This window comes from Bartonella sp. CL436QHHD, assembly GCF_042195105.1.
In the GTDB taxonomy this organism is placed as follows: Bacteria; Pseudomonadota; Alphaproteobacteria; order Rhizobiales; family Rhizobiaceae; genus Bartonella.
The window spans coordinates 406459-464129 of the sequence record NZ_JBHINR010000032.1 but is presented as its reverse complement, the minus strand read 5'-3'; the positions used below and the strand labels follow the sequence as shown (position 1 = coordinate 464129).

At 38.8% G+C, this 57671-nt stretch carries 42 protein-coding genes and 6 pseudogenes (2 of these 48 only partly in view); 20 read left to right on the top strand and 28 right to left on the bottom strand.

All coding sequences use genetic code 11. The features are described from left to right. The 9 genes and pseudogenes from tolQ to ACFIKN_RS05715 form a co-directional block, all read right to left on the bottom strand. A protein-coding gene (gene tolQ / locus ACFIKN_RS05760) for a protein TolQ (RefSeq protein WP_273790464.1) crosses the window boundary here: on the bottom strand, positions 1-474 show its 5' portion. The gene continues 240 nt to the left of window position 1, outside the view; 474 of the gene's 714 nt are visible here — the first part of the coding sequence; it begins with the start codon at positions 472-474; its stop codon lies off the left edge, out of view. Between the two features lie 1712 nt (positions 475-2186). Further along, positions 2187-2627: a tol-pal system-associated acyl-CoA thioesterase gene (gene ybgC / locus ACFIKN_RS05755; RefSeq protein ID WP_273790465.1), complete on the bottom strand. Its 441-nt coding sequence runs from the start codon at positions 2625-2627 to the stop codon at positions 2187-2189. 224 nt (positions 2628-2851) lie between these two features. Then, complete coding sequence (ruvB, locus tag ACFIKN_RS05750; protein WP_273790466.1) at positions 2852-3946, bottom strand: Holliday junction branch migration DNA helicase RuvB; 1095 nt, start codon at positions 3944-3946, stop codon at positions 2852-2854. A gap of 13 nt (positions 3947-3959) precedes the next feature. After that, positions 3960-4574, bottom strand: coding sequence for a Holliday junction branch migration protein RuvA (gene ruvA / locus ACFIKN_RS05745; protein WP_375626548.1), 615 nt, complete (start codon positions 4572-4574; stop codon positions 3960-3962). Between the two features lie 13 nt (positions 4575-4587). Next, positions 4588-5103, bottom strand: a complete 516-nt coding sequence (gene ruvC / locus ACFIKN_RS05740) for a crossover junction endodeoxyribonuclease RuvC (protein ID WP_273790468.1) — start codon at positions 5101-5103, stop codon at positions 4588-4590. A 1006-nt stretch (positions 5104-6109) separates the two neighbouring features. Then, a complete protein-coding gene (locus tag ACFIKN_RS05735) occupies positions 6110-6244 on the bottom strand; it encodes a hypothetical protein (RefSeq protein WP_375658043.1) in 135 nt (44 codons plus the stop codon). Positions 6245-6711: 467 nt separating this feature from the next. Continuing rightward, positions 6712-6972 (bottom strand): annotated as a pseudogene (locus ACFIKN_RS05725) (DUF1465 family protein); the annotation flags it as partial. 21 nt (positions 6973-6993) lie between these two features. Continuing rightward, positions 6994-7512: a DUF1465 family protein gene (locus ACFIKN_RS05720; protein WP_375649927.1), complete on the bottom strand. Its 519-nt coding sequence runs from the start codon at positions 7510-7512 to the stop codon at positions 6994-6996. A 179-nt stretch (positions 7513-7691) separates the two neighbouring features. Beyond that, complete coding sequence (locus ACFIKN_RS05715; protein WP_375658041.1) at positions 7692-8834, bottom strand: OpgC family protein; 1143 nt, start codon at positions 8832-8834, stop codon at positions 7692-7694. A 365-nt stretch (positions 8835-9199) separates the two neighbouring features. On the opposite strand from ACFIKN_RS05715, the gene ACFIKN_RS05710 reads away from it, so the two are divergent. After that, positions 9200-9862, top strand: coding sequence for a thiamine phosphate synthase (locus tag ACFIKN_RS05710; RefSeq protein WP_375658040.1), 663 nt, complete (start codon positions 9200-9202; stop codon positions 9860-9862). Between the two features lie 311 nt (positions 9863-10173). Further along, complete coding sequence (locus ACFIKN_RS05705; protein WP_375658039.1) at positions 10174-10911, top strand: TIR domain-containing protein; 738 nt, start codon at positions 10174-10176, stop codon at positions 10909-10911. Between the two features lie 272 nt (positions 10912-11183). Here the strand turns inward: ACFIKN_RS05705 and ACFIKN_RS05700 are convergent, their stop codons facing one another. Together ACFIKN_RS05700 and ACFIKN_RS05695 are read right to left on the bottom strand one after the other, a co-directional pair. After that, positions 11184-11414: a type II toxin-antitoxin system RelE/ParE family toxin gene (locus tag ACFIKN_RS05700; protein ID WP_375658053.1), complete on the bottom strand. Its 231-nt coding sequence runs from the start codon at positions 11412-11414 to the stop codon at positions 11184-11186. A 58-nt stretch (positions 11415-11472) separates the two neighbouring features. Continuing rightward, positions 11473-11661, bottom strand: coding sequence for an antitoxin (locus ACFIKN_RS05695; RefSeq protein ID WP_375613201.1), 189 nt, complete (start codon positions 11659-11661; stop codon positions 11473-11475). Between the two features lie 500 nt (positions 11662-12161). Here ACFIKN_RS05695 and ACFIKN_RS05690 point away from each other — a divergent pair, with 500 nt between their 5' ends. From ACFIKN_RS05690 to ACFIKN_RS05650, 9 genes and pseudogenes are all read left to right on the top strand, one after another. Beyond that, on the top strand, positions 12162-12527 hold the full coding sequence (locus tag ACFIKN_RS05690; protein ID WP_375641837.1) for a helix-turn-helix domain-containing protein: 366 nt from the start codon (positions 12162-12164) through the stop codon (positions 12525-12527). Positions 12528-12899: 372 nt separating this feature from the next. Next, a pseudogene (locus ACFIKN_RS05685) lies at positions 12900-13290 on the top strand (helix-turn-helix domain-containing protein). 363 nt (positions 13291-13653) lie between these two features. Continuing rightward, a complete protein-coding gene (locus tag ACFIKN_RS05680) occupies positions 13654-14697 on the top strand; it encodes a tetratricopeptide repeat protein (RefSeq protein ID WP_375630927.1) in 1044 nt (347 codons plus the stop codon). A gap of 607 nt (positions 14698-15304) precedes the next feature. Next, positions 15305-15673 carry a helix-turn-helix domain-containing protein gene (locus ACFIKN_RS05675; RefSeq protein ID WP_375637573.1) on the top strand — a complete coding sequence of 123 codons (369 nt, stop codon included), beginning with the start codon at positions 15305-15307 and terminating at the stop codon, positions 15671-15673. Positions 15674-16303: 630 nt separating this feature from the next. Further along, a complete protein-coding gene (locus ACFIKN_RS05670; RefSeq protein WP_375658038.1) occupies positions 16304-16702 on the top strand; it encodes a hypothetical protein in 399 nt (132 codons plus the stop codon). 352 nt (positions 16703-17054) lie between these two features. Next, positions 17055-17438: pseudogene (locus ACFIKN_RS05665) on the top strand (helix-turn-helix domain-containing protein). Positions 17439-17868: 430 nt separating this feature from the next. After that, positions 17869-18444: an elongation factor P gene (gene efp / locus ACFIKN_RS05660; RefSeq protein WP_015856958.1), complete on the top strand. Its 576-nt coding sequence runs from the start codon at positions 17869-17871 to the stop codon at positions 18442-18444. Positions 18445-18455: 11 nt separating this feature from the next. Next, positions 18456-19247: an inositol monophosphatase family protein gene (locus tag ACFIKN_RS05655; RefSeq protein WP_375658037.1), complete on the top strand. Its 792-nt coding sequence runs from the start codon at positions 18456-18458 to the stop codon at positions 19245-19247. An 8-nt stretch (positions 19248-19255) separates the two neighbouring features. Continuing rightward, positions 19256-19981 (top strand): annotated as a pseudogene (locus tag ACFIKN_RS05650) (inositol monophosphatase family protein); the annotation flags it as partial. A gap of 459 nt (positions 19982-20440) precedes the next feature. Here the strand turns inward: ACFIKN_RS05650 and ACFIKN_RS05645 are convergent. From ACFIKN_RS05645 to rpmE, 3 genes and pseudogenes are all read right to left on the bottom strand, one after another. Further along, positions 20441-21721, bottom strand: coding sequence for a hypothetical protein (locus ACFIKN_RS05645; RefSeq protein ID WP_375658036.1), 1281 nt, complete (start codon positions 21719-21721; stop codon positions 20441-20443). 854 nt (positions 21722-22575) lie between these two features. Continuing rightward, positions 22576-22822: pseudogene (locus tag ACFIKN_RS05640) on the bottom strand (ABC transporter); the annotation flags it as partial. 692 nt (positions 22823-23514) lie between these two features. After that, positions 23515-23736 carry a 50S ribosomal protein L31 gene (rpmE, locus tag ACFIKN_RS05635; RefSeq protein ID WP_005774581.1) on the bottom strand — a complete coding sequence of 74 codons (222 nt, stop codon included), beginning with the start codon at positions 23734-23736 and terminating at the stop codon, positions 23515-23517. 186 nt (positions 23737-23922) lie between these two features. Between rpmE and ACFIKN_RS05630 the strand changes: the two genes are divergently transcribed. Further along, the gene (locus ACFIKN_RS05630; protein WP_375658035.1) at positions 23923-25713 is read left to right on the top strand and encodes an ABC transporter transmembrane domain-containing protein; all 1791 of its coding nucleotides are present in this window, start codon (positions 23923-23925) and stop codon (positions 25711-25713) included. Positions 25714-28755: 3042 nt separating this feature from the next. Here ACFIKN_RS05630 and ACFIKN_RS05625 read toward each other — a convergent pair. The 4 genes from ACFIKN_RS05625 to tkt form a co-directional block, all read right to left on the bottom strand. Continuing rightward, on the bottom strand, positions 28756-29787 hold the full coding sequence (locus ACFIKN_RS05625; protein WP_375658034.1) for a class I fructose-bisphosphate aldolase: 1032 nt from the start codon (positions 29785-29787) through the stop codon (positions 28756-28758). A gap of 109 nt (positions 29788-29896) precedes the next feature. Next, positions 29897-31090, bottom strand: a complete 1194-nt coding sequence (locus tag ACFIKN_RS05620) for a phosphoglycerate kinase (RefSeq protein ID WP_375658052.1) — start codon at positions 31088-31090, stop codon at positions 29897-29899. A gap of 515 nt (positions 31091-31605) precedes the next feature. Then, positions 31606-32613: a type I glyceraldehyde-3-phosphate dehydrogenase gene (gap, locus tag ACFIKN_RS05615; protein ID WP_375611739.1), complete on the bottom strand. Its 1008-nt coding sequence runs from the start codon at positions 32611-32613 to the stop codon at positions 31606-31608. 203 nt (positions 32614-32816) lie between these two features. Further along, positions 32817-34823 carry a transketolase gene (tkt, locus tag ACFIKN_RS05610; protein WP_375658033.1) on the bottom strand — a complete coding sequence of 669 codons (2007 nt, stop codon included), beginning with the start codon at positions 34821-34823 and terminating at the stop codon, positions 32817-32819. Between the two features lie 334 nt (positions 34824-35157). Between tkt and ACFIKN_RS05605 the strand changes: the two genes are divergently transcribed. Next, complete coding sequence (locus ACFIKN_RS05605) at positions 35158-35433, top strand: DUF4164 domain-containing protein (RefSeq protein ID WP_005774573.1); 276 nt, start codon at positions 35158-35160, stop codon at positions 35431-35433. Positions 35434-35445: 12 nt separating this feature from the next. Continuing rightward, a complete protein-coding gene (locus ACFIKN_RS05600; protein ID WP_273790489.1) occupies positions 35446-35829 on the top strand; it encodes a cell division protein ZapA in 384 nt (127 codons plus the stop codon). A gap of 1476 nt (positions 35830-37305) precedes the next feature. Here ACFIKN_RS05600 and pyk read toward each other — a convergent pair. Together pyk and ACFIKN_RS05590 are read right to left on the bottom strand one after the other, a co-directional pair. After that, positions 37306-38742: a pyruvate kinase gene (gene pyk, locus ACFIKN_RS05595; protein WP_273790490.1), complete on the bottom strand. Its 1437-nt coding sequence runs from the start codon at positions 38740-38742 to the stop codon at positions 37306-37308. Next, on the bottom strand, positions 38739-39227 hold the full coding sequence (locus ACFIKN_RS05590; protein WP_273790491.1) for a DUF1036 domain-containing protein: 489 nt from the start codon (positions 39225-39227) through the stop codon (positions 38739-38741). The genes pyk and ACFIKN_RS05590 overlap by 4 nt, the downstream gene beginning before the upstream one ends. 262 nt (positions 39228-39489) lie before the next feature. Here ACFIKN_RS05590 and ACFIKN_RS05585 point away from each other — a divergent pair, with 262 nt between their 5' ends. After that, positions 39490-39750: a DUF2312 domain-containing protein gene (locus ACFIKN_RS05585; RefSeq protein ID WP_005774567.1), complete on the top strand. Its 261-nt coding sequence runs from the start codon at positions 39490-39492 to the stop codon at positions 39748-39750. A gap of 539 nt (positions 39751-40289) precedes the next feature. On the opposite strand, the gene rimJ is transcribed toward ACFIKN_RS05585, so the two are convergent. The 4 genes from rimJ to ACFIKN_RS05565 form a co-directional block, all read right to left on the bottom strand. After that, positions 40290-40853, bottom strand: coding sequence for a ribosomal protein S5-alanine N-acetyltransferase (gene rimJ, locus ACFIKN_RS05580; RefSeq protein WP_273790492.1), 564 nt, complete (start codon positions 40851-40853; stop codon positions 40290-40292). 570 nt (positions 40854-41423) lie between these two features. Further along, the gene (locus tag ACFIKN_RS05575) at positions 41424-43286 is read right to left on the bottom strand and encodes an ABC-F family ATP-binding cassette domain-containing protein (protein WP_273790552.1); all 1863 of its coding nucleotides are present in this window, start codon (positions 43284-43286) and stop codon (positions 41424-41426) included. Beyond that, a complete protein-coding gene (locus ACFIKN_RS05570) occupies positions 43286-43672 on the bottom strand; it encodes a hypothetical protein (RefSeq protein WP_375658032.1) in 387 nt (128 codons plus the stop codon). The genes ACFIKN_RS05575 and ACFIKN_RS05570 overlap by 1 nt, the downstream gene beginning before the upstream one ends. A 100-nt stretch (positions 43673-43772) precedes the next feature. Beyond that, positions 43773-44408 carry a thiamine diphosphokinase gene (locus ACFIKN_RS05565; RefSeq protein ID WP_273790494.1) on the bottom strand — a complete coding sequence of 212 codons (636 nt, stop codon included), beginning with the start codon at positions 44406-44408 and terminating at the stop codon, positions 43773-43775. A 147-nt stretch (positions 44409-44555) separates the two neighbouring features. On the opposite strand from ACFIKN_RS05565, the gene ACFIKN_RS05560 reads away from it, so the two are divergent. Then, on the top strand, positions 44556-46121 hold the full coding sequence (locus ACFIKN_RS05560) for a M48 family metalloprotease (RefSeq protein ID WP_375658031.1): 1566 nt from the start codon (positions 44556-44558) through the stop codon (positions 46119-46121). Positions 46122-46430: 309 nt separating this feature from the next. Here ACFIKN_RS05560 and ACFIKN_RS05555 read toward each other — a convergent pair whose 3' ends face one another. After that, positions 46431-47342, bottom strand: a complete 912-nt coding sequence (locus ACFIKN_RS05555; protein WP_015856975.1) for an RNA polymerase factor sigma-32 — start codon at positions 47340-47342, stop codon at positions 46431-46433. Between the two features lie 578 nt (positions 47343-47920). On the opposite strand from ACFIKN_RS05555, the gene ACFIKN_RS05550 reads away from it, so the two are divergent. The 3 genes from ACFIKN_RS05550 (at position 47921) to ACFIKN_RS05540 (ending at position 50753) form a co-directional block, all read left to right on the top strand. Then, the gene (locus tag ACFIKN_RS05550; protein WP_375643252.1) at positions 47921-49501 is read left to right on the top strand and encodes a hypothetical protein; all 1581 of its coding nucleotides are present in this window, start codon (positions 47921-47923) and stop codon (positions 49499-49501) included. Positions 49502-49522: 21 nt separating this feature from the next. Further along, positions 49523-49864: a ferredoxin FdxA gene (fdxA, locus tag ACFIKN_RS05545; RefSeq protein WP_273790498.1), complete on the top strand. Its 342-nt coding sequence runs from the start codon at positions 49523-49525 to the stop codon at positions 49862-49864. A gap of 304 nt (positions 49865-50168) precedes the next feature. After that, the gene (locus ACFIKN_RS05540; protein WP_273790499.1) at positions 50169-50753 is read left to right on the top strand and encodes a CarD family transcriptional regulator; all 585 of its coding nucleotides are present in this window, start codon (positions 50169-50171) and stop codon (positions 50751-50753) included. Positions 50754-51659: 906 nt separating this feature from the next. Here the strand turns inward: ACFIKN_RS05540 and ACFIKN_RS05535 are convergent. Beyond that, positions 51660-52381: pseudogene (locus tag ACFIKN_RS05535) on the bottom strand (tyrosine-type recombinase/integrase); the annotation flags it as partial. A 1965-nt stretch (positions 52382-54346) separates the two neighbouring features. Continuing rightward, positions 54347-54526 carry a 50S ribosomal protein L32 gene (gene rpmF / locus ACFIKN_RS05530; RefSeq protein ID WP_005774555.1) on the bottom strand — a complete coding sequence of 60 codons (180 nt, stop codon included), beginning with the start codon at positions 54524-54526 and terminating at the stop codon, positions 54347-54349. Between the two features lie 425 nt (positions 54527-54951). Between rpmF and ACFIKN_RS05525 the strand changes: the two genes are divergently transcribed. Next, the gene (locus ACFIKN_RS05525; protein WP_273790503.1) at positions 54952-55854 is read left to right on the top strand and encodes a polyprenyl synthetase family protein; all 903 of its coding nucleotides are present in this window, start codon (positions 54952-54954) and stop codon (positions 55852-55854) included. A gap of 1670 nt (positions 55855-57524) precedes the next feature. Here the strand turns inward: ACFIKN_RS05525 and ACFIKN_RS05520 are convergent. Then, positions 57525-57671, bottom strand: partial view of a hypothetical protein gene (locus tag ACFIKN_RS05520; protein WP_375658030.1) — the 3' end only. The gene runs 390 nt beyond the window's last position; the window shows 147 of its 537 coding nt (coding positions 391-537); the start codon falls outside the window, past its right edge; it ends in the stop codon at positions 57525-57527.

The following is a 57671-nucleotide window of genomic DNA, read 5'->3' as shown; positions in this document are numbered from 1 at the left end:
AGACTCCATAATACCAATAACTGTTCCAAAAAGTCCGATAAAGGGTCCCGCGGATCCCAGTGTCGCAAGAAAACTTAATTTTGATTCTATTTTTTCACTTTCACGTCCCAGCGTCAAATCCATAGCCTTATCAATTCTGCTCTGCAAACTTTTCGATGTATGGGTCCCTTTTTCAAGAGATTTTTTCCATTCAACCATTGCTGCTATAAAAACTGCGGATATACTATTTGTACGTTGACTTTTGCATGATGCATAAAGATCTTCTAGCGCTTTGCCGGACCAAAATGTACGTTCAAACTGCTTTATTTCACGCCGTATTCTCCGATACGTAAAAATTTTATCAAAAATAATTGCCCAACTCCAGATGGAAGCGAGCAGCAACCCAATCATAACACCTTTCACGATCCAACTCGCTTGCATAAACAAATGCAACATTCCAATTGTTTCCGGATTTGTTAGTTCACCATGCGGCATAATTTTTGTCCCTCTAAATGAAAGGTGTATTTTTAAAAGTTTTATAAAACAGATTATTTTATAGTTTCTAAATTTAAGTAAAAACTCTAGTCTCACATAAATCCATGCGCTAAAACAAGACTTGTTTCTTAAATTTCCTTAAAAAGTGATGACGAGAGACATCCCTCAATGCAGGCCCCTCCTCATTTCACAACAGCATTTATGAAAAATATAACGATAAGAACTTCTCCATAAATACTATAAAAATAAAAGATATAAAAATGCATAATATAAAATCTATTATGCACCACCATCTTTACGCTTATGATAAAGAACGCTAAACCATCATACGCGTTTTAAGCTTAAAATGCTGCAATAAGTCTTAGCACTTGAAAAGATTCATAAGAAGCATTTTATTCCTTTCTTAAGTGTTTTTGTACCCACTCATCAACCCCGCTTGTGATATGTAAGAAAATGTTTTTAATTAATTCGCAGCAATAGAGCTTGAAAAGAAAAAATCTTACAAGTTTCAGAATTATCTAAAAATTGCAACGCAGTGAATGATCATTATAAATAAATATGTTATCATCATGAAAAATTATGCTTTGCCTCAGGCTATTGTTTCTCTCATTCTTTAATAAGATCACACCATCGGGCAAAAAAACGACACTAAACCACCCTACCACACCTCACAACAATGCGCCTCCCCCACGCACCCCTACAAGTCCTATATAATCTAGTGTAAGTCTCATGTAATCTCATTGTGTTGTGAATTTGCCTCTTTCAATGCCTATCATCTCTCTGGCACTATGGTATAACGTAAAAGCTTCTGTGATATGAAAAAAGCCTTTTCACGTCTTTACTTCATGAAAACCAGCTTCTTCGCTCTCTTTGCTCACTTGCGATATTTGATCGTTATTGCATTGAGAATGATACATAAGGAACATTTTTACAATTTTTTCAATGATTTATATTGCTCTCTTATGATGTGTAAGCAAATGATTTTAATTGTTTCAACATGAACAGATTTGAAATGCAAAGTATTTTATTCCTCTATTGGAATTTGTGCCCGTGAGAAGTGATAATTTATCTTTCTAAGTCAATATATTATATAGAATAATATGCTTTTGAAACTTTAAATCAAGAATGCATTTCTGCTTTGTATACATTGATCTCTCACTCATTTACTACGCTTAGAAGCGCACATAAAGTGATGCATTATAGATAGAAATGGATGAAACACGCGCTCTTGTGATGCCAAATGACAATCCAGTAAAAAAACAAATCAAATTGCTTAAAAACACCCTTTGGGCGTTTTTAGACAATTTTCAACCTAATGGCTTATTATCACTTTATTGCAATATTGCGCTGGGTATGTGCATTTTTATAAAAACAAATCTTAATCCATTTTTTATTTATTTTTTTTTGTACTTTTCTGTTGTTTTCTGATGCCAACAAACCTTTCTTCAAAAGAAAGAAAAATATCTTGAGTTTATAACAGAAAATGGATGATGAAACATTGATTTTGAATCATAACATGGATGAGGCGTGTTTAATTTTGTGAAATATCATCTTCAATTTATTGTAGTGTTGTAGCTGAGCTGTTTTCTTTTGCTGTATCGTGTAACCTTGTTGGAAAACATTTAGGCTATGATAAATGTATAGTTTTAGATTGTAGATTACTTTATATCTGCCGATCTCTCCTAAAGCTGCTGGTTCAATGAATAATACTTTTAACCAAGTATTTTTGCAAAAAGTTCTTTGGGTAAACGTCGCGGTTTTGCCTCCTCATTAATCAGAGCAATTTCAACTTTGGCTGTTACCAACGTGGTCATCTCATGCAAAATAGATTGCTCCATAAAAAAGCGTGCCCCTTGGATATGAGTAACACGTGTTTTAACGACTAAAAGATTATCAATTTTAGCTGGTCTTGAAAAATTAATTTCCATATGACGAACAACAAAAAACAGTTTTTCTCCCTCAACCCCTGCTGCTAACATCTTATTATTAAAACCGGCATCTCGTAAAAACTCTGAACGTCCTCGTTCAAAAAACTCAAGATAACGCGCATGATAAACCACACCGGAAAAATCTGTATCAGCAACATAAACGCGGACCTGAAAATTATGAAAAGCGTTTGTATGATTGCTCTTAAAAGGTGTTATTTCTGTCATCGACTTCATGCCCCATAAAATCATCTAATATAGCTAATATAGCAAATTGTTTATCAATCAAAAGATTGAACACATTTTTGTGTTGAAGTTGTGGAAAGCAAAAGCAAAAAACCCTCAATAGTGCCAAACTTTTTCGACCAGAATATGTTAAAGGAAGCACGTCTCTTGTATTTTATGACCTTGCTATAAAATGTTCAAATAGTTTCTTTTAATGAAGAAATGCCTTAGTCATCTTCCCCATCCCATAAAGACGTCTGAAGTAATGAATTGTCTTGAGCATCAGAAAGTTGAGAACGCCTTTGTATAGACGTTGTAGAGGCTGGAGCAGAAAGCCCTAAATGGCTCCAAGCCTTTTCAGTTAGAATGCGTCCACGAGCAGTTCTTTGAATAAAACCTTGTTGGAGCAAATACGGTTCAACAATATCTTCAATGGCATCGCGTGGTTCTGATAAAGCAGCAGCAATCGTTTCAATCCCCACCGGTCCCCCTAAAAAAGTTTCCGCAATCAGAAGCAAGTAGCGACGGTCAAGCGGATCAAGACCAAGATGATCGACCTCAAGGCGCGAAAGCGCTTCATCGGCGATTTTTTGGTCAATTTGTTTTGCTTGTTTAACCAAAGCAAAATCACAAACGCGCCGTAAAAGCCGTCCGGCAATACGAGGGGTCCCCCGTGCTCGGCGTGCAATTTCATGGGCACCATCATCACTAATCTTGACGGCAAAAAGCCGCGCATTACGCTGCACAATATATTCCAATTCTTCTATCGTATAAAAATTGAGACGAATTGGGATGCCAAAACGGTCTCTCAGCGGTGTGGTCAAAAGCCCCAAACGTGTGGTTGCCGCTACCAAAGTAAATTTAGCCAGATCAATTTTCACCGAGCGTGCGGCCGGCCCCTCCCCAATGATCAAATCAAGTTGATAATCTTCCATGGCTGGATAAAGAATTTCCTCAATCGCCGGATTTAAGCGATGAATTTCATCAATAAACAAGACATCACGTTCTTCAAGATTGGTCAAGAGAGCGGCTAAATCTCCTGCTTTAGCGATGACCGGCCCTGAAGTAGAGCGAAAATTAACGCCTAATTCTTTTGCCATAATCTGTGAAAGCGTTGTTTTTCCCAACCCCGGTGGCCCTACAAACAAAACGTGATCCAGCGCTTCTTGCCGCGTTTTTGCTGCTTCAATAAATATTTTTAAATTAGCCCGTGCCGCTTCTTGACCAATAAAGTCATCGAGAACTTGTGGTCTTAAGGAACGATCTGGATCGTTAGGAAGGGAGGCGGAACCCAGAAGGCGTTTATCTTCATCTTTATGCATTGTTACCTTGATTTTAAGTAGGAGAAGAAAGCAATTTGAGACTATGGCGGATCAGCAGGGCAGAAGAAACAGTTTCCCCCTCAAGAGCATTCATCGCAAGAGCAAGAGCACGGGATGCATGCTCCCGTTCAAACCCTAGCTTCATCAACGCGGAAAGCGCATCATGCGCAGGTTGATTGGTCATCTCACGCTGAGGAACCGAAACAGTCTTGAGCGCTTGTTCAAAGGGGAGTGTTTTACTTTTCAACTCACCCACAATTCTTTCACTGACTTTTTTACCAACGCCCGGCGCTCGACTAATCATCGCAACATCGTTTAAAGCAATAGCCTGTGCAAGTTCATCTGGCGATAAAGTACCCAAGATTGCCAAAGCAACCTTTGCCCCTACTCCAGGAACATTTTGTAGAAGACAAAACCACTCCTGTTCAGCTCTTGTAGCAAAACCAAAAAGGCGGATTGCGTCTTCCCGAACATGCGTTTCAATAAAAAGGCTTAACGCCTCCCCAACAGAGGGTAAAGAAGGACGCAGCCGATTTGACACAAAAACAACATAACCCACACCGTGCACATCAAGAAGGATATGATCATCAAAGATATGTTCAAGAGTGCCCTTTAATTTGCCAATCATGTTGCCACCCCACTCATATCGCCTTCCTTGCCTGATAAGATAGGTCAATACTGTTACGGTGCATACTATGACAAAGAGCAAGAGCAAGAGCATCAGCCGCATCACTGCTATCAAATTCAGCCCGTGGGAGGAGAACTTTGACCATCATATGGATTTGTTCTTTAGCCCCATGTCCAACACCAATAACCGATTTTTTCACTTTGTTGGGCGCATATTCAAAAACAGGAAGATTTGCTTGCGCAGGAACCAGCAGTGCAATTGCACGTGCTTGCCCAAGTTTTAAAGTTGCTGTAGCATCTTTATTGACAAACACATGTTCTACAGCGGCTTCATGGGGCATAAATTGATGCACAACCTCTGAAAGACCTTTGTGGATCTGACATAGTCTGGAAGCCAGCTCACACTTTACATCAGAAGAAACCGTCCCTGCTGCAATAAACTGAAGACGATTACCCGCAACATCGATAACGCCCCACCCTGTACGCCGTAATCCGGGATCAATGCCTATAATACGAATCGTCTCTGCCATAAACTACAGTCTATACACTTTTCCCCCCTGTGAATAAAGATGTGAATAAAGACAAGACCACAAAGAAAACAGCAACCCAAGACAAAACCAGTAAAAAGATAATCATCCCCCCAAATTTATACAATTATAACACGCAACGAACAGCATCTTTATGAAGCATAACTGAAATCAATCAAAACCATTCACACATCACAAGCAAGCACCCTATCAAGCACCCTCTAAAGCATAAAAATTCCCTTTCTATATCATATCCAATGCCATAACGGTTAAACATCGCAAGCGAGAAAATAGAGCAGTGCTGGATTGTACATTCATAAGTGTAAAGAGGCTATGAAACGGATGGTACACACTTTGCGAAAACTTTTTACATTATAGCATGGCGCTACCATAACAAGACAACACGTTGATTTATAAAGATAATTAATTATTTTGTATGTTGCATAAGAATCCCGAATATCCTAAGATTTTCTCATTACAAATCTGTTTATATTGAAGCAATCAAAACCATTCTCTTACATATGAAACGTGGGATTGCCGTATAGAGTGAAACTGTACAAGAAAGGACTAAAAATAATGCTTCTAATGAATTGTCTCAAGTTCCAAAGGCTGCCGCAACATTGGGGACTGGCAAAGATGATGATAGTGCCGGCTTTCTCCTTTGCAAGCATAAAGATGAGAGAGGCTCAACGGATATGAATAAGAACTGAGAAATATTTTTGAATATACTCATCACACCACAATGACATTGCGTAGAGAGGGACATTTCATAGAGAGGGACATTGCATAGGGGCACAAGGAACCCATGGGACATTCATTATATGGCACTATATGGCATTTTATTTTGGATATTTTATTTTACGCGAAGGAAAATACCTTCCATTCAAAACAAAAGAAGCCCAAAAACTGTAACAATGTGTATCATCCTCATTAACACACACTTTACAGCAGCTTTATAGGCATAAATTATAGAGCATAAATAAATTGATGTACAAGCCCCTACTCTATCTTAGAGCCAGATCATTATCATAACCAAAACAAAATCACACGATAGATCAACAGAAAGTGTTCCAACTGCAATCAACCAAAGCCGATTTCCCACAAAACCAACCATACTCCATCCCATGCCATAATTTACAATCAATACTTATACACCCCCTCTAAGCTATAAGCTCAAGATATTTCCTACGCTCAAATAGAAATTAGGCAGAAAAAAGCACTCTAGATTAGTTTTAGTTGTGAAATTTCGGTTGTAAAAAAAATGGGTATACTGCTCTAAATATCGCAAGAAAGAAGCAAGGAGCTATTATTCTCAGCACGCCCACAAGTCGTTTCAGTAATTCGATTTGTTTTCCCACTGGATTATCATCGTTCAAGATAAAGCCGCCGCTTATTGACCAAAGTGCTTAAACTACAGCAGCATCTCTAAATGAAAAAAATGCACGCTTCTAAACGCAATGAATGAGAAACAAATTGGCGAAAAACTTCTGGCAATTCATGCCAATGAGGGGTTTCAAGTTCCAATGCTCAGTGTATGAAGTGACACTTTTACAATGTCTTTTTTATTTGTTCTGATGACATTTCCCCTTCGCACAAAGCAAGAAAATACCACTAAGAACGCCCAAAAGCTGTTTTAAGCAATTCGATTTGTTTTCCTACTGGATTATCATCTTCTAGAGCACAGGTGGCTGCAGTTTCCCACCCAGCACGCATATACGCTATACGCGCTTCTAAACGCAATGAATGAGAAACAAATTGGCGAAAAACTTCTGGCAATTCATGCCAATGAGGGGTTTCAAGTTCCAATGCTCAGTGTATGAAGTGACACTTTTACAATGTCTTTTTTATTTGTTCTGATGACATTTCCCCTTCGCACAAAGCAAGGGAGTACCTCTAAGAACGCCCAAAGGCTGTTTTGAGCAATTCGATTTGTTTTCCCACTGGATTATCATCTTCTAGAGCACAGGAGGCCGCAGTTTCCCACCCAGCACGCATATAGGTTATCCGCGCTTCTAAACGCAATGAATGAGAAACAAATTGGCGAAAAATTTCTGGCAATTCATGCCAATGCGGGGTTTCAAGTTCCAATGTCGGTGTATGAAGTGACACTTTTACAATTTCTTTTTTTATTTGTTCTGATGACATTTCCCCTTCACGCTCTGCGCGAAGAAGAAGGAGTTGAGAAGCGATTTGCATAAGTCGTGTACTTAAATACATAGCCTCTTTTGCATAGATTGCAGAAACCTCTGCCGAAAGAGAGCGTGCTACTAATTTCCCTTCTGAGTCAATATACGCTGCGGTTTTTTCAATCAGCGCCATTGTTTCTTCATAGAGACGATTAAAAGCATTTTCAAAAGCATTATGCTCAATCATGATAATAGGTTCATCATATGGACGTTTATGTACACTCACGCTTTTATACTCCAAGTATCAGCACAAAATTATACCACTCAACGAACAGAGTATTAAAAAGTTTCTTTTGTTGCTGTATAGAACGCTTTTTTTAAAACTGCTACCTCTTTTAATTTTTTTGCGCAACGCACTTTTTATACTAAGGTTAACGTGCCCAACAAACACTATAGGAATGTTTTTTATAAACGGATCATTTTCCTTGAAAATGACCACTGCCAAGATTGCCGTTTTTCACAATAATAAGCGACTCCAAATTGCAAAGCAATACCCGTTATTATTAAGAGGGTATCGGAAAAAAACGTTTCTGTCATCACTGTTTTTATAATTTGTCCAAACATCGCAAAAATGGTTCCCGTTACAAAGACCGGTAAACTATGTTTTCCTAAAATTGCTAAAGGATGTTTCTGAGAGACATAAAACCATTTATTGATGCACGGCAAAGAAAGAATGAGAAAGGCTAATGCAAGAACATGGAGTAAACGTGGCAAGCTTAAAAAGGTTTTATTAAAGTTCAACAATGGGGAAGACCAGCCAAGCCACCCCAAAATGCCCCACCAGTTTAAGCGAACCCATAACAGCGCCAACAAGAGATACGCTGCCGCACAAACAATCCAAAAAGACTGAAAAGCGATTTTTTTTCCTTGTTTAAGCGCTAAAGTACTGGTCAATCCTATGACAAATAAGAATTGCCAAGACAAAGGATTTAAAAACCACTTTCCCTTTAAAGGATAAGAAGGAGGAGCAATTTTATAAAATCCGCAGATAAGATACAGTGTAAAGGAGCCCAAAAGCAGCCATTTTGTCTGCTTACAACTCAAATAAAGGATAAAAGGCGCAAAAAACATCAAAACGATATAAAGAGGAAGAATATTATTATATCCCAATTGATGCCCAAAGCTTAAGGTACTCAAAAATGCGATACCAGGCTCTTTAAAAAAGAGTCCCACATTGTTCATCGATAAAAGTTTTTCTGTTTTCCATAATAAAAAGGCAGCAAAAAAAAGACTTAACGTGACAAAAGTAGTAAAAAGATATGCACCATAGAGCTGCAGAGCTCTGTACCAAAGTTTTCGGATAATAAAAGCAAAGGATTTTTGCTGTAACCGTCCATGAAAGCTTAACCCAAGAGCAATCCCTGAAAGCAAAACAAACACTTCTGCACAATCAGAAAAACCGAAATTTCTATAAGTAAAAGACTCATAGATCGTTCTGGGAATATGGTTGATGAAAATCGTCAATAAGGCTAAAGAACGAAAAACATCAATACGTGTATCACGGCGAAAAGGTTGAGTATTATGCTCAAGAATACCTTGGTATTTCATCAGTGGACTCCCACACGTCACACCCCCCTTGAAGTCCCATAAAAATGGTGCTTACCCTTATTGCCAACAAGCATGAACAGGATGAAATTTTAATTTTTAAGTGTCAAGTTTCATTTTAAGCGTTTATTTTTTAAAAGGCAAAAGTTTTTTAAAGGCAAAAGAACGAAAAACGTCCATACGTGTATCACAACAAAAAGGCAACATATTATGCTTTAAAACACTTTCATTTCTCATAAGCAGGCTCCCACACACCCACAAATCCTTTAAACTACGTGAAAATGGTGGTCACTTTTATCACAAATAAGCATAATAGAATGAAACTTTAATTTTTAAGCGTTATTTTTTCTAAGAAACAGGGATTTGACATGACACAACAAAAAAATAAACCAATTGATCCACCTCTTTTCCCTCAGTTGATTTTAACACTTGATGTTCGGCGCAACACCCCACACACATTTTTGCAGCAAATTTTGCAAACAAAGTCTTTTGCATGCGTCATCCTCCATGATTCTGAAAGGTTGAAAGATGATGGCTCTTTTTTACAACAACAAGCGCAAACTTACGCAGAAGATATTCAACATCATGACGCAGCCCTTCTCATCGCTGATGACAGCCGCATTGCTGGACGCATAAAGGCTGATGGATTGCACATAGAAGATGATCTTAACGCTCTTGAAAGCTTCAAAAATCAGCAAAAGGAACAAAAAATCATAGGCTTTGGCAATTTACGCAATCGCCATAGTGCTATGCTTGCAGCGGAAACAGGTGTTGATTACCTGTTCTTTGGAAAACTCGGGGCTGATAAAAAACCCCAAGCGCACCCCCGCAATCTCCAGTTAGCAACATGGTGGGCAGAAATTATGCAAACCCCCGCCATTATCCAAGCAGGAAGCGATTTTTCAACCTTTGATGAAGTCTTAAAGACTGGATGTGAATTCATTGCTGTAGAAGAAGTCATTTTGGGGAACGACAACCCCTTAATACTGCTTAAAACAATGCAAGAAAAATGTGAGAACACCCCCTTGTAATATAGGAGGAGAATTTATAAATAAAGCGTTAACTTTCGTGTTTCTTATATAGAGCACATAACGGCATATACAAATAGGAGAAAAATTCGTTTCGTTCATTCACAATTCAATCAGATCGCTTCATCACGCAGTAAAATTTCCCATCATTTAGTCAAGTTTTCCCACGTTTCAATCAATTGAATGGAAGGTGACCGTCTCTTTTTGTGCATTGTATAAGAAAATGAAATCATAAAGCTATTTAAATTCAAATAGTTATAAAAATAAATCAACATTTTATATTAATAACCAGCGATATTGAAAGAATATAAACAGTGAAATATAGCGGCACCTTCGAAGACCTTAAAGATATAGTTAAAACAGCTGGATATAAAATCATAGAAACTAAGTCTCTATCACTTAATTCTTCTAAAGGATATCAGATCAAAACCTCCGAAGGAGGCGTTATTAATTGGTATGAAAGTACAGGAACAATCAACGTTCAAGGCAAAGAAAACATAAAACAAAAGTTAATAGAAGATTTAGCAAAGCATATAGAAGAAACATCAACGATTCCTTCCTCAAAAACTGCCTCCAATCCTTCAAATAAAAAAATTTTTATCGTTCATGGTCATGATTGTTATGCCTTAACGGAGCTTGAAAATGTTCTTCTCAAGCTTGGTCTCGAACCATACATCTTACAAAACACGAGTGGTAATGGTTTACCCATCATTCAAACTTTGAAAAAAGAAATTTGTGACAGTTCTATAAGTTTTGGTATTGTACTCCTCACGCATGATGACATGGGTTATGCTATATCTCAAGGTGCAGAAAAAATTCAACCCCGTGCACGACAAAACGTTATTTTCGAAATGGGCATGTTAGCTGCCACACTTCCTCTTGAGAGGATTGCTATTCTACAAAAAGAAGGCATTGAAATGCTTTCAGATGTTGGTGGAGTTTACTACCTTTCTTTTAAAGAACACGTAAACGAAACATTTCCCAAACTTATTAAGCGCTTACAAAAAGCTGATTTCTCTTTTAATACAGATACAATTCATGCATTAAAGTAAATTTGAATAATGCTTATGTTTATTTTTTAAAGCGCACGCCCAAAACCACATGCCACCCCACCACATTCCACAGACACACATCCTATAGCACAGAGAAACGATCACCCCCCCCTTCTTCAAACAGCAAGCGATTGTGCAAATTTTAATGAAGAGACCGCGCGTGAATTCATTACCGTGGAAGAAATCATTTTAGTCTCTTTGATAAACGCGGGGCTGATGTCATGATTTTGGTAATTGTTCCAGAAAGGTTTAAGAGGCAGTCTCTCATTAGATTAAAGAAAAATAGGAAATTCACGTCGGGCATGTACTACAGCTACAATTTCGATTTTATGTGCAGCTACTCGATACAATATAAGGTAATTTGGATGCGCTACAATTTCTCGTAATCCTAATACCTTCTCACTCTGTCTGTATAAATATGGATGTTCAGCCAATGGCAGTACGGATGCTTCCAAAAACCTTTTCATTCGGCGGCGCGCAGCAGATGGATTTTCGCGAGCAATATAGGTAACATCTGACGCAAATCGTCACGCGCCGAAGACAACCAAACAACCGGAAGCATCACTTGTCCTGTTCAGCTTCAAGCTGACTGATTATAACTTCCATTTCAGCCATAACCTCATCATGCGGAATAGGAGGATATGGATTTGCAAGACTGCTCGCTACCTTATCGCGCAGCCATGCAGTGTAGCTGCTTTCCTGTTCAACGGTTTCGAACTCTGAAATTAGCGGAGAAAGGGTGGGCTTCATAATATATGTCCTTTCTATTCCTGAATATTGGAGATAATTACTCTTGTCTATGTTGTCAATATTAGCGAATTGAAAATGTTTAACTTTTAAGCGTCCAAAGTTCTTTTGATCTTAAAACTTAAGGCTTTTTAACCCTCTCAAAAAACACGGGGGCTGATGTCATGATTTTGACAATCATTCCAGAGAGATTTAAGAAGCGGATAGCCTCTCATAAAAAACAAATTTTTTAAGTAAAAAACTATTTTTATTGTAAATTTCCTGAAATTACTTTATGAATTAAAAGATGTTTTGGTCGCATACGCAACGACCAAAAGGGGCCTTGAAAACCCTAAGTTCTAGCGTAAAGATGAGCCCACTTTGTGGGTATCCCGGAATTCCGGGAGTTTTTGCTATGTCCAGGTGCTTTAAGCACTAAAAGCAAAAAGGCTGACTAGAACTCAGTATTTTCAAGCTCCCGGAATACTCATGCGAGGGCGCTCGCGACCGGCGGGGGCTTTAAAATGCGAACCAAAGATCTTGATAATGATATTTTCATTGGCAAAAAAATTCGTTTGAGACGAAAAATGCTAAAAATGTCTCAAACAACTTTAGGGCACGCTTTAGGCGTAAGCTTCCAACAAATTCAAAAATATGAAAAAGGCTTAAATCGTGTCAGCGCAGGGCGATTAAAGAAAATTTCCGATATCTTGAATGTTCCACTTTCCTTTTTTTATGCCGATATCTTAACAAAACAGCAGTCCCCATACCACCATGATGAAATCGCATCAAGCACAGAGGAATACCTGCTGCTCAAAAGATTTAGAATTCTAACAACGGTAAAAAAGAAAGCCTTTTTACAGCTGATCTCTGATGAGAATGCAAGCTAACATCACACGGATAGCGTGCGCTATTCAAAGTCCCCTTTGTGAACACTTTATTGCTTGAATGCAAAACATGCCACCCCTCCATTTTAAGAAACGACACGTTAAGAGACACTATTTTAATTTTTATTGTAAATTTCCTAAAATTACTTTATGAATTAAAAGATGTTTTGGTCGCATACGCAACGACCAAGAGGGTCTTGAAAGCCCGAAAATCTAAACATGAATTTACCCCACTTTGTGGGTATCCCGGAATTCCGGGAGTTTTTGCTATGTCCAGGTGCTTTAAGCACTAAAAGCAAAAAAAGCTGATTAGATTTCAGTACTTTCAAGCTCCCGGAATACTCATGCGAGGGCGCTCGCAACCGGCGGGGAAAAATGCAATCTCAAAATCTTAATATTGATCTTTTTATTGGCAAAAAAATTCGTTTGAGTTATTGGCAAAAAAATTCGTTTGAGACGAAAAATGCTAAAAATGTCTCAAACAACTTTAGGACACGCTTTAGGTGTCACTTTCCAACAAATTCAAAAATATGAAAAAGGCTTAAATCGTGTCAGCGCAGGGCGTTTAATGGAAATTTCTGATATTTTGAATGTTCCCATTGCCTTTTTTTATGCCGATATCATTACAAAACAACAGCCCCCATATCATCATGATGAAATCGCATCAAGCACAGAGGAATACCTGCTGCTCAAAAGATTTAGAGTTCTAACAACGGTAAAAAAGAAAGCCTTTTTACAGCTGATCTCTGATGAGAATGCAAACTAACATAACGCGATAGTGTGTGCTATTCATAAGCATTCATACGTATTTTTAAAAGCAACCTCCATTGTAAGCATTTTTTCATTTTATGGGGATAAGCCATTGATATAATAGAAGATAAGCATCTTTACATACGATAACCCCTCATCATTATTATTTTTAACAGGACTGTATTATTTTTAACAGAACTGTTTTAAACAGTCTGTCTCTCGTCGACATTTATGCTACTTTTTTAACTTACCCAACCCTACCTTGAACCAAGACGAAAAACTGAGAGATAAAAAGTAATATAGAAATGAAATTCTTATACGGCTTGTAATGATGAAAAAAAAATGTGAAAATTCTGATCGGTAATGAGGAGAAAACACCATGATCAAGAGAAGCGTGAAGCTGCTTATCTTAGGCGTGATTGGGCTTGCAAGTTCTGCTGTAATTTCAGCGGGAAACACTGAAGAAATCTCAAATTCTGAAAGCTCTTTCAATACGATTCAAGAAGCTTCAAACACTCAAGAACCCTTTCAGCCCTTAAAAGCTGGAGACTATGACCAAGCCTATGACTATTACATCCAAGGTTATTATTTAAAAGCTTTTCGTGAAGCACTCCGACGTGCTGAAAAAAATGATCCTTTTGCACAAACTCTTCTTGCCCGAATTTATATGGAAGGATGTGCTGTTCCTATTGACGGTGCGCGTGCTGCTTTATGGTTTGAACGCGCTGCAAAACAGGGGGAACCCCAAGCACAACTACGCTATGGACTTATGTTGTTTGATGGTAACTTTATAAAACAAAATCAAGGACTTGGTGAGCAATTCATTCAAAAAGCTGTCAAAGCAGGCGTCAAGGAAGCCTATTTTTATTATGGACAACTGCTTCTTTATAAAGCCTCACAGGAAAAACAAGCTCTCCCTGGTGTTTCTTCCCAAAGTCGTGAAAATGAAGCAATAGAGCAAGCCTTAAAATGGTACTTAAAAGGTGCTGCTCTTGGGGATGCTGATGCTGCTTTTTCTGCTGCAAAAATTCTTTCCTTAGGCACGTTAAAGCGACCAAAAGATGATCGCAATGCCCGCAAGCTCATGGAGGTAGCGGCTCAAAACAACCACTTAAAAGCTCAACTTCATTTAGCACAATGGCTTGTACAGGGGCGTGGAGGAGAAACAGATTTTCAGCGTGCTTTTCATTTACTTCAAAGAAATGCGATCAACATGGTAGCACCAGCACAGATTTCCCTTGCAAGGCTTTATCGAGATGGCACAGGAACAAAAGGCGATATAATAATGGCAGCGGCATGGTATATGCTCGCAAAGGAGGCAAAAATGCAAGCTCCTGATCTTGAAATAATGCTCCAAGGCATGGATAAGGCACAACTAGAAAAAGCGCACAAAGAAGCAATAAAGCTCCTTCCTGTTTTTTAAAATACTCCTCTCTGCATCAAAAAGATAAAATTTATAGAAATTCCGGGAGATTTTGCTCTGTCCAAGTGCTTTAAGCACTAAAAGCAAAAAGGCTGATTCGGATTCAGTATTTTCAAGCTCCCGGAATACCAACGCGAGGACGCTCGCACTCGGAGGGGGCTTTAAAATGCGAGCCAAAAATCTTGATAACGACATTTTCATTGGTAAAGAAAACGCACTGGTATCATTTGCTTAAGCAAACAATACCCAATAAGCAAAAGAGCTAGGCTATCCTGAAAATTCCGAAAGCTCTATTTTTTCATTCTTTTTTCTTGGACGAAAAACACGCCGCCTCTCAGTAAAAAGCTATTTTTTATTGTAAATTTCCTAAAATTACTTTATGAATTAAAAGATGTTTTGGTCGCATACGCAACGACCAATAGGGCCTTGAAAACCCGAAAACTCAAACATGAATTGACCCCACTTTGTGGGTATCCCGGAATTCCGGGAGTTTTTGCTATGTCCAGGTGCTCTCAGCACTAAAAGCAAAAAGGCTGATTTGAGTTCAGTATTTTCAAGCTCCCGGAATACCAACGCGAGGGCGCTCGCAACCGGCGGGGACTTTAAAATGCGAGCCAGAAATCTTGATAACGACATTTTCATTGGCAAAAAAATTCGTTTGAGACGAAAAATGCTAAAAATGTCTCAAAAAACATTAGGTCAACATTTAGGTGTTACTTTCCAACAAATCCAGAAATATGAAAACGGCTTAAATCGTGTCAGCGCAGGGCGTTTAAAAGAAATTGCCGATATCTTAAATGTTCCACTTGTTTTTTTCTATGCGGACACCTCAGCAAAACAACAGCCCCCATACCTTCATGATGAAATCGCATCAAGTACAGAAGAATACCTGCTGCTCAAAAGATTTAGAGTTCTAACCTCGATAAAACAAAGAGCCATTTTACAATTACTCTCTGATCAAAATGAAAGCTTTTAACATCATAATATAGGGCGCTACACTCTCTATTCTTGACTTGCCTCCCACCCCTCAAAGGACAGAAGCCCCTTCCCTATCCAGTTGGGAAACAATCCGTCTTCTCAGAACAGAACTCTTTTAGCTTCCCATTTTATGTGGTTCATTTCACAAGATTATCCGGACAAGCTCCCTCAAATATTCACCACACACTCTCATAAAAACATCACATGTGCAAAATTTGATACCTTATAGCACCACACCTCAAACGATAGTATTTTACAGCAAACAGGATAAGCATTCATACGTATTTAAAAAAAGATATCCCTCAAAAAGCAATGCTTGAAAATTTTTTTGATCAATCTGGAATAACACTTAACACATCATTTTATAATAGAGATGGAGGACATGATCTTAACATGCAAACGCAAAAAATTGCTTTTTTATCATAATCACTAAAAGCAGCAGTTTATTAAAATATACGCCACCAGAAGCACTTCAAGCAGCCTTTACAGCTGAAACCATTATTCATTGATTAATTAACCGATTGATTAGATACCGATATGTTGTTAATGTGCTATAAGTAAAGTTGCTCTTATTTCTGGAAGAGGAGCTTCGCAAATAAAGAGCAACAATAAGTAAGGGGAATTAAAGATGTTAAAATATTTATTGCTGTCACCGGTTGTGTTGGTGGCTGGTTGCGCATCTGTAGGCAATTATTCATCAAATTATGTTGATCAAAGTCTTACAAAGCGTCAGGCACAATTAGTCGCTAACAAATTTATTAGCGATATCAAGAGACCTCTACCACCAGCTACAACCACATTTCTTATAAAGAAAAATAATACAGCAGACAACTTTACTCCTTTATTTATCAATCTGTTGCGACGGAATGGATATAATGTGATCTATACAGATCAACCTCAAAAGCAACAAAACATGGGTGTGAATTTGAGGTATAGAATAAAATTAAATAGTAGCACTATAGTGTCTCTTTTTCAGTATAGTGTGAACGGAGAACTACGTGCTCATATAAGTACTCAGCCCAGATGAACCCGCTATTTAATGTAAACATTCTCTATATTTTACACGTAAAGACTTAAAAGCTCTTGCGAAAGGCAAAGAGATTTGCACCTCAATAAAAAACCTCATTTTTAGCCAGAGTGGATAAATTTTATTATAGATTGTGACAATACAAAATAGTGTAAATTATAGCTTTAAGATTTAAGAAAAGAAGAATACTAAAAATAATGAAAATGCCCCACACCCTAGTGAATTGTTACGCGAAGATGTAAATGCAAAACTTGGACTATCTGTGATTGAAGCAGCTGAAGAGTTTTCTATATCCCGTGTAGCATTTTCTAGGGTCTTGGTAAAATCCTTATAACGACATTTTCAGTGGCAAATTCATTGGCAAAAAATTCGTTTGAGACGAAAAATGCTAAAAATGTCTCAAAAAACATTAGGTTAACATTTAGGTGCCACTTTCCAACAAATCCAGAAATATGAAAACGGCTTAAATCGTGTCAGCGCAGGGCGTTTAAAAGAAATGGCCGATATCTCAAATGTTCTACTTTCCTTTTTCTATGCTGATATCTTAACAAAACAACAGCCCCCGTACTCTCATGATGAAATCGCATCAAGTACAGAAAAATACCTGCTTTTAAAAAAATTTAGAGTCCTAACCTCGATAAAACAGAAAGCCTTTTTACAGCTGATCTCTGATAAGAATACAAACGAACACCCCGCGATAACACACACCACGCTCTATCCCATGAGACACTCATAATAAACTCCGTATTCACATATTCTTAATTAAAAACACCTCATGGTTTTAGGGAACTTATATCATTACCATCAATTATATCATTGCCATCAATGATGATATTTTACGACACAACGGGATAAATTTCCCCAAAAATTCTAAAAAATTTTTGTGCAAATTTTTAAAAAGCTTGCGTCTGAGCGCTTTTTATGGTCTTGCAAAGAACTGAAAAGCAAAAATACATAAAGGTCCTTTTTTACTTAAGCTTTTCTCTTTGCAAAAAGCAGGAGAAAGCCCATAAAGAGCACACAGGACCATGAGAGAGCCGCAAGGTTAATCAAAGGGATTTTAGCCCGAAAATAACAAAAGAGCTTGACTGTTAAAGGCAGCAAAGAAAAGCGCCATAAAGACAACAAGAGAGTTCTTTTTGCAAGAATAGAATTGGATAGAAACGATGAAAATTAATGGCAATGAAATTCGCCCTGGTAATGTGATCGAACATCAAGGAAGTTTATGGGTTGCAGTTAAATGCAACGCTGTAAAACCAGGAAAAGGTGGTGCATTTAACCAAGTTGAAATGAAAAATTTGATTGATGGTACAAAACTTAATGAACGATTTCGCGCTGCTGAGACCGTTGAACGCGTGCGCCTTGAACAAAAGGATTTCACATTTCTTTATCAACAAGGGGATGCTTTGGTCTTTATGGATTCAGAATCTTATGAACAACTTGAACTTCAAAAGGATTTTGTTGGTGAACGTGCTGCGTTTCTCCAAGATGGGATGACTGTCACAGTTGAACTTTATCAAGAAAAGCCTATTGGCATCTCACTTCCTGATCAAGTTGCTGTCACGATTGCGGAAGCCGATCCTGCCATCAAAGGACAAACGGTTACCTCCTCTTATAAACCCGCCATTCTTGAAAACGGGATTCGTATTCTTGTTCCCCCCTTTATGAATGCTGGTGAACGTATCATTGTAGACACCAATGAGTTGATTTATTTGCGTCGTGCAAATGAAAAAGATAAATAAAGGAATAAAAAATGGCCCATTCTGCAGTCATGAATGTCATGGTGCAAGCTGCAATGAAAGCAGGACGCTCGTTGGTACGTGATTACGGTGAAGTGCAAAATTTGCAAGTGTCTTTGAAAGGACCAGCAGATTATGTCAGCCAAGCAGATCGCAAAGCGGAAAAAATTATTTTCAATGAATTAAGCAAAGCGCGCCCCAAATTTGGTTTTCTGATGGAAGAGTCAGAAGAAATCATTGGCGAAGATTCACAACACCGTTTTATTGTTGACCCTTTAGATGGCACCACAAATTTTCTCCATGGCATTCCTTTTTTTGCTGTTTCCATTGCCTTAGAAAGCCAAGGGAAAATCGTTGGTGGTGTCATTTACAATCCCGTGAATGATGAACTCTTCACCGCAGAACGCGGGTGTGGTGCTTTTTTCAATGACCGCCGCTGTCGCGTTTCTGCACGGCGCAGACTAGAAGATTGTGTCATTGCCACAGGCATGCCTCATTTTGGTCGCCCAAATCATGGAGCCTATCTTATTGAATTACGTAATGTGATGGCAGAAGTTGCCGGACTTCGCCGTTTTGGTGCTGCTGCTCTTGATTTAGCTTATGTTGCTGCTGGAAGAACCGATGGCTTTTGGGAAGATAACCTGCACATTTGGGATATGGCTGCTGGAATACTGATGGTTCGTGAAGCAGGTGGTTTTGTCACCGATAAAGAAGGCGGTAGCGATATATTCCGCAAAAAAAATATCATTGCCGGCAATGAACACATTCGCCTAAAATTAGAAAAAACCCTCAAAAAAGGCATTTAAACCTCAGAAAAGATCTAGCAGATTACGTCAGCCAAGCAGATCGCAAAGCGGAAAAAATTATTTTCAATGAATTAAGCAAAGCGCGCTTCAAATTTGGTTTTCTGATGGAAGAGTCAGAAGAAATCATTGGAGAAGATTCACAACACCGTTTTATTATTGACCCTTTGAGATGGCACCACAAATTTTCTCCATGGCATTCCCTTTTTTGCTGTTTCCATTGCCTTAGAAAGCCAAGGAAAAATCGTTGCTGGTGTCATTTACAATCCCGTGAGTGATGAACTCTTCACCGCAGAACGCGGGTGTGGTGCTTTTTTCAATAACCGACGCTGTCGCGTTTCTGCACGGCGTAGACTAGAAGATTGTGTCATTGCCACGGGAAATGCCTCATTTTGGTCGTCCAAATCATGGAACCTATCTTATTGAATTACGCAATATAATGATGGAAGTTGCCAAACTTCGCCGTTTTGGTGCTGCTGCTCTCGAATTTAGCTTATGTCGCCGCAGAAAAAACCGATGGTTTTTGGGGAGATAACCTGCACATTTGGGATATGGCTGCTGGAATACTGATGGTTCGTGAAGCAGGTGGTTTTGTCACCGATAAAGAAGGCGGTAGCGATATATTCCGCAAAAACACATCATTGCTTGCAATAAACACATTCGCATCAAACTATAAAAAAAACTTCAAAAAAGCATTTAATTCTTACAGTTTTTTTACAAAACCCTTAGAACTTTAAAAAAACACGTGAAGAGAAAGTTTTAAATTTTCTTTCAAATAACGATAGGAAATAACTGATTAGATAGTGACAAAAACATCATCACGAATAAAAAATATACCCGCTATACCCACCACAAAAGCAATCCCCAATAGCTTACCTTATTGACGTTTCTGTTATTCAAATCCCCCTCCAAACAAACTGAAAAAGGCAATAAACAAAAAAACATCACAACCAAACGCCACAAGAAACAATTATCGCACCTGAGGCAAAAACCTCTCCTACTTCTCTTGAGAGATCACTCTTACACTGCGCGCAAAAACTTGACTCTAGAAGAGCCCACTCTCTCCTTTTTGGTAAGAGCTGCTGTACATTACTCTCACTGCTTATCAATATGTTTCACCACCGCGTGTGATAACAGAGGTTTCAGTAAATTCACAGATTCATACAATTGTTATCAGCTTCTCCTTCTTTTCAGCATTATTCTAAAGTATGTATCAAATAGGCATGGGATTTATAAAAATGCACATTTTTGTTCTCGAGAATTGCTTCTTGAAATTCGCTCACGAACTGTTCTTGATCTTTTTTGATAGCCTCTTCCAGTGCATTTACCTTTTCATCACCAAAAATGATTTTTAATTTTTCTTTTGAATTTCCTATTTTGACAAGCATTTTCCAAAAGATCCATTGATTATCACATTTCTTACTTGACCACTTCATCCATTCTATGACTCCTAATTTATAGGCTTTTTCATATGTTGGAGTCTCTTTAGCAATACGCAACCCCTTTTTCTTTTCTTTATCTTTCTCTCTACAAACATCAATGTCATTTCTAACCGTGGAGTAACGACAATCCTTATCAAAGGCCATATATCCTTCTTTTACCGTATCAATAAGCTGCTTATAGTAAATAAAAGTTTTTCTTGCCGCTTTATAAGCACTGGAAATATCATACAATAATGCTAGAAGCTCTCTTTTACAAATGCATAGTAATTCAGCATCTCTAGGCAGACTAAGATACCAACAAGACAGTATCTCTTCTAGCGTTTCATATTCTGTATATTTAGGTATATCTTCATAATAAATTTCCAAAGACTTTAACTCTTCATAGTATCCTGAAGCCTTGTCTTGTAGTTGCTGTTCATATTCAGCCGTAATCATATCATCAATCATATATAACCACCAATGAAACAACAGCATTGTAGGCTTATAGCGCTTTTTTTTCGTCAAAGGGTCCACAAACTTTCGTAATGTGACACCATTCTGTCTCATGAATCGCACAACTTTAGGATAAGTTTCTTTAAAAATTGGACGCATCATTAATTCATTTATTTTTTTGATATGTTCATCAGTCAGTTCTTTTGTCAGCGCCTTTTCATACAAAAACCACGCTTCTCCATATCCTTGCATACAAATATCTTTTACCATCAAAGGCCATTGTCCGCTCGATTCAGAAGATAGCCAATGTTCAGGATTTTTTATCTCCAGTAAATCTCTTTCCCAATGCTTTGCTTCTTCATCCCATTGTTTAATCCATTTTGGCGATATTTTTTGAGTTTTTTTAACAAGCCTTTGTTCCCATTGTGCAATAATATTTTGGTATATCGCGCACTCTCGATCTTTTAGCTGCAGTAATTTCTCAAACTGTTCAAGTTGTTCAATTAATTGCTTTTTCTGATAATTTGCTAACCAAAGACTATAGATTATGCTCCCTATTATAACTATTCCTACTATAACTATGAAAGTATCGTGATCACTCATTCTTGCTTTCTTCTATCCTCACCAATATTTAACGCAGCTCTTTTATCGATCCCTCGATATTGTATCAATATGTATATAATTGATTCAGGATTTGCTATATATTCTATTTTTATGAAAAAAATAAACAAAATATAGATATTTTTATTGGTAAAATAAAACAATTTGTATTTAATTGTACTGCTCTAATGATTTATGCACTTTTAAGAAGAGCTTTATAATTCTTAAAATGCACTCCCACAATATTGGTTCAAAGTACTCAAAAGCCTAACACAGCAAAACATGGCTGCGTGCTCACCTTGTTTTATAAAATTGATAAAAAGCATCTTTCTACTCATTTATCGGCTCTTTTTTAGTAAAGCGACATCATCATACACTTTCCTAATCCCCTCAATATTACTACAGCCCCTAAAACTTGAGACGCTTCATGAAGAAGACTTATTCTTTCTTTAAGTATTTTTACTTCACGCGAGCTCTCTCTGCTTGGTATATGCAAGAGACATGGTTTTGACTAATGCAACATAATCAAATTTGAAACGAGAAATTCCATGTAAGATCTTTCATGAAAAACAATGAGTTATCATTATAAATCAACGTGACAGTGCTGTTATGAAGAGAACTCCTCGCTCATCTTAATAGTCCATAGCGATTTAACTGGATATCGTTTTATATTCTATACACAGAAGTGTCTTTATAAAAATACTTCATCTCAGGCAAAAAAAAAGAACAGCCTATTAAAAAAGAAAAACATCTCAATGCTTGCCTTTCTTTTTTCCATGAGAGTTTCAAATTGATAAGCCTGTCTGAAAAGAGTGCTGTTTATGCCCTTAAAGATACTGCTCTTGTATCAAGATCACTTACTCAGATGAGAATTGCAGTTTAGCCAAATGCGCATAAACATTATTTTTTATAATGAGTTGTGTGTTCCTTCTTCCACAAAAGCGCCTTTATCCATCACGAGAATACGATCTGCTTTTAAAACTGTTGCCAAACGATGTGCAATGACCAAGGTTGTATGATTTGCATCAATCCTTCTAAGGCATTTTGCACCAACTTTTCACTGTTTGCATCTAAAGCAAATCTTGCTTCATCAAGTGGCAAAATTTTGATTTATAATAATAATTCATTGTCTTGTATGTTGAATGAGAATCCCGAATACCGTAAGATTCTCTCATTTCAAACCTGTTCCATGGTGAACCAATCAAAACCATGTCTTTTGCACGTTACAAGCGGAGAGAGCCCGCGTGAATAAAAAAAAACTATTAAGAAAGGACTTAAAATGCCTATAATAAATTATCTCAAGTGCCAAGGGCTGTAGCAACATCCACGAGTTGGCAAATACAATGATGGTGCCGGCTTGCAACAAGAGGGCTGCATTTCTTAAAATCGCCCGTGCAATATCAATGCGTTGTTTTTGCCCCCAGAAAGCATAGTACCACGTTCTTCTACTTGCGTATCAAAGACGTTTGGTAAAGCTTGAATAAATTCAAATACATTGGCAGCTTTAGAAGCGGAAAATACTTCCTCTCCGTGGGTATGTTCAGTTCCAAAAAAGAAGAAAAGTTTGCAATTATTTTATTTCAAGTCTTTATACTCTAGGGAAGAAAGGATTTTTGCGTGTATTTCAAAATGATTTTTGAATTTAAAAAACGCAACCACAATGATTTATAGACCCATCTGTTTATGTCGGATGCGTTTTTGAATTAATATTTAAAGTGCACTCTTTGATAGGATCAAAAACTCATCGTTTGCAATCGTTTTGTTTAAAACCCTTGTACCCCATAAAGAGGAGGCTTTTACATGCCAATATTACCAAAACGATTTTTGAATTTAGAAAGACGACCACCACGATCTACGAGCGTTTGGGAGCCACCTGTCCATGCCGGATGCGTTCTTGGATCAATATCTAGATTAAGAGTATCGCCTTCTTTTCCCCAAGTAGAGCGCGTCGTATATTGGGTTCCATCCGTCATAACAACGGTAATTTTGTGATAGTTGGGGTGAATATTCGCTTTCATGCGTCAAACCTTTTGCGTTTATAGAATGAAATAGCACTTGCTTGTTTTTTTAAGTGCACTTCCTTTGTCTTTTTGATACATTGATTAAAGTATTTATTCCTATAACTGAGCACGCATCAAAAAACAAGTGTTCAAGATACATCATTGTATCAAGTGTTACAAATCCAATACAGTGAGCAAAATTTTATGACATTACGTTCTCGTTCAGAAAAATCGACAAAGTCTTCCCCTAAGAAATCTTCATTCTCTTCGCTTGCAATTTTTGTTCCTTATCTTTTGCGCTATCGTTGGTTGTTTATCTTTGCTTTTCTAGCGTTATCTGTTGCTGCTCTTGTCACATTAGCTTTGCCTGTGGCTATCCGCCAAATGTTTGATCATGGGTTTTCTACTTCAAGCCATGGACATATCAATTTTTACTTTGGAATTTTGTTTATCTTAGCCTTGTTTCTCGCATTTGCTTCAGCAGCCCGTTATTACTGTGTTATCACCTTGGGAGAACGGATTGTTGCCGATTTACGGCGTGATGTGTTTGTCCATATTATGAAACTTTCTCCTGCTTTTTTTGATCGGTCACATTCAGGAGAGATTGTTTCAAGGCTTCTAACAGATACCACACAAATAAAATTAGCTGTGGGCTCTACCGCCTCTACCGCTTTACGTCAGCTGATTATCGTGATCGGAGCCGTCGTGATGATGGTGATCACCAATGCTAAATTGTCTTTGTTGGTTTTAGCGGCTATTCCTGTTGTGGCCATTCCCTTGGTAGTCTTTGGACGTAAAGTTCGCTCTCGTACCCGCGCGGCGCAAGATCGTCTCGCAGATGCCAATGCTGTTGCTACAGAGCAGGTAAGCGCTATTCGCACTGTGCAAGCTTTTACCGCTGAAAAACTCGTTACAATACGTTTTTCACAATTGATAGAACGTGCTTTTCAAACAGCACGTGCTTCTGTAATCTTGCGCTCCTTTTTTACGGGGTTTGCAATTTTTTTGGTTTTTAGCAGTGTGGTTGCTGTTTTATGGATTGGATCGCGTGATGTTTTGAATGGAACGATGACAGGAGGAACATTAGGGCAATTTGTCCTTTATGCGGTTTTTGGAGCTTCTACTTTTGCGCAATTATCGGAACTGGGAGCAGAATTAATCCAAGCAGCAGGCGCTGCTGAACGGCTTGCCGAATTGTTACAAGAGCAACCTACTATTGTAGCACCTAAAAATGCTTTATCATTAGAGCAACCTATTCGAGGTGAACTTGTTTTTGATCAGGTTGATTTTACTTATCCTTCTAGACCACAAGAGAAGGTTTTACGCTCGCTTTCATTTTCTGTAAAAGCAGGCGAAACGGTTGCTTTTGTTGGGGCTTCTGGAGCAGGAAAAAGCAGCATTTTTTCTTTGATCCTTCGTTTTTATGATCCGACAAATGGAACAATTCGGTTGGATGGCATGGAAATTAATCGCCTTTCTTTACAAGATTTACGCAGTGCAATTTCCTATGTTCCACAAGATGTCGCCATTTTTGATGGAACATTGCGTGATAATATTATTTTTGGAACTGAAACTACCCATGAAGAGGAAATCCTTGCTGCCGCTAAAGCGGCTAATGCACTTGAATTTATTCAAGCTTTACCAGATGGCTTGGATACGCAAGTAGGAGAACGTGGTACCATGCTTTCTGGGGGGCAAAAACAACGCATTGGTATTGCACGGGCAATTTTAAGAAATGCGCCCCTGTTACTACTTGACGAAGCAACATCTGCTTTAGATGCAAACAGTGAAAAGTTGGTGCAAGACGCTTTAGAAGGATTGATGCAAAATCGTACAACCTTGGTCATTGCACATCGTTTGGCAACAATTTTAAAAGCTGATCGTATTCTTGTGATGGATAAAGGCGCCCTTGTGGAAGAAGGAACCCATGCCGAACTTGTGGCAAAAAATGGCGTTTATGCTTACCTCGCAAAACTCCAATTTTCGCCTGAGTAAGTGATCTTGATACAAGAGCAGTATCTTTAAGGGCATAAACAGCACTCTTTTCAGACAGGCTTATCAATTTAAATCTCTCATGGAAAAAAGAAAAGCAAGCATTGAGATGTTTTTCTTTTTTAACGGGCTGTTCTTTTTTCTGCGCAAGATGGAGTATTTTTATAAAGACACTTCTGTGTACAGAATATAAAATAATACCCAGTTAATCTCTATGGGCTATTAAGATGTGCAAGGAGTTCTCTTCATAACAGCACTGTCACGTTGATTTATAAGGATAATTCATTGTTTTTCATGAAAGATCATGAATACCATAGGATTTTCTCATGTCAAACCCTCATAGTGAGTCAAACAAAATCTCTTGGCTTGCTCATCACAAGCAGAGTTGGTGTGTGGAGTAAAACGGTACAAGAAAGAGGTAAAATACCTCCCTTGCCCCTTTACGTTCTAAGGGCTGTCAAAAGAGTATACGCTGGCAAAAAGTATAATAGGTGCTCGCTTTCTTGAAGCCTTTATGCGGGCTCACTTGATAGGCTCTAGGGACACAAGCTCTATCCTAAAGACTGACCACACTCTTTAAAAAACTGAATATTAAAATTTTTTCATGCCCTCTCTCACCGCTCTAAACAATAGTGTTTACCGAAAATCATGACAAATTGTAACTCACAAATACGCTTCTCTCTATTGCAAGAGTATCCTTTTATGCTCTTTCAAAAACACGAACACTTTTTGAATATTGTTTGCAGATCCGTCTTATTGAAAAAGAGCAAAGACTTTTTTAGCACTTTTGGGCTTCTTATAACTTTTGTATGAGCGCGTATAAGCAACAGCTTTTATAATAAACTGGCTTTTGGCAAAATTGTAAAATTTTATCAAATTTATTGTTTTTAAATATCACCACGACCACTGTTCTGCTCTTGCAGACACGCAACCTCAAAACACTTTCTCTTTGCTCACAAATCGTCTCTCCAGCTCTCTCTTTCAGGCATAGCCCATAAAAATAAGGATAGAGTACTTCGATTGAACACCATCTTCTCACCCCCTGCCCCATATATTTTACAGCTCTCAATTTTATAGCCACCCCCTGTCGTGCTTTAAGAAGGCATTTTAACGATGATAAGAACATGTACAAAGAGGATATATCTTTAAGGTGTTTATGTTTTAAAGCTTGCACGAAATCGTAATTTTTTTGTATAGCGAGTCAAGCATATGCAGAACTGACACCCTAACCATTTCAAACCATTCAGCTGTTTCAGGAACAGATAAGCCAAGTTCTACGATTATATCTTCAACCACGAATTCACCGAAGTACGGAGGATTTTCATCATTTTTTAGCGCTCCCTCTTCAGTGATCCTCTCGATAATTAACTCATTCAGCATCTATACCAGCAAAGCGAAATATTACGTGCTAATTTTCCTTTACATTCATTAGCCAAGCCCCCTCAAAATGACCTTTTAATAAATAGAGCTAAAAGGATAAGTCTTCAAAACCATTTGGTGAGATAGCTATATCAAGAGCACCTAAAATACGCCTTAGTTTCTAAGATAGGCAACTTCCCCCCTTTTATTGTATCAGTCTTGTAGAAGGCTTTAAACCCTTTATGTTTAAATCAATAAATCATAATTGGATTATATTGCATAAAGATGCTTTTTCTCATTTTTCCATTTAACACACGATAAGTTACCATTTAGGCACGATGAGAAGCTTGCCCTTTATATCATGATTTCAGAACCGCATGAGAAGAATAAAAGATGATGTGGCTTAATAAGAGAGTTTGTTCATAAACCGTTTTGCTGTCTTAAGGTCAAGGATGCCGTTAGGCGCAACTTGTAAAGGGTTGCCTTGAGCTTAAAGACCAAAGCTTGTTAGCCCCTTCATTAAAAGCGGGTCTGATGTCATTATTTTGGAGAGCAATTATTAAGAATTTGAGAGGCAGACAGCCTCTCATTTTGATTTGTATGCAAACGAAGTGCACTCTATTTATTCAGGGAGAATAAGAACATACCCAGGAGGTGCTAAACAGAATAAGAGAGCGTCGTAACCCCAAATAGCAAACAGGGAGCAAATAGAAGAAACGCCTTCACCAATTGTTAACATCAATGCGGACGATATAGCGGGGCTTCATCTGTGGCTTCGCGGCGTTCTATGAGGTATCCGAAAAAAAACAAAAAGCACGCTAATCCACTCGCACCTGCAAAGAAGCTTAGTACGGCATGAACCGGCCCACGTATGTTGAGCAAGATAATAAAAATTATGAAAGTAAATACTGTAAAGACCCCTTCGAATACCCCACGCACCATATTGCACAATTTTCGCATCATAATTGCAGAAAAGCTCTGTTCTGCGTATCGATTTTTTCTTTTGATGCTTGTATTCTTAGAAGATATACTGTTATTTTTAGAAGAGATACCGTCCACAACTCCCCCCGTTTTAAGCCAAGATGCTATGAAGTTAGTTATCTTTAATTATATCATCAAAAAATAGGTGTTTTATTGAGGTACAAATCTATTTTCTTTCGCAAGAGTTATTCAATTCGTTCGCCAATAGAAAAACTACCCCCATTGAAGAGGAAGCTATCCTGACGCAGAAAAGCTTCATAAGCTGTATTCCAATCCGCTCAGAAATCGCAACTCTCTAATCTACCCGCTTAATCCACCTTTAAAACTGCAATCAAATAAATTCTGCTGATGACAAGTAATGATAACATGAAAAAGAAAAAATATCACAATATCAAACTCTTCAATACAGTATGAGCTTTATGATTTTCACTCAAAAAGCAAGTGCCCACCCATGAACGACACCATACTAAAGTGCTGTGCATTCACAAATTTCCTAGCATTATCTCCCCTTCTCGAAATTGCACCTCTCCCGCAATCTTATCTCTCGATAGCACCCATTAAAGACTTTTAAAAGGTCCAAGGAAAAAACTCTCTGAGAAAGCTTTCAAGTCTAAAACGCCCCCGCCATTTTTATCATGATGAGGGCACAAAAAATCACGCAGAAACATGCAAAATCTCTCCGCATTTAAAAACAGGGCTTGTGCTTCAATCGCACGCTTTTTCTTGTTCTTTTGTCCATTGTCCCAAAGCCGCAAGATGGTTCATCCGAGCCCGATGACGAAATGCCTTCTGTGCAACAGCAATATTTTCATCTTTTCCCGCCCATGCTTTTAAGGCAGCTGCTTGCAGTGCTCGTCCATAGGAAAAGGTCAATTTCCAAGGCAATACGCCCAAAGAATTTATAGCAGATAAATGCGCCGTTGCTTCCTGATCAGACTGCCCTCCAGAAAGAAAAGCAATTCCGGGAACAGCAGCAGGAACCGTTTGTTTAAGCACTTGGACAGTCTTTTCAGCAACTTCTTCAACAGAAGCCTTGCGAGCATCCTTTCCATCAATCACCATATTGGGCTTTAAAATCATCCCCTCCAAAAGAACACGAGCTTCAAACAATTCTTTAAAGACAGCCTGCAAAACAGTGCGTGTCACCTCAAAGCAGCGTGTAATTGAATGCCCACACGATGATCCATCCATCAACACTTCCGGCTCAACAATGGGCACAATATTGAACTCCTGACATAAGGCAGCATAGCGTGCAAGAGCTTGTGCATTTTGTCTTATGGCGCCTCTTGTTGGCAAAGTGTGTTCATCAATAGCAATTACCGCACGCCATTTAGCAAAACGTGCTCCCAAAGCATAATAATTTTTTAGCCGCTCACGAAGACCATCCAACCCTTCGGTAATTGTTTCTTGGGGAAAAGCAGCCAAGGGTTTTGCACCGGTATCAACTTTAATCCCTGGCAAAGCGCCTGAATCCCGAATAAGATCCGTCAACATTTTCCCAGTTGATGCTTTTTGCCGAATGGTTTCATCAAATAAAATAACCCCAGAGATGGCGTTTTCCATCGCTTCTTTTGTACTAAAAAGCATTTCACGATAAGCACGGCGCTTATCTTCATTGGATTCAACACCAATGCTTTCAAAACGCTTTCCAATGGTCGCCGTACTTTCATCTGCCGCCAAAATACCTTTACCTGCATGCACCAAAGCAAGTGCAATATCTTCAAGCCGTTCATTCATAAAAAATTCCTCTTTATTTTGTCTTAATTTCTAAAAATGCGCAACACTATCAAAAAACACTCTACACGACTGTATAGTTTTTCTTTAACCTTCCCTTCAAAGAAGCCCTTTAAGCCTGCATGAGAGCAAGAATACCAGGAAGAGTCTTTCCTTCCATCCATTCCAAAAAAGCTCCTCCAGCAGTCGAAAGATAAGTAAAATCATTGGCAACACCGGCATGATTAAGGGCAAAAACCGTATCGCCCCCTCCCGCAATTGAAACCAACTTTCCCGTCAAACTACGTTCTGCTGCATGGCGTGCAACGGCAATGGTTCCCCTATCAAAGGGAGACATCTCAAAAACACCAAGGGGTCCATTCCACACAAGAGTAGCAGCTTCATCTATCGCAGCATTGATATGCGCAATAGAGCGCGTCCCAATATCCAATATCATGCCATCTTGTGGAATATCTTCAATGTCATAAAGACGATGCGGTGCATCTTTTTCAAAACGAAATCCAACGACAGCATCCTGAGGGAGCAGAAGCGTACAGTGACACTCTTGCGCTTTTTTAATGATTTTTTTTATCGTTTCCATCAATGCATGTTCACACAGTGATTTTCCTACATGGATACCTTGCGCAGCTAAAAAACTGTTAGCCATCCCCCCACCAATAATTAAGGAGTCAACTTTTTCCACCAAATGATTGAGCACAAAAAGCTTACTAGAAACCTTCGCTCCTCCCACAAGGGCAACCACAGGACGTGCTGGATTGCCAAGTCCTTTTTCTAATGCCTGCAATTCACCTTGCAAAGAGCGTCCTGCATAAGAAGGCAACAAATGCGTTATTCCCTCCACCGAAGCATGGGCACGATGAGAAACTGAAAAAGCATCATTAACATAGAGATCTCCATTATGAGCCAAAGCTTCTGCAAAAGAACAATCATTCTTTTCTTCACCAGCATAAAAACGAACATTTTCAAGCAGTAAAACACCACCATTTTGTAATGACTCAACTGCAACCTGCACCGCCGAACCGATACAGTCCGGAGCAAAAGCAACCGGCTGATTAATGATCTTTTCCAGCACTTGCACAACAGGACGGAGTGAAAACTCTTGCTCTACCTTTCCTTTGGGGCGACCACAATGAGAAAGCAGAATAAGTTTAGCACCACATTTTTGTAGCTCAATGAGTGTCTCTTTATGCCGTACAAGACGCGTCTCGTCACAAACTTTGCCCTGTGCCATAGGAACATTAAAATCTACGCGCACCAGAACACGTTTGCCCAAAACATCAACATCATCAAGTGTGCGAAACCCCATCACTGCTTCCTCTTCACTTTCCATTGTTTCAAATAAAAACGCATCCAACAACCCTGCCCACTTTTCTTTCCACTTATCCCCCTCTTTGCTTTTACAAGAGATCCACGACAGCCTATCTCTCACCCTTTGCTTAATAAAAATCCAAAGCTTTTATCGTCAAATGTACAAAAGCCCACCATTGCTCTTAATCTTCATATTCCATTGTGGCAAACAAATGCATTGGCTCAACTTGATCTCCATTAAAGCTTCCTTTTACTTCTAGGAAAAAGAGTTTACATCTCCTGTTTTCTAACGTTTTCTCAAAAGGTATCTCGTTCAGATCTTACTTTTTAAAAGTTTACTCTTTCATGCATCTTTTAAAAGCACGTATTGACACAGTATTAAAACAAAACACATCATCAATTTTTCAATAGCCTCTTCTCTCTAGCGCATGAGAACAACAGCCTCTATCTGTTTTTCTCAAAATTGCACAAAAATGAGACTTTTCCCTATAAAAAGAGGACCCTGAGGTCCTCTTATATTGTCTTAGCAAAAGCCACTGCCGTATCACTCATACGGTTAGAAAAGCCCCATTCATTATCATACCAAACCAGAACGCGACAGAGCTTACCATCAATCACTTTGGTTTGATCATTGTGGAAAATAGCTGAATGAGGATTATGATTAAAATCACAACTCACGAGTTTCTCTTCTGTAGTGTCCAAAACGCCCTTCAAAGAACCCTGTGCAGCAGTAGCAATAGCTGTATTAATTTCTTCGATTGTTGTGGAACGCTTAGCGATAAATGTCAAATCAACCACAGAAACATTAGGGGTCGGAACACGAATCGATACACCATCAAGCAATCCCTTTAATTCTGGCAAGACCAATCCCACAGCTTTTGCCGCTCCTGTTGAGGTAGGAATCATAGAAAGAGCTGCCGCACGTGCACGATAAAGGTCCCGATGCATTGTATCCAATACAGGTTGATCACCCGTATAAGAATGGATTGTTGTCATAAAGCCCTTTTCAATGCCGACCGTATTGTGTAAAACTTGTGCAACAGGCGCCAAACAATTGGTTGTACAAGAAGCATTTGAAACAACGCGATGCTCGCTGCTTAAAGATTGATGATTAACCCCATAGACGACCGTAAGATCTGCTCCTTCAGAAGGCGCAGAAATAAGAACACGCTTTGCCCCCGCATCTAAATGAGCACTTGCTTTATCACGCGCAGTAAAAATACCCGTACATTCCAAAGCAATATCGATATCCAAATCTTTCCAAGGCAATTGAGCAGGATCACGCTCTGCGCATACCTTTATTAAACCACCTCCCACATCAATAGCATCCCCTACCACCTTAACGATCCCAGGAAAACGCCCATGAACTGAATCATAGCGTAATAAATGGGCATTTGTTTCCACCGATCCCAAATCATTAATTGCAACCACTTCAACATCTTGTCGTCCACTTTCCACAAGTGCACGTAAAATATTGCGACCAATACGACCAAACCCATTAATTGCAACACGAACTGTCATTTCACATGTTTCCTCATCAATTTTTAAAAGCACAACATTTAAAACACAATAAATGGGTATTTCACCAATCCAAAATCATTAATTCCCACAATGTCAATATCTTGATCACTCACTCACTTATCCACAATAATGCACAAGATCATCCACAATACTGCACAAAATATGATGCCCTACAATCACCCCATTCATGACAACACAAGCTGTCACTTTGTCTTTTCCTCTTTGATCTTTTCCAGCTCTTTTTCAACGGTGGCAACAACATTTTCCCAAGTAATACCAAAATGCGCATAAAGGGCATCAATTGTTCCACTTGCCCCAAAGCCCTCCATACCAATAAACACACCACCACAGCCAATAAAACGGTCCCATCCTTGGGCGACAGCAGCTTCAATGGCAATTTTAATCGGTGCATCTCCAATGAGAGCACGCTGATAGGAGAGAGATTGTTGAGAAAAAAGTTCAAAACAAGGCACAGAAACCACACGCGTTGGGATGCCTTTTTCTTCTAACACCGCATGTGCCTCCACTGCAATTTGCAATTCTGAACCAGAAGCAAACAGCGTCACTTGTGCATCATCGCTAGCTGTTAGGAATTCATAAGCACCAAGCATACAGAGATTTTCTTCTTCATACTCTTGACGCAAAAGCGGTAGATTTTGTCGACTTAAAGCCAAGGTAGAAGGCGTCCCGCGTGCTTTCAAAGCCAATTGCCAACACTCGACTGTCTCCATAGCATCGGCAGGACGGAACACAAAATGATTAGGCATTGCACGCAGGCAAGCCAAATGCTCCACGGGTTGATGGGTCGGACCATCCTCACCAAGACCAATAGAATCATGAGTCATGACATAAATCACCCGCAACCCCATGAGAGAAGACAAACGCATAGCAGGACGCATATAGTCAGAAAAGCATAAAAAGGTTCCCCCATAAGGAATAAAGCCGCCATAAAGGGCAAGACCATTCATCACAGCTCCCATTGCATGTTCGCGAATTCCATAATGCAGATAGCGCCCTGAAAAATCTTCAGCAGAGATACTTTTCATCTGGCTACTTTTTGTATTATTAGATCCGGTTAGATCAGCCGAACCACCAATAGTCTCACTAACGACCTCATTGATCACTTCAAGAGCCATTTCCGAAGCTTTACGCGTAGCAACAACGGGGCGCTCTTCAACCAATTTCTGTTTATAAGTATCAATAGCGCCATCAAATCCGCCCACGAGATCGCCCCGCATCAATCTTTCAAACTCCACACGCTCTGAGATAGGAAGATCAGCAAATTTTTCTTCCCATTTTTGGCGTTTTTTAGCAGCATTGAGACTAGCCAAGCGCCAATTATCGAGAATATCGGCTGGAATAACGAAAGGCTCAGCATCCCACCCTAAAGCGATACGGGTTTCAGCGATTTCTCGTGCGCCCAAAGGGGCTCCATGAACTTTATTGGTACCCGCTTTATTGGGTGCTCCAAAACCAATTGTTGTTTTACAAGCGATCAAAGTTGGTTTATCGGAATTTTGTGCCGCCTCAATAGCCCGCGCAATTGCTGCTTGATCATGCCCATTGACTTTATGTGTCTCCCAACCAGAAGCTTTAAAACGCGCAATCTGATCTGTACTGTCAGCAAGGGAAATCTCTCCATCGATAGAAATATTATTATCGTCCCACAACACAATAAGCTTATTGAGTTTCAAATGACCGGCAAGGGAAAGTGCTTCTTGAGATATCCCTTCCATAAGGCATCCATCGCCCACCAACGCATAGGTGTAATGGTTGATAAGATCACCAAAACGGGCATTTTGCAAACGCTCTCCAAGAGCCATCCCCACGGCATTCGCCAACCCTTGTCCGAGAGGACCAGTCGTTGTTTCGATTCCCGCCACATGCCCATATTCTGGATGCCCAGCAAGCTTTGCTCCTAATTGGCGAAAATTTTTGAGATCTTCAATGCCAATATCTTCATAACCAGAAAGATACAAGAGAGCATAAAGCAACATAGACCCATGTCCTGCTGATAACACAAAACGATCACGGTTAGGCCAGCGAGGTTTTTTGGGGTCATGAGCAAGGAATCTTGTATAAAGAACCGTAGCAATATCGGCGGCTCCCATTGGCAAGCCTGGATGACCAGAATTTGCTTTTTCAATCGCATCAATAGCAAGAAAACGGATAGCATTGGCCATCTGATTCTGTTGGTGGGTGTTTGTCATGAATAATCGACCATTTCGTTAAATACGTTATTCTGTTGCTTTTTCCGTATTCTCTTAAAATTCTCAAGAAATACTATTTTCTAACCATTAGCGTGAGACTTTTTGCCACCACTTCAATAACATTAATAACATTCCCCTCACGCGTCCTGTATATCCATGTCATTTATGCCAATACGCGCAAAAAATCCAGCTTTTAATTTATATCTATCCCCTGCTTTGCTTGCTAAAATATCTTACATACTTAAAAATAAAATGCACACAACACAAGAGTGAAAGTGATTCGTTTTTGCATAACACATTGATAAAGGATACAATTACCCAAAGGATAAAAGCAATGAACCAAGAGACTACAGTTCTACAAGATGCTTTAGAGCACCTAGAAAAGGCACTTAGAACTTTAGAGATCACCATAATAAACCGTAATGCCGTTATTGATAAAAATAACGAATGGGAAGAAGAAATCCAACGAATGAATGCTGACCGCAGCCATCTTGCCCAAGCGCTTGACAAAGCTGAAGCCCAAATTGAACGCTTAGAGTCCGTAAACAAAGAAGTTTCCAAACGTCTTATTAAAGCAATGGAAACAATTCGTGTTGTCATTGATAGATAAAGGTTTGAATGTATGGAAACTGTTTCCGTTACCATTGATGGTAAAATTTATCGCATGGCTTGTGACAAAGGACAAGAACGTCGTCTTATTGCGCTTGCTGCTCAATTAGATCAATATATCACACATTTAAAGAACAATTTTGGTGAAATTGGCGACCATCGTTTATCGGTTATGGCTGGCATAATGATTATCGATGAAATGGAAGAAATAAAACGAGAAAATAAAAAATTACAAGAAGACTACAATGCTCTTTTACGACTCCACAACGAAAGAGACCGCACCATGGGGAAAATTATGCGTGACACCACACAACGCATTGAAAATCTCACCAACCAATTGCTCAAAGATGATCAAAACCACACAAACATTCAAGAACAAGAACAGGAAGATTTCTAAAAAGTACATCAGCGCATAATAAACCAGAGACTTGACTTGTCCGCCACATCTCACAGGATAAAAATTCTTAAACCCACGCCAGTCTGTAAACAGTCTGGTTTCTTATAGGAAGGATTCCAGCTACTCACAACTTATGGGATTAACTTAAACCTCAACAAGAAAGCCCTACCCTGAATATTTCACCTCCGCACAAACGCTTCCTATATCAAGGAGGCTGCCTTATATCACCACACTTCAAATGAGATGTCTTTTCACAGCGCAATAAGATAACAAAACCAACATCATTGTAAAAAAGTCATATAAATGACAACAGCAACAAACAAATAAAGCACCCTTCGAAAAAAAGAGCTATATTCATGTTCCCTATGAATGCATGTCCAAAATCCTTGCCCCTAGATAATATCAAGCAGATTCAATATATTAAAAAAATAACCTTATCTATTATACCGTAAAACACCGCTATTTGATAATATAAGCACCATAGAGTCTTTGCACCTAGAATGTCCATCCGATGAAACCCACCGAAAAGAACCGTATCATTTATAAACCAGCGTGAATTAAGTATTTTCATCCTTTAGAGCAGGAAAAAAGTCAAAACCGAAGAGTATGTTAATCTCATACAACCTCAAACATCATAAACAACAATAATAGCTCTTGAAAACATCCTCTACCGCTATTTTTATCCTTATAACAAATAATCCATATTCCTCTCCCCACCCCCCAAAATCTCCAAGCTTAATAAAAGAGCAAGTCGGCACCATCATTATAACCAGCCCTCAATATTGCGACAGCCCCCTTGGCTCTTAAAACGGTTCATAAGAATTATGCCTTTCTTGTACAATTTTTACCCACATGTCCCACCCGCTTGTGACGTACAAGCAAAGAGTTATAATTAACAAAACATAAATAAATTGAAGAGAATTTCACAGAATTCGGGGTTCTAATTCAAGTTTAATAACGATAAATTATCATTATAAATCAATATGTTGCAAATGATCAGACAAAGCATATTTTAAAAACACATTCACCCATCACTTTTTCTCATAACATACCAGTACGATTTTTTAGGCACATAATTTTAATTTTATTCAATTCTGTCTGCAAAAGTTTAAAATGAGAACAATTTCAAGGCTCTCATTCAAAAAGAAAAAGAATAAATTCTCATTATCAATGAACATCTGGCTCGTATAAACATCAATAAAGCAATCCCCAATATGCCTTAATGAAATAAAAGGGGGGGCTCCCATTAAATGCCCTACCGTAAAAGCAGCTTCCTCAGAACTAAAACAAAATCAACAGACAACATCACCGCATCTGCTCCCATCCCCAAACTGGACAACCTAACGCAATACCTTTCTATCTTACGATAAGAGATAAAAGAATAATGGGTTCTATGGAGGCATTCACAAGAGGCGCGCACCCGTTGTTTTTAAAGCCTGTTCAAAGGCGCATGAAAAAACACCATGCGTAAACGGCTCAAATCCCTTTCGTTCCATCTTGAGAGACAGAAGCAATACGCAAGAGATTTGTCGCACCGGGCGTTCCAAGGGGAACCCCAGCTGTCACAAGGAAGCGATCTCCTCCTTTGCAAAAGCCTTCCTGAAATGCAATAGCTGCTGCACGATCAACCATATCCTCTAAACTCCGTGCATCTTGCGTGACCACACAATGAAGCCCCCAAACTAAAGCCAAACGCCGTGCTGTTTCCACAATGGGCGATAAAGCAATAATCGGTCTATTAGGGCGTTCACGAGAGGCGCGCACCCCCGTTGTTCCTGAAGCCGTATAGGCAACGATAGCGGATAGAGCAAGTGTTTCAGCAATCTGACGCGCAGCAAGAGAAATCGCATCCGTTCCTGTTGATTCTGGTGCTGGATGTTGTGCCCCAACCTGAGCGGCATAAGTGTGATCCTGTTCGATTTGCCGCGCGATTCGGTCCATCATAAGCACAGCTTCTTCAGGATAGCGACCAGAAGCAGATTCAGCAGACAACATCACCGCATCTGTTCCTGCATAAACTGCTGTAGCAACATCCGACACTTCTGCACGTGTCGGAACAGGAGATGTAATCATTGATTCGAGCATTTGTGTTGCCACCACAACAGGCTTTCCTGCTAAACGACAAGCTTTTATGAGCTCCATCTGAAGTGCAGGGACCTTTTCCAAGGGCATTTCCACTCCAAGATCACCCCGTGCAATCATAATACCATCGGATACCTCAATAATTTTCTCTATATGCTCCAAGGCTTGAGGCTTTTCGATTTTAGCCATCAAAGACACCTTGCTTTTCGTCAACTGACGCACCGCTATAATATCTTCTGGACGTTGAATAAAAGAAAGAGCAACCCAATCAACAGGCTGCTGTAAAAGAGCCTGAAGATCCTCCTTATCTTTTGACGTCATCGAATCAAAAGGCAAAATTGTATCGGGAAAACTGACACCCTTTCGATCAGAAATACGGGTTCCAGAAACCACGCGACACTGTACAGAATGACCATCACAAACTTGCGCACGCAGTTCCACCCTTCCATCATCAATCAACAACCGATCCCCTGGTTTAACAGCCGAAAATACATCCTCATGAGGGAAAAAAACACGCTGTGCATCACCAAGAACATCGCGATTATCTAATGTAAAGCTTTGCCCAACACGCAAATCTTCTTGCCCCTTAGCAAAACGCCCCACACGCAGTTTTGGCCCCTGAAGATCCACTAAAATACCAATGGGGCGTCGAACTGTTTTTTCAACTTCTCGTATAGACTTGACCAAATCACCCAGCATATCACGATCAGTATGGCTCATATTAAGACGAAAAACGTCTGCCCCTGCCCTAAAAAGCTTCTCAATCATCAAACGAGAAAAAGAAGAAGGACCAAGAGTCGCAATAATTTTTACTTTACGTGCACGTTTCACGGTGGAGAATTTCCTGAAAGAGAAGGTATAACTGAATTGTTTAACAAAGACTCATCCGTCAACTGTACCATCCAACTGGTTTGATTTCCGGTATCGATCTCTTTAAATTCAGCCTTTTGATATCCTCGAGGGAAACAATCATGAACCCCTTGAATGGTAAATTGGCTATCTTGTACACACATGGTCACAGAGCCTGCCCAGTTCCCTTTTTTTTGTGCTCCTTCCGCATAAAAATAATAAAACCGTGAAGCAAGAGGCCCCTCAATTAAAGTTTTACATTCCGTCACTGGTACCGTCCACCAGCCTTCGCTCACCCACCCTGAAAATGTACGATATCCAAGAGCAACCCCTACAGACTGTTGGGTTGTATTACAAACTCTAAAGTCAGCTTTTGCAAAAACAACGAGGGGAAACAAGAGCAAAATACTCAAGAGAAAAACTTTTAATCCTTTCTGAAACACCCAATATCGTTTTTTTAAAATCACAAAACTTCCTCTATAATGTCAAATTCTCAAAACAAATTACACATTTCTTTTTTAAAAGCTTTTCAAGTCTAAAACGTATATTTTCATATTTTTCTTTTTATAGCCCTTTTATCAATGCATATATCTTAAAAATTTTACAAAATATTTAAAGTCAATTTGTAAAAAAGCTGTGTAGCTTGATTTACTTTTTATTTTCAAGCTTTTTTAACATAAATTCGTCGTCGAAAAACAACTTAAAATATATAACTTGGAGAAAAATACAATGAACGATACAGTAACCGATCAAACACACGCTATATCCGTAAACCAATTACGCTCTTTTATCGAACGTATTGAACGACTAGAAGAAGAGAAAAAAACCATTTCTGATGATATTAAAGACGTTTACACTGAACTTAAAGGCTCTGGCTTTGATAGTAAAGCTGTTCGAAGCATTATACGGCTGCGTAAAAAAGAAGAGCATGAAAGAATGGAAGAAGAAGCAATCATTGAACTTTATAAAAATGCGCTTGGTATGAATTAAAACCATTGATAACATTGGAAATTTTCTTAAGAAAAGAAAATACAAAAAACAAATGGCAAAAAATAAATGAATGTATAAAAATTTCACCCAAACAATAAGCCGTTTGTGTAACTTGTAACGAGACTATCGGTCACAGAATACACAATATTGCAACAGCCCTCACATTTAAAAGGATTTATACAGAGAATTTTTATTCTTATTCTTCAATCATTGTTTATCCACATAAACCCTCACTTGTATGCCAACCCAGTTTGTGATGTGCAAGAGAGGTGTTTTTTATGATTAAACATCAATAAATTTGAAGTGAGAAAGTCTTCCGATATTGAGGACTCTCTTCAAATTGAAAAAAAATGAATTATGATGATAAATCAATTTATTATCTACGAAAAGAAACATATGAAAATAGTCAGCAGTTGAAATCCGCTAAACGAGATTCTAAACTATTTATAAAAGAAGAGGTGGTTAAAGATCTTAATCTTTGAGGATAGGGAGAAATTCAGCATATTTACACATTTGATAAAAAGACCCTTAACAAAACTTTATTGGAATCTATTAACGGACTCATAAAGATCATTGATTCGAGAGGTTAGAATGTGATCTCTCCATTTTCCAGAAATCATCAAATAGTCTTTGGCATAGCCCTCTTTTTCAAAATGAAGGCGTTTTAATAAACGTTCGCTTTTTATGTTTTCAGGTCTATAATTTGCCATCACTCTATGTAGATGATAAACATGAAAGATATGGCGTATTAGAGCCGATAAACTCTCAAACATGAGACCTTTGCCTTGTTGTTTTTCATCAAGAGAAAAACCAAGATGACAGGCTTGAAAAACACCCCGAACCACATTTGTAAAATTCACAACACCGATGACTGTGTTTTCATTTTTTAATCGTACAGCATATCGATATGCTTGTCCCTGTGCACTTTCACAAGCAAATGCATTGGCTCGTGTTTCCCAAGCTGTTAGGGTATGGTAATCATCAGATCTAACAGGTTCAAAAGGATGCAGATGATTCGCATTACGGAGGTAATAAGAAGACAGTTCAGCTGCATCTTCTAAACCGATCAATGTAGAAATTGTTTGCTTTGTTTTAATTGCCATCATTTTCTCCTCCTAAACAATATTACAATAACACGTTGATTTATCTTAACAAATCATCATTTTTAAACTCAAATCATAATGTCGAATACAGTAAGCTTTCCTCATCACAACACTTCTTACGTTAGAATCAATGAGGATCATTTGCTTTTCCATCATAAGCGGAGGTGGTATGTTTAAAGCATAAGGTAAAGACAAGGGAATATTTCTTATGAATGCTCTCAAGTTCCAAGGGGCGCTGTAGCAACATTGGGGACTGGCAAAGTATGCAAGGGAACTGGCATATTTCCATATACGAAATTTTGAAAAAACTCACGGCAAAGATAGTTTTGTTTCTTTGCCTTGTAAGCTCAGAGCATGCTTGTTTTGCGCTACCATATCACTGCCCCCGTATACAAATCCCAATGACCATCGCCTTGAGGTGCTATATGTTACAGTGCAATCTAAAAAGTCTCTGCCATAACTCGTCAACAACACTGTTCGCGCAAAATCAGCCATAAGATCTTGTAACAAATCAAAGAAAAGCGATGATGCAATACGAATTAAAATGCTTAGATATTAATATCTAAAACATTACCGTGAACACGCTTCCATTTCTTCGCGTAAAATTTCAAGCTCTAACCATTCTTCTTCTTTTTGTGTGCAAGTATTTTTCTTTTTTTCCAACGTTGTTGATAAACGCTCAAAACGCTCTTTATCACTGCGATAGAGAGCTGGATCAGAGAGTTCTTGCTCAATTTTTTTGATTTCGTCCTGCAAAACAGCAATTTCTTCAGGCAATTTTTCCAATGCATAAACCTGCTTATAAGACAATTTACTTCGTGTTTTTTTCTCCCGCCCTATCAAGCCATGATCTGTTGATGTGTCCTGCTTTGAAAGCTCTCCCGCATGAGATTTTGAAGGTGCTTTACGCTGCGATAATTCTGTTTTTTTGCGTTGTAAACGAAGAGCATGCTGGTTTTGCGCCATCATATCACTGTAGCCGCCCGCATACAAAACCCAATGACCATCACCTTGAGGTGCCAACATATGCGTTACAGTACGATCTAAAAAGTCTCTGTCATGGCTGACCAACAATACAGTTCCCGCAAAATCAGCAATAAATTCTTGCAACAAATCCAAAGTTTCCATATCCAAATCATTGGTCGGTTCATCAAGAATCAAAAAATTTGCAGGACGAGAAAGAAGTCGTGCAAGCATGAGGCGTGCTCTTTCTCCCCCGGAAAATTCTTTAAGGGGAGTGCGTGCTTGTTCCGGTGAAAATAAAAAGTCTTTCATATAAGAAACCACATGCCGCTCCAGCCCATTGATCACAAGAGTATCACCTCTTCCTCCCGTTAAATAATGCGCTAAAGTTTCTTCTTCATTTAAAATACGTTGCTGATCAAGCAATGCCATAGAGAGGTTATAGCCATGCCTCACCGTTCCACTATCCACGGCTTCTTGCCCAATTAATGCAGAAAGGAGCGTTGTCTTTCCGATTCCATTGGGTCCCACCAACCCGATTCGATCACCCCGCTGAATGCGCAAAGAGAAATCTTTCACAATAATGCGATCACCATAGGATTTTGAAATTTTCTTTGCTTCAAGCACCAATTGCCCAGAATCATGACTTTTTGCTGCTGTCAAAAGTGCATTTCCCGGCTGCCCTTTATAGGTTTGATGACGCTGTCTTAAGTCTTTTAATTCGCCTAAGCGCCGTACATTACGCTTACGCCGTGCGCTCACGCCATAACGCAACCATTGCTCTTCACGAGCAATTTGGCGCCCCAATTTATGCTGTTCGATGGCTTCTTCTTCCAGTGCTTTATCACGCCAATTTTCAAACTCAGAAAAACGCTTTTCCAGTCTTTTGGTTGTGCCACGATCAAGCCATACCGTTGACCGCGTAACATTTTCTAAAAATCGCCGATCATGGGAAATCACCACAATCGCTGAACGCAAAGAAGCCAAAACAGCTTCCAGCCATTCAATGGTTGGTAAATCAAGATGATTGGTTGGTTCATCTAAGAACAAAATATCGGGTTTTGCAGCAATGGCCCGTAACAGTGAAACACGCCGCTTTTCGCCTCCCGAAAGCGTTTCCAATTTTTCCGCCCCAGAAAACCCTAAATTTGTGCGAAGCGTATTGATCCACTGGACATCAGATGTATCGTCCAGCCCCGCTTCCATATAAGCATTAATATCTTCAAATCCTGAACAATCCGGATTTTGTGAGACATAACGGAGCGTTACTCGCGGGTGGCGAAAAATTTCGCCACCATGAGGTTCTAATATTCCTGCGGCAATTTTTAATAGGGTCGATTTTCCACAACCATTACGGCCGACCAGCGCAATACGCGCCCCCTGCTCAACCGATAAACAAGCTTGATTGAGCAAAGGCGTTTTTCCAAAATTTAAGAAAATGCGGTCAAGCCGCAGAAGCGGCACCGCCATTAACGAACGCGGCGCGGACAAGGTGCTTTATACATCACCCCTCTTGCATCACGGAAAGCACATAATTGTCGTACAGGAACTCTCTGTCCACAAGGTGCTTGGTAAACATGCCCTCTACGACCACGATACGTGCACAATTGTGATACCTGTCTTTGTTGTTTTCTTTGATTTGCAGCTGCACCTGTTACTGTTCCAGCCAAAGCACCAAATGCTGCACCGGTCAGTGCTGCTCCAGGCGTACTTCCAGCAATAGCAGTTCCAGCCAAAGCACCGATTGCTGCTCCTCCTACGCCGTAACGTGCAACGCGTTCATCGTTTGTAGTACAAGCGACTGAACTGAAACCAATGGCTGAAACAACGGCCACTTTAAAAATTGATTTTAACATATCAAAACCTTTCCTTCTCAAGATCAATACATATATCGTTTATGTCGGCACTTCATCACTAGGCCCCCCCCTGCCTTATTCAAAATATATTGGAAGAGCTTTATGGAATAGGTACAGACACTAACAATATAGCTTTTCCAGAACCTAAATGGCAAGAAAAGGTTCCACAAATACGGTTAGAAAGTGTTAAAGAAGAGCCAAATGACACATTTTTGTCACAAATTGGCCATTTTACCCCTTTAAGAGTTAAACCTTTTAAATCAGAAAAACCGATAATACTAAACAAACATCCCTTAGGCAAATCATACGAACAAGGTTTTGACAAAACCGGCCAACCTTCTTCCAAACCGCTTGTCAACAACACTGAAATACCCCTTTCAGCCATCATCAACGCTTGCGTTATATGAGAAAGGCTGTGATCACTTCGCTCCCCTCCCAAAGCACCGCACAAAATAAGCTTTTTAGCGCCATTTTGCAGCGCTCTTTCACATGCCAGAGCACTATCTGTCATATCTTTATCAGAGGGAAAAACTTCACGCGGAACATGACTATATTGACGTATTAAATTCTCATCTGATGAATCAAAATCCCCTAACCACAACTCAGGCGTCGCATTAAGCGCTGCCGCATGACGCATACCACCATCAGCAGCAATTACCCGACTGTTTTGAATTTGATTAAGCAAACGATCAGTGATATGAACATCCCCATTTAATAATATCGTAAATGTTGTCATGCCATACTTTGCCTTTCACAAAATTTTCTTTACAGTGCATCTTTTTATAAGTGAGAGTCATTTTTTATAAACAAAAAGCATGATATAGCCAAACGAATCCTTATCTCTAATGCCTTTCTTAAAGAAACATACGATACAAAGATACAAATGCAATTTGCCAAATTACTCCGCAGAAATAATGTGCACCATGGTCCAACGCACCCCATTTTTCTTTTTCGCTCGTGCCTGTATAAAGCCACTCTCATAAGTTTAACGTTTCTCCTTTCGGCTTGTCATACACCACTTTCTCAAAATGATAGGCTTTCTTCCACTTCTTCTAAAACGATCAAACGTACCAACAACCACAATATCTATGTCACATTAAGCGCTCTGCAACACCCACGTATTCTGCAAATGTATGGTGGCGCTTATCATGATGCAAAACTTGAACACCTTTTAGCAAAGATTGTCCGTAAACTGGCAGTTGCATCACATAGTTCTCATCAAAGCTATTCTGTAACAATTTTAAACTCAGAAACTGTCAATGCCTTTGCGCTCCCCAATGGCTCGATCTACATCACTCGTGGTATGCTGGCATTAGCCAATGATTCTTCAGAAGTTGCAGCCATTTTAGCCCATGAGATAGCACATATCAGAGCCAATCATGGCATTTTACGCCTGCAAAAAGAAGCCCAATTAAAGATGACCAATCACATGTCTTCACGTCTTCTTTCTTCTATTGGCAAAAAACTTCATAACCCTATGCAAAACAAGCAACAACTCGCGCAATTTTCCCGCAATCAAGAGCTGGAAGCTGATTCCCTTGCACTCGAAATGCTCCAACAATCAGGATATGATCCATTTGCTTCACCGCGCTTTCTTCAAACAATGGAAGCCTATAGTGCTTTTCGTAATATCTCCGGCACCCAAAATGCCTCTCTAGATTTTCTAGCTTCTCACCCAACCACCCCTCAACGCATTCGGCTTGCGATAGAAAAAGCGCGTAAAATCAGTAAAGGGAATAGTACAATATCCGATCATGATTCTTTTCTCAAAAGCATTGATGGCATGATTTTTGGAGGAGGCTTTTATACAGGTTTTGTACGAGGCAACCAATTTATTCACCCACAATTGCGCATAGCTTTTTCTGTTCCAAATAATTTTACAATAGAACATTCAGCACACACTGTTTGGGCCAGTGGACCAGATAAAATTGCGATTCGTTTTGACGCTATTCCACATCCTGCTGAAATATCTGCGAGTGATTATTTGAAAAGCGGCTGGATTCTCGGGCTAGACCAATCATCTATCCGCCCCATCACAATTCAAGGGCTCCCCAATCAAGAATTTACGCGTCAAGGATTCCAAAGCCAAAGTTTACTTGGAGCACAGGCCTATGCTACCAATGATCAATGGCAATTTGATGTGGTTGCCATTCCATTCAACAACCACATCTTTCGTTTTTTGACGGCCGCTCCACATAATTCTCGAAATTTTGCAGAGGTTGCCCAAAAAACGCTACAAAGCTTTCATTCTCTTTCATCTTCACAGTTAAAAAAATTGCAGCCCTTAAAAATCCGTGTTGTTCGTGTTAAACAAGGAGAAACCGTTGCAAATCTTGCAGATAAAATGCAATACACACCATATAAAGAAAAACTCTTTCGCATCCTCAACGCCCTCTCACCAACGCAAACTTTACCCGCAGGTACCAAAGTAAAAATTATTACAGAATAAGCCTTTTTTCTCATCTGCTACAGTTTTAATTCTTTTCTATCTGTATCACGCCCTCCCCCTTAAAGCATATTCGAAAATAAGGAGGAACACTTTAAAATCCAATTTCATCATGCCTCTATAGGCCTCCGTGTGATACATATTTTCTCCAACTAACTCTGCCCCCTGTCTTCCTCTGTTTATCAGTAGCGCCCCCAAGGAGGCATATTCCTAAACAAATATGAACACCCCCTAAAACTGACTTCATCATATTCTCATATGCCCCCACTTAATATATTCTCTTTCCTCCTCCCCCCCAAAGCATTTCACTGCTTATATATCGTAAGCGTCTTCTGAATGAACCGTAAGGAGAGCAGAACGCAATTTTTGCAAAGCCCTAGCTTCAATTTGACGCACGCGCTCTTTCGAGATTCCTAACTTTTCACCCAAAACTTCGAGAGTCGCCCCCTCTTCATTTAAGCGACGAAAGCGAATAATTTCCAACTCCCGTTCGTTGAGAATTTGCAACGCATCGTAAAGCCACTGTGTACGCCGTTGACCATCGATGACTTGCTCAATTAAAGCATCAGGAAGAGGACTATCATCTACCAAAACATCCATCTTAGCAATGGGATTATCACTATTCTCAGAAACAGAAACACTCAAGGAATTATCAGAACTGGAAAAACGAAAATCCATCGTTTCAACATCGCGCACGGAAACGCCAAGCTTTTCAGCGATTGTGCGAAAAATATCCTGTTTTGACAAAGCACTATCATCTTGTATCAGTTTTGCACGCAAACGCCGAAGATTAAAGAAAAGTGCTTTTTGCGAAGAACTTGTTCCCCCTCGAACGATTGACCAGTTTCGCAAAATATAATCTTGAATAGAAGCGCGTATCCACCACGTTGCATACGTTGAAAAACGCACTTCCCGATCAGGTTCAAAACGTGCAGCTGCTTCCAATAGTCCCACATACCCTTCTTGGACCAAATCTCCCAATGGCATTTTGAAACGTTTAAAGCGATTAGCAATAGCAATCACTAAACGCATATGAGCCGCTGCAATTTGATGCATGGCATCATCATCACGTTTGTCTTTCCACCGCAGAGCCAAATCATGCTCTTTTTGTCGTTCAAGATAAGGTGCTTGCATAGCAGAACGCATCATATTACGTCCTAAGCTTTTGTCTGCATCGCTATAATTTTTGCTGCTTTTATAAACAGCATTTGAAAGATTACCCATAATAACCCCTTGCGATTAAAATTATCAAAATTGATTTGGCAACGACATCATTGTTCTTTGCTTAAAAAGAACGCAAAAGTTGTTAACTTCTGTACCTACTACTTTAACGTGTAATTTTATAATCGCAATTGTTTTTTTTACTGTCATGGCAAAACTTCTTGTCATAAGACACAATTTCACCTGCAAAATGCCTTTACAATATGCCTTTTAGCCTATGAAATATTTGAAAAAACTTTCTCTCCACTTTTCATGACAAAACAGCAAAAAAAAATAAAGTGATCACGCAAAACAAATGCTGTTTTTTGATAACCAATTCCGTTTCCTTTTAAATTGAAGAATTTATTTATGCTTTCAGCTTTACAATACAACTAATAAGTGTAATTTGCAAATATAAAGCATCTAAACTGAATGAAAACTGAATAAAAAAAGAATCATTCAAGTTTTAAAGGCGCAAAGAAACAGCAAAAAATGACAAGAGTGATTGAAGCAAACGCAACAAACGTGTTAAAGAAAGAGCACCATTATGAAATTGTCGCAAAAAGCTTTTGACCAGTGTCACACTGAGAAAGAAAATGATCATGGATAGCAAGATTGTTCAACAGAATGAGATTCTTCAAGATGATATTCTCATTGAAAAACACGGAAGGGGTAAATTTGAAGGTTTTCGTTTTTATGCCAACAAAAACAGTACCGATCAAATAGCTGAGAAGCAAATTTCAACAGAGAATGAGAATTTGATTCTTGCTTTTTCCAAACGCGCGACACGTTTTTGTGCTTGTGCAAATGGAGATTTTACCCTCAGTTCTGATGGAATTGTGCGCTGGATTGGTCAACCCGTAGGACAACTTGTAGCAACAGAAGATTTTTTCAAACCAAAACTGATTGTTTTAGCAGATGAACAACTCACGGGAGAATCCCGCAATAACGTTGTGAAGCGATTAGAACGCTTTGTCACCTTTCATTTTGAAACGACTTTAAAACCCCTGTTTGATTTGCGCAATGCTGATAATTTAACGGATTCAACAAACAGTCTTGCTTTACAACTTTTTAACTCTTTAGGGATTTTACCACGCCGCGAAGTTTTAGACATTGTCAAAAAACTTGCGCAAGAATCACGTGCCGTGCTTCGGCGTCTAGGCGTGCGTTTTGGCGCTTTTCACATCTATGTTGCCGGAATGCTTAAACCTGCTCCGGTTCAAGCCATTACTCTCCTGTGGAATCTTCAAAATGCGGGACAAGATCAAACTGGTTTGGGTGAAATTTTTTCAGCATTATCTGCTGGTCGAACCTCTTTGATTGTTGACCCTACCTATAACCGCCAATTTTATCAATTAGCCGGCTACCGAATCTTAGGACAACGTGCTGTACGGATTGATATTTTAGAACGTCTTGCCAATCTCATCCGCCCCGCACTTCATTGGAAACAAGGAAGTGATCCCAGACCCGATGGAGCCTATGATGGCAAAAGTTTTTTTGTTACACCAGCCATGATGTCCATTCTTGGGGCCAATGGAAATGATATGGAAGAAATCCTCAAAGGACTTGGTTATCAATCGTACAGCATAAGCAATACTGTTTTTGAACAAAATCTCTTTGCACACCAAGCCTCTTCCCCTGTCAATAGGACAATGCAAGATGTTCCTGCAGCAGAATGCGTTGGAAGTCAATGGCAAACAATAAGCGATTTAGAAACAACACGAGAAGAAAAAAATACCTCATACCCAAACACTTTATCCTCTGGTATTGAAAAACATCTCCATAAAACCAATCGCTTACCAGCAGCTGAACCTGTTGGGAATTTTGCCAAATCCCCTCGCTCTACAGAAGAAGGTAAAGTTATTTTATTATGGCATTATAAGCATCAATTTCACCACCACGCACAAAAAAAACATGATAAATTAGGAAATAAGTGGCAAAATAAATCGAAGAACGCTGTAAAAAAAGCGGAACACACAAATGAAAATTCCCCTCAAGAAGCACTATCACAAGCAAAACGCTCTCATAAGTTCCACAAATCCCAAGGAAAACATGCAAATCATAAGCCTTTTCACAAAGAAAAGCGCCTTAATCCTGATTCACCTTTTGCGAAACTAGCTGTACTACGCGATCAACTCACCAATCATAAAAACACGCACCCACTTTCCTCTAAAGAGAATTAAAGTAACAAATGGAGTTTGATCTTGACCCACGTAGTAACCGACAACTGCATTCACTGCAAATATACGGATTGCGTTGAAGTCTGCCCTGTTGATTGTTTTTATGAAGGGGAAAATATGCTTGTTATTCACCCCGATGAATGCATCGATTGTGGTGTTTGTGTGCCAGAATGCCCAGCAGAAGCGATTTTACCTGATACAGAACCAGGATTAGAAAAGTGGTTAGAACTTAATCTTCATTATGCAAACAAATGGCCTAATCTAACCACCCGAAAAGATCCCCTTTCTCAAGCAAAAGAAATGGATGGCGTTCCAAATAAATTAGAAAAGTATTTTTCAGAAAATCCAGGAAGTGGCGAAGAGTAATGATACAGTGTACACCCTCCTCCTTCAACGACTGAAAGACTTCTCTTGTAAAAATAAAAAAATCCTTAAGCGAAATGATTGATTCTTTTAAAGTTTGATGTTAGTGTTATTTTAACATGATCATCTTTCTAAGTATTTTTCTTTGCTTTTTACAGTAAAGCAATGTATTTTTTTTGGATTTAAAAGTACTCGGCTTTTATGCTCACTTAATTGGTACAATATACTTGGTTAAAGAAAACTCAACCCTCAGGTTTATAACCTGTTTTCCGATACATTTGTTGATCATAAGGGAGTAAACTAAAATATGGCATCCCAACATGGAACGTCTTCCAAGACCAAAGAATTTGCAACCTCTGAATATATCGTCTACCCTACACATGGAGTAGGACAAATTATAGCGATTGAAGATCAAGAAGTTGCAGGACATAAATTGAAACTTTTTGTCATTCATTTCGCGAAAGATAAGATGGATGTCAAAGTCCCCATTGCAAAAGCCCTTTCCGTTGGAATGCGTAAATTATCTGCTAGTGACTCTGTCGAACGTGCCTTAAAAGTTTTACGTGGAAAAGCACGTGTTAAACGGACCATGTGGTCACGTCGTGCACAAGAATATGATGCCAAAATCAACTCAGGAGATCTTATTTGTATCGCCGAAGTGGTCCGTGATCTTTTCCGCTCTAATCTACAACCTGAACAATCTTACTCTGAGCGCCAACTTTATACAGCTGCTCTTGAAAGAATGGCCCGCGAAATTGCGGTTATTAATAGTCTTTCTGAAACAGAAGCTATCAATCTCATAGAGATGCATCTCTCCAACAAGCCGGAACGCGAGTTTAAAACTGAGAGAGAAGAAACAGATGAAAACAGTAAAGCTGTCTACGCTGCATAATACACTCTCTCATCATAATGATGATATTTCGATAAAACCAGCGAAAGCTGGTTTTATTTTTTAACATCCTCTCTGCCCTTAAGGACAAAGTTTCTTAACCAGCGCCAATCTATAAACAATCTAACTTTTCGACAAATTCCTCCTTATTTTCTTTCTTCATAGATAACAAACTGATTAATCATCATAATCTAGCATTATTCATATTAAATTAGAATCTTGAATATGGTAAGATTACTCATTTCAAATTGCTCTCATGTTGAATTAATCAAATCACTTGCTTGTCAATCACAAGCGAGGCTGATCTGTGGGTAAAAACTGTACAAAAAGAGCAAGACACTGTCTCAAGCACCAAAGGATATACCGACATTGGAATCTGGCAAGATGTGTAAGGGGGCGGGACTTGATTTTTTATTAAGCGTAAAGATCATAGTGCCGTTTATACACTACACCGAGATTTTACCATTTACCCTTCTACAAAACCATTATAACATTCAAAAACGCCGTCATAAAATGGATAGCACAAATATTGAAAAATATTCCTTTTAAAAAACGCGTGACGGTACAACATAAGCATATTTTGTCGTGGGCGCTCTATTTTGTATGAGAAGCATTCCTCCTCATTAAAGAACGCGATAAAAAAAACATGAACTAAAACCATCATCTCCATTCTGTAAAAGGCATTCCAAATACTTTTGAAAGCAGTAACGCTCACTTAAAAAATAACAATAAAAATGAACGTTAGCATTGCCCTTTCAATTTTATATTTTTCCCAAATGAGGTTATATTCTCATTTCAGAGATTACGAGATATACGCAATATTCTTACTCCAATCGGACACATAAAATCTAGAATGATTCATAGAACTCTTAAAAGTCTCAATCTCTGTTTCAAACAAACCGCTAAAGATTGGATATTCTCAGCAGGAATTGTCCATATATCATCTTCAATCTGATCTTCACGAATATGACGCAAAGGATTAGTATGAACGCCTGTCAGGATAAGCAAACGCAAAGCCAGTTGTGTTATGTTTTGTGTTTTACAGAGTAACTGATAAAAAACCGGCACATCTCTCCAATCCATAGCTGGTCTATTTTACGTTTTATGACGTTGTTTCCCTAAAAGCGCGCATGCTTTTATCGTTGCTTGTAAATCAACATCAAAACCCAAGGCAACCGTATGTTTAAGACAAAGATTAAGACGCTTCAGTGCTGTCTGAGCTGTTCCAGCTTTTGCATGCCAAATGGGAGAAAGCGTATTGCGTATCTCAGTTTGCGTAATCTCTGAAACGGGCAGACAGCCTAATTTAGGGAGAATATAAAGGCGTAAGTGTAAAGACCAATCACAAGCCTCACCATCATTTTTTAATTCAGCTTTACGGCTTTCAAAAGCATCTAAAGCAATATTTTTTAAATAATGGAGATTGCGCATTGCCTCACGCTTTTGTTTCTCACGTTCTTTAATGGGATCACGCCCCTCACGTAAAACAGCCCGCCACCCAGTTGCCAATTCACGGGCTTGTTTTAAAGAAACATCTCTCAAGGCACCCAAGCCCATTTCGCAGCCCCCGGAAAGGTATAACGGTAAATCCATTGACACCACCCCCATCTCTTACGTTTGTGAAGAAGCAAGCCGGCACCATCGTTATATTTGTCAGCTCGTGGGTGTTGTGCTACAGCCCTTGGCTCTTAAGACAATTCATAAGAGTCCTTTCTTATACAAATTTTATCCACACACTCATCCCGCTTGTGACGTGCAAACGAGTGGTTTTGATTGATTCTAGATAGAGAGATTTGAAATGAGTGAATCTTACGTTATTCGGGGTTCTAATTCAATATGAAAACAGTGAATTATATATATAAATCAATATATTGTCTAGTAATGAACAGATAACAAAAAAAATCATAAACTTAGGTAAGCACCACCATAAAATCACTCATAAACCAGCTATGAACTGGAGAGTCGTACCGGCTTTGATAAAATACTTTGCTCATCCCCATACACAACACATTTGGTTTTAAGTTTACTTATTTTTACAAGCTGTTCGCAACAAATCCCTTATATTCACAAAAATAAGAAAAATATATGGACAATTCTTAGTTCAAAAATATGAAAAGACAGCGTGATATTCATAGAAAAGTCTCATGTACCTTTATCAATCAAAAGCACTAAAGATCATTGAATGTGTACACCTTCTGTCTTGTAACGGTTGTCTCTTTTCTGCTCATAAGAAAGCACGCTGGCATCAGCATACACTTAATCCCAATGTTACAACAATTCTTACATTTGAAAGTATTCATTATAGACATTTTTTCCTTTTTTATAGAGTTTTTACTCACATACCATCCCCACTTGTGACCGAAAAGCAAGTGATTGTCATTGATTCAACATGAGAGAAATTTGAAATGAGAAAATCCTACGATAGACCTTCCATTCAAGGCGCAAAACAACAAATGATCTTTATAAATCAATGTGATGTCGATCTCTATTTTTTTAAGGAGAATCACATGTCACAATATAAGCCTATAGACAACCATTGCCTTAAATATTCTCATAAAAAACACCGATATGCTTAAAGCCTTACATAGATCAACTGCCTTAAACGATGATATTTTACGGTCTAATAGGATTCTCTCTATAATCAATAAAGATTAAGTGCGATACAAAATGATTCTATTACTGAGCTAACTTATATCAATACCCAAGCTCTTAACGAAGTCATCATAAAAGACACTGATACAAGTAGCCCTTTATAGCCTCTCAAGAAAACAAGAAAATCATCTCCCACAATAGAATCATTTCTCTACGGCAAAACTTTATCCCACATATGTTCCCAAGAAAAAGCGAAAAACGCATCTTACCCAATGCATTCACTAATGAATCAAGAGAAACTTACCACTGAAAGAGATAAAACGCTAAAGTTTTAACCACTAAAACAGAACGTCCACGATACATCCCCTGTTCCACATCGATAGAAGACGATGCAAGAGAACCTCAACATTCACCTTAAAGCGAAAATGCACGCCCCAAGCGTGCATTGATCGATGAAATAAAAGAAGTTCACAACTCGAAAAGAAAGAAAACGCTAAAGTTTTAACCACTAAAACAGAACGTCCACGATACATCCCCTGTTCCACATCGATAGAAGACGATGCAAGAGAACCTCAACATTCACCTTAAAGCGAAAATGCACGCCCCAAGCGTGCATTGATCGATGAAATAAAAGAAGTTTACCACTGGAAAAGAAAGAAAACGCTAAAGTTTTAACCACTAAAACAGAACGTCCACGATACATCCCCTGTTCCACATCGATAGAAGACGATGCAAGAGAACCTCAACATTCATCTTAACGCGAAAATGCACGCCCCAAGCATGCATTGATCGATGAAATAAAAGAAGTTCACAACTCGAAAAGAAAGAAAACGCTAAAGTTTTAACCACTAAAACAGAACGTCCACGATACATCCCCTGTTCCACATCGATAGAAGACGATACAAGGGAACCTCAACATTCACCTTAAAGCGAAAATGCACGCCCCAAGCATGCATTGATCGATGAAATAAAAGAAGTTCACCACTGGAAAAGAAAGAAAACGCTCAGTCTTTAACCACTAAAACGGAACGCCCACGATACATTCCCGTTTTCAAATCAATGTGATGAGGACGACGTAATTCACCAGAATTTTTATCTTCGATATAAGTCGGCGCCTTCAGAGCATCAGCCGAACGGCGCATGCCCCTCTTCGCTGGAGAGGTTTTTCGTTTAGGTACAGCCATAAAAAGACACTCCAAATCCATTAAAACAGAAAAAGCAATGTCAAAAATGACAATGCTTCATTTAAAAACACCATAAAATTTTAAGATATTATACACTGATAAAAAAGAAGAGGCAATGTCAAAATGATCCTCCTCTTACTAAAAATGACCTTCTTGTTATCAAAAATGGTGTCACAATAATCAAAGGAATATCAAAAACACTGCAAAATTTGAGAATTTTATACACCAATGAAAGCTTTTTTATAAGACCTTCATTCAATTTTTATTTGGTTTAAAAAGGGATTTGCGCATACAGTAGAGATACGGATAAAAAGAGAAGTTGATTTTTAATAAAAAACGACGCCAATTTATGAAAACAAGAAAAAGCGACAACCTTTCTCTTTAAACTTCATAATTTCATTTTTGTAAAAACAAAGGAAGCAAGAATGCACGAATTTACCACCCTTCTTGCAAAACATAGAGACACCGTTGAAAAGCGGCTTGATACCCTGTTAAGTGATCAAATCCAAAATGGTGAAATTTCACGCCCTAAAAACTTAATCAAAGCCATGCGTTATGGTGTGCTGAACGGTGGAAAACGCTTGCGTCCTTTTCTTGTAATTCAAAGTGCTGCACTTTTTGATGTCCCTGTAGAACATTCTCTTGATGTTGCATGTGCCTTAGAATGTATCCATTGTTATTCGCTCATTCATGATGATCTTCCCGCTATGGATAACGATATACTCCGGCGTGGAAAACCCACTGTCCATGTAGCATTTGATGAAGCAACAGCAATTCTAGCAGGCAATGCCCTCTTAACATTTGCCTTTGAAATTATTGCTCATAAAGCTAGTATTTTATCTACAGATATTAGAATCAAGCTGATCACGTCTCTTGCACAATCGGCAGGGCTTGGCGGTATGTTAGGTGGACAAATGCTGGACCTTGAAGCTGAAAAAAGACCGCAAGAAAGTACTGACATTATCACTCTACAACACATGAAAACAGCAGCCCTGATAAGCTTTGCTTGCCAAGCAGGTGCCATCATTGGCAATGCATCTAAAGAATTAACTGAAAAGCTTACTGATTTTGGTACCTATCTTGGTTTAGCCTTTCAATTAACCGATGACCTTCTTGATGTCACCGCCAACACGCAAACCCTAGGAAAAACGGCTGGGAAAGATGAAACGGCACAAAAAGCCACTTTTGTTCATCTTTACGGCATTAAAGAAACCCAAAAAAAGCGAGATACACTCATCAGTAAAGCAGAAGCATTCTTACATCCTTTTGGCGCTAAAGCACTCCCCCTCCAACAAGCAGCACACTTTAGTGCAATACGCCAAAATTAAACTTCATCCGCCATATTGTACATAGTGTACACCATCATATTTATTGAATGCATAATAGACTTTTCAAAGAAACGTTACCATTAATCTCCATTATAGTCCTTATCATGAAATGGGTGCGACAAATCTTAAGAAGAATTTCATTAAAACAAGCCGCGTGAATTTATAACACAAATGCATTCTGGGTATCCTATTTTGCATGAAAAATGCCTTCCATTAAAGAATGAAAGAAAATGTGAAACAATGCGCAATCACTATGCTTTAAAAGATATTACAGTGGGTGGTGGTGCTTTAAAGCTGAATAAAAAACAACCGGAAAGAGGAAAACTCGCTTTCTCCTTTATGTCTTTAATCTTCTAACGATAAGGCAAAAGATAAACAGAATAAGTATAAAACCAGGCATTTTATAAACCCGCAAAAAACAATAAAAGAAGTACAATGCCCTCAGTAGAGAATCGTAATTTTTATGCCTTTCCACGCTATCTTGTTGTAGAAGATCAAATATGCTTACATTCTGTAAGTTCACTCGTGTATTGCTTGCTCTCTAAAAACACTTTTACAAAAGTGCTCGTTGTTTAGTTTAAGCATCATTTTTTTGAAGCTCGTATTTAAAATATCAGAAAAAAATGAACATAATGGCTATTTTGATTTTTATGCCACCCTCAAAGAACAAAGTCTTTTAACCTAATCTGCTCTGTAAACAGTCTAGTTTCCTACCGAGTAGGTTTCTCTCGCTTTCCACGCATGCGATTCACTTAAACTAAAGACGCAATAAACAAGACTTAAGAATATTCACCATGCACTTAATACTTAATGTATCAAACAGGCTACCTTCACCACCCCTCAAATGACAGTATGTTACGGCATAACAGGATAAATAAAACCACTAATTTCAATAGAACGAAAAACCAAAGCAGTATTATTACCGATCTCTCTTTTCTTAGCAAGAAAGATATAACACATTGATTTATAATGATAATTCGTGGTTGTTCAACTTGAATAAGAACCCTGAATATCATAAGATTCTCTCATTTCAAATCTGTGTATGTTAAATCAATCAAAATCACTTGCTTGCACGTCACAAGCGGGAAAAGCCGTGTGGGGCAAAACATCAAAGAAAAGACTAAAAAAATGCCTCTTATGAACCGTCTTAAAAGCCAAGGGCTGTCCGCAACATTAGGGGCTAGCAAAGTGAATGATTGTGTCGGCATGCTCCTTCAAAAGCAGAAACATTTTTATTTACAAAAGTGTGTAATAACTTCAATTGAATAATAATCATGATCACTGTACAACTTTAATTCGTCACACTCTTTATCTCGTTTATTCAATTCATCGCATAAAAAGAGAATTGATAAGATTAAACAGAGAATGATCATTGCAACAGAAAGATAAAGAAAATCCTTATTATTATATATAATAGCGCAATCTAATTTGTGATAAGTAGTTTTTTCAATCCAAGTGCAAATTTCCTCCTTCAAGTGAAATTTTCTTATTAAAATGAAGAGCATCATTGTAAGTGAGCCTATACCTGTTGTAAAAGCTGGAAAATATGTCCACCTTTTGAAGCCATAATAAAAAAACATGCAACATGGCCAAGAAAATGCCGCGATTATCAAGAGTATTATAGCCATTTAATATCCTTCGAGAGAATTTTTCTCACTACCCATTAAATGTCATTTGTAAATTCTTCTTGGTTTCATCATGTCATATATCGTGTTTAGCTCTATGCAAAAACGCGCTATTTGTTTAGTATTGTCATCATGACCAGCTCTCATACTAGACACAAGGTCAATAATTTGTGTTGTTGGGCTAATACCATT

Excerpts from the sequence above, each read along its gene's own strand:
- ACFIKN_RS05570 (WP_375658032.1), bottom strand. The coding sequence starts at position 43,672 with ATGTTAAAATCAATTTTTAAAGTGGCCGTTGTTTCAGCCATTGGTTTC.
- gap (WP_375611739.1), bottom strand. The coding sequence starts at position 32,613 with ATGACAGTTCGTGTTGCAATTAATGGGTTTGGTCGTATTGGTCGCAAT.
- ACFIKN_RS05655 (WP_375658037.1), top strand. The coding sequence starts at position 18,456 with ATGGCCCATTCTGCAGTCATGAATGTCATGGTGCAAGCTGCAATGAAA.
- ACFIKN_RS05625 (WP_375658034.1), bottom strand. The coding sequence starts at position 29,787 with ATGAATGAACGGCTTGAAGATATTGCACTTGCTTTGGTGCATGCAGGT.
- ACFIKN_RS05695 (WP_375613201.1), bottom strand. The coding sequence starts at position 11,661 with ATGAAGCCCACCCTTTCTCCGCTAATTTCAGAGTTCGAAACCGTTGAA.
- tkt (WP_375658033.1), bottom strand. The coding sequence starts at position 34,823 with ATGACAAACACCCACCAACAGAATCAGATGGCCAATGCTATCCGTTTT.
- ACFIKN_RS05560 (WP_375658031.1), top strand. The coding sequence starts at position 44,556 with ATGCAATTTGCCAAATTACTCCGCAGAAATAATGTGCACCATGGTCCA.
- ACFIKN_RS05645 (WP_375658036.1), bottom strand. The coding sequence starts at position 21,721 with ATGAGTGATCACGATACTTTCATAGTTATAGTAGGAATAGTTATAATA.
- rpmF (WP_005774555.1), bottom strand. The coding sequence starts at position 54,526 with ATGGCTGTACCTAAACGAAAAACCTCTCCAGCGAAGAGGGGCATGCGC.
- rimJ (WP_273790492.1), bottom strand. The coding sequence starts at position 40,853 with ATGGCAATTAAAACAAAGCAAACAATTTCTACATTGATCGGTTTAGAA.
- ACFIKN_RS05575 (WP_273790552.1), bottom strand. The coding sequence starts at position 43,286 with ATGGCGGTGCCGCTTCTGCGGCTTGACCGCATTTTCTTAAATTTTGGA.
- ACFIKN_RS05525 (WP_273790503.1), top strand. The coding sequence starts at position 54,952 with ATGCACGAATTTACCACCCTTCTTGCAAAACATAGAGACACCGTTGAA.
- ACFIKN_RS05620 (WP_375658052.1), bottom strand. The coding sequence starts at position 31,090 with ATGGGGTTTCGCACACTTGATGATGTTGATGTTTTGGGCAAACGTGTT.
- ACFIKN_RS05605 (WP_005774573.1), top strand. The coding sequence starts at position 35,158 with ATGAACCAAGAGACTACAGTTCTACAAGATGCTTTAGAGCACCTAGAA.
- ACFIKN_RS05670 (WP_375658038.1), top strand. The coding sequence starts at position 16,304 with ATGTTAAAATATTTATTGCTGTCACCGGTTGTGTTGGTGGCTGGTTGC.
- ACFIKN_RS05555 (WP_015856975.1), bottom strand. The coding sequence starts at position 47,342 with ATGGGTAATCTTTCAAATGCTGTTTATAAAAGCAGCAAAAATTATAGC.
- ACFIKN_RS05675 (WP_375637573.1), top strand. The coding sequence starts at position 15,305 with ATGCGAGCCAGAAATCTTGATAACGACATTTTCATTGGCAAAAAAATT.
- ybgC (WP_273790465.1), bottom strand. The coding sequence starts at position 2,627 with ATGACAGAAATAACACCTTTTAAGAGCAATCATACAAACGCTTTTCAT.
- ACFIKN_RS05630 (WP_375658035.1), top strand. The coding sequence starts at position 23,923 with ATGACATTACGTTCTCGTTCAGAAAAATCGACAAAGTCTTCCCCTAAG.
- ACFIKN_RS05565 (WP_273790494.1), bottom strand. The coding sequence starts at position 44,408 with ATGACAACATTTACGATATTATTAAATGGGGATGTTCATATCACTGAT.
- ruvA (WP_375626548.1), bottom strand. The coding sequence starts at position 4,574 with ATGATTGGCAAATTAAAGGGCACTCTTGAACATATCTTTGATGATCAT.
- ACFIKN_RS05600 (WP_273790489.1), top strand. The coding sequence starts at position 35,446 with ATGGAAACTGTTTCCGTTACCATTGATGGTAAAATTTATCGCATGGCT.
- efp (WP_015856958.1), top strand. The coding sequence starts at position 17,869 with ATGAAAATTAATGGCAATGAAATTCGCCCTGGTAATGTGATCGAACAT.
- ACFIKN_RS05710 (WP_375658040.1), top strand. The coding sequence starts at position 9,200 with ATGACACAACAAAAAAATAAACCAATTGATCCACCTCTTTTCCCTCAG.
- ruvB (WP_273790466.1), bottom strand. The coding sequence starts at position 3,946 with ATGCATAAAGATGAAGATAAACGCCTTCTGGGTTCCGCCTCCCTTCCT.
- ACFIKN_RS05585 (WP_005774567.1), top strand. The coding sequence starts at position 39,490 with ATGAACGATACAGTAACCGATCAAACACACGCTATATCCGTAAACCAA.
- ACFIKN_RS05715 (WP_375658041.1), bottom strand. The coding sequence starts at position 8,834 with ATGAAATACCAAGGTATTCTTGAGCATAATACTCAACCTTTTCGCCGT.
- ACFIKN_RS05550 (WP_375643252.1), top strand. The coding sequence starts at position 47,921 with ATGGATAGCAAGATTGTTCAACAGAATGAGATTCTTCAAGATGATATT.
- ACFIKN_RS05540 (WP_273790499.1), top strand. The coding sequence starts at position 50,169 with ATGGCATCCCAACATGGAACGTCTTCCAAGACCAAAGAATTTGCAACC.
- ruvC (WP_273790468.1), bottom strand. The coding sequence starts at position 5,103 with ATGGCAGAGACGATTCGTATTATAGGCATTGATCCCGGATTACGGCGT.
- rpmE (WP_005774581.1), bottom strand. The coding sequence starts at position 23,736 with ATGAAAGCGAATATTCACCCCAACTATCACAAAATTACCGTTGTTATG.
- ACFIKN_RS05680 (WP_375630927.1), top strand. The coding sequence starts at position 13,654 with ATGATCAAGAGAAGCGTGAAGCTGCTTATCTTAGGCGTGATTGGGCTT.
- ACFIKN_RS05690 (WP_375641837.1), top strand. The coding sequence starts at position 12,162 with ATGCGAACCAAAGATCTTGATAATGATATTTTCATTGGCAAAAAAATT.